The following is a 57,671-nucleotide window of genomic DNA, read 5'->3' on the forward strand; positions in this document are numbered from 1 at the left end:
GATCGGCGACGTCGAGCACGCGCGTCGTGATCCGCAGCGGCGCGCCGACCACGTGCGGCGCGGCGGCCTGCGCGAGCGCGACCGTGGGGCCCATGAGCCCGCAGACCAGTGCGCCTACGATCCACCCGTTGTCATTTCTCATACAGCACTCCGTCCAGGGTCCATTGCCCCGCCTTGTACGACAGGGTCTCGACGCGCACGCCCGGTTCGTCGAGATACTTGATCAGGCTGTCCGGCGGCATCTCGCCGAGCGCTGCCGTCATGCGCCACGTCTGCCATGTCGGCGCCGCGGGCCCCGAGCCCGGATGCAGCTGGTTCAGCGTCTGCGCCGCGAGGCTCTTCGGCGGCGGGCCCTGCTGCGGCATGAACGTCAGATCGACGCCGAGCAGCTGGAACACCGACAGCATCCGCAAGCGCACGCCGTCGAAGCCGTCGATCGGATCGTCGCCGCCCGGCCGCAACGACAGCGGCTCGACGTAGCTGGCGTGATCGCCGCTCGTGTCGATCTGCGCGAGCGGCGCGGCGGCCATCAGCATCGCGACGTTCGAGTCGCCGCGCGACCAGCGATAGCTGACGTTCGACGACCTGCACGCATACTCGTCGAGTTGCCAGCCGCCCGGCGCGAGACTCGCGAAGTGATCGACGCAGGCGCGAATGAAATCGCCTGGCGTCGGCTGCACCGCCCACGGATGCGGCGGCTCCGTCGGCGCCGCCGGCTTTGGCGGATGCAGCCGCAATTGCGTGCGCATCCGCTCGAATGCCGCCTCGCGCTCCTGCTCGATCTGGTGGCGCCGGTACGCGATCCAGCCAGCCGCCACGCCACCGACCACGACGAGCGCGGCGGCAGCGATGGCGATCACGCGCCACGGCGGACGCCGCCCGACCCGCGTCAGGTTCAGCCAGCGCGGCAACAGCAGCCGGCCGCCGCGACGCGGCAGCAGTTCCTCGATGCTGCGGGCGTAGAAGTTGTGGAAGCCCTGCACCTCGATCTGCGGATCGCCGATCACGACGTTCCAGCCGCCGAGGCCGTAGTCTCCATGCAGCCGCTCGAACACTTCCTCGCTCGAACCGACCCAGTCGCCGTTCGGCAGAAACGCGCCGTCGCGCACCGCGAAATACACCCAGCGCCCGTCCGCCAGCCTGAACGCGCCGAGCCAGTTCGGCGCGGGCTGCTGGCGGCCATCGTAGAACGCGCCTTCGGTCGCGATCACCTTCGACACCAGCGCGCCGAGCGACGGCAGCCCGAGCTGCGCGCCTTCCCGCGTGCTCGCGAACCCCGCGCCCGCGAAGTTGCGGTCGATCCGCAGCACCATCGCGTCGAAGTTCAGGCGGCCCGCGAGCTCGACCGCCTCGGCGCGCAGCGCGTGCCGGCGGGACAACGATTGCCAGAACAGCCCGCAGACGAAGCGCTGACGGCCGATCTGAATGACTTGCGTCGCCATGAACGATCCCCGGCTGCGCGCGTCAGGCGCCGTTCGTCGTGACGGGCGACAGCAGGATCACGATGACCTGGCGCGAATGATCGGCGTTGAAGCCGCCGCCGAGCGCGTAGTTCGACGGCGTGCCGATGCCCTGCCGGTTGTTCTGGTCGTTGAGATCCTCGTAGCCGCTGAGGACGAGCGTCTGGCCCGACTTCACCGCGATCCGCTGCAGGAAGTTGCGCGTATCGACGGTCGGCAGCTGGATTGTCTGGCCACCGCTCGTGAACGAATCGAGCGTCACGAGCGACGAAATGTTCGAGTAGAACTGCATCATCACCGTACCGTCGTCGAGTACGTGCGGCAGCACCGTCAGATTGAAGCCGGTCGTGATCGTGCCCGGCGTCAGCGACACCTGGGTGCCGACGTTCAGCGTGGCGATCGACGACACCGACGCGAGGTAGCCCTTCTGCTCGGCCACTTGCACGGGCACCGGCTGGTCGTTCAGCGTGGTGATCGACGCCGAGGTCCTGCGATGCACCGTGCCCTGCGACGACAGCGCGCTGATCATCGCGTTCGTCGCGCTCGCGCGGCTCGATGGGCTGATCACCGTTGCGCTCAGCGAACTGGTCTGCACGAGACTGGAGAATCCGCTCACCATGTTGAACTTCGTGCCGAGCGTCTGGTACACCGCGTTCCAGTCGATCCCGTAGCTGTCGTTGGCCGACAGCGTGACCGACAGCACCGTCACGTTCAGCAGCACCTGCCGCGCGAGCACGCGGTTCTGCTGCTCCATGAACTCGCCGACGCGATCGAGCACCTCGGGCGTGTCGGTAACGGCGATCGAGCCCGTTGCCGGCGACGTGACGACGGAACCCGCCGGCGACAGCATCGACTTGATCGCGGTCTGCAGGCTCGTATAGACCGACAGTTGCGTGTTCATCTTGATGTTCGCGGTATTGTCGGACGACACTTCCGGCGACGACGTCGAAGCCGCCCCGCCGACACCACCGCCCGCGACTCCACCACCGCCCGCGCTGCCGCCGGCGACACCGCCATTGACGCCGCCGGTGTTGCTCGCGCCGCTGACGACGTTCGTGTCGAGCTTCGAGTCGCCGGGAATCGATACCACCTGGTAGACTCGCGTCGCCGTGTAGAAGAACACGATCGCGCCGTCTTCATACTTCCACGACACGCCGAAGCGCGCCGATGCCGCGTCGAGCAGCCCGCGCAGCGTGCCGGTGGGATAGACGATGTGGATGGGCTCGGGCAACGCGGCGAGCATCGCCTGCTGCGCGCCGGCGGGCGCCGGCGACGAGCCTTGCAGCATGCCGGGCGGTAGCGGCGGCACGCCCGGCGGCAGCGTGCTGCCGGCCGCGGCGCCCACCGACGACGCGCGCGCGGCGGCATCGTCGGCGCCGTGCGCGACCTTTGCCGGCACCCGCGCGAGACGCGACACGCGATCCGCGAAAGCGCGCAGCGAATCGACCGTGCCGTCGAAGCTGGCGGGCTCGTCGAACAGCTTCGGCAGCGTCGATTGAGCGGCGATCTTCATCGTCTTGCCGGACAGCCACAGCTGGTCCTTGACGATCACGTCGTCACCCGCGACCGCGCGGTTGTTGCCCGACGCGGTCTGGCCGAGCAGCTTGTCGGCCTGTCCGAGGTCGCTCCGCGTGCTGCGGTCGAGCTGCCCCATGAGCCCCGTGCATCCGCTTGCGAGTGCCACGCACGCGACAGCGGCTGCGACATGGAAATACAGCCTGCTCATGAATTCGCTCCCTTGGCGACGACACGCAATACCCGGTTGCGCGTATAGAGAACCACCTGTATCGGTACCTGCGACGACGACAGCGCATCGGTAACCTGACTCAGCGCCTCTTGCAGCGTGCCGTGGATCGTGGCCGTCGCATCGACGGCGAAATCGGTCGGCACGTCCCAGATGAACTGCCAGCCCGCCTCGTTCGCCCAGCGCGCGAGCGCGTTGCGGACCGAGCCGTCCGAGGTGCGCATCTGCCACTCCATCTGGCCGGCCGGCGGCGCGGCGGCGGCTTCGTCCGACGGTGTTGCGGCAAGCGGTGCGGATGCTGGTGTGGATGAGACGGCTACGGGCACGAGCGGCATTGCGGCGGGTTCCATCGGGATGGAGGTCGCCGCAACAGGTGTTGTCGTTACTATGTGTTTAGCATCATTTGTATTATACGTCGCGATCGATGATGCTGGACGCGACGGCACCGCAGCGGGTGCCTCGGCGACGACGGACTCCTGCACGCGCGGAATCGGCACGCCCGCATCGGCATCCGGTTTGCCGTTCGCATTCGCATCGGCACGGACCAGCGTCATCGGCCGTGCCGGCACAAGCGGCGCGACCGGCGGTGCCGATACCGGCGGCGTGGCCGATGCGGCAACGTTTGCCGCGAAATGAACAGGCGCGTTTTGCGGCGACCATTCGGCGGCGTCCGCATGCATCTCCGCCGCGCCGTGCGGCTTGCCGGCGTGGCGCGGGTCCTGCCCGACGGTCACGACGTGCAGATCGGTGTTCACCCGCGCCTGCAGCGACGGGTCCACCGAGAGGATGTCGCCGAGCGCGCGCACCACCGAGCCGGCACGCCAGCTGACGGGCTTATCGGCCCACTCGCCTGCGTTCGGCACCATCACGCTATAAGTACGCGGCACGATCTGTTCGAGCGCGCGCAGCATCGACACGTCATGGCCGCCCTGATGCACGACGTCGCCCATCCGTTCGCCGCCGTCGACGATTACCTGCGAGCCGGACGCATGGGCGATGCCGCACAGGAGCAATACGCCGCATGCCGATATTGCAATCCGCACGCCGAGTGCTCCATTCCACCGCTTCGATGCGACACGCAGACGCGCCGCATCGCGCGGGTGTCGATGGCATTCCGCTTTGATTGATGACACTGTGATTTCCACTCTAAGAGCATCGCGCCGATGACCGGCACGTGTCCTGTAATTCCGCTTGCCCCGATTTTCGCAATCCAGCCGAAAAAAATTGCGCGATGAAATAAAATTGAAATAAAAAGGGAAATCCAAAAATTCCTTGGGCGACGGGATCGGCTAGAGTCAGCAGTCTTGCATATCTTGCCGAATTCATATTGATTATTTTTTTATATCACAATGATTGGCATTCTTTATATCTCCTGAGAGAAAAGACCGTTGCCGTTTTCGGCATCATAGTATTACCAATACTATGAAAATCGCCATAAAATAAGGCATTAACAAATCGTATATCAATCATGCGAATATCGAATAGCCAGGGCTAATAAAAAAACAACCGTCCGATTCGGCGCCGGCCGAATTCCGGCCCGCGGGGCGGAACGTAACAGACCATCACAAACTCGCGTCGAAACCGGCTCGCGATGAAAAGATGCACTCACTGCTTCACGTCGCATCTCTTCTCCAATCATTGAGTCAGGAGCCCGCCATGTTCTCGACGGTCTACTTCGCAGCATCCTCCGCCCTCGCCTCGGACGACACGCCCTCGAACGTCGTCTCGAAGATTCTCGACGGCCATCTCATCGAGGCATCGCACGCCGCCGCTCAACTCGTGGACACCGATGCCGGCCACGCGCAACCCTCGCATGCGAACCTGCAGATCCACGGCGATCTCGAACTGGCGCTCGGCCGCCACGAGGAAGCCGAGGAAACCCATCGCCGCGCGCAGAAGGCGATTCGCCACGATCGCGACGGCCTGCGCATTGCCTCGTGCCGCAACACCGGCTGGCTGGCGTTCTTCCGCAACCAGTTCAACGTGGCGCTGAGCTGCTTCAAGCGCATCGGCGAGGAAAAGGCCGCGACGCCGCGCCAGCGTCTCGACGCGCTCGTCGGTGCGACGCTCGTGTCGTTTCATCTGGGCTGCGTGCGCTCCGCATGCGGCCGTCTCGCGAAGCTCGCCGAACTCGCCGCCGCGCACGACGATCGCCGCTGGATCTACGTGGTCGAGGCGATCCGCCGCGATCTGTTCGCGCAGCACGAGCTGCATGGCGCCGAGCGGCTCGCCGACCACATCTACTGGCGCTCGGTGCTGACCGAGTTCGATATCGCCGAAGCGCCGGTGCGCGGCAGCGCGCCGGAAGGCACGGCGCTGCCGCTGCTCGCCGGACGCCTCGCGCATCTGCGCCATCTGCTCTCGCTCGCCGAAGGCGGCGCGATCGGCGGCGACGAGTTGCACGAGCACCTGAACTGGAGCCGCAAGTCCGGGCTCGCCGACTACCACCGCAGCCTGTGCCTCGAAATCACGCTCGCGGCGATCGCCGGCCAGGTCCGGCCGCTCGCCGAATCGATGCTCGACGCCTCGGGCGCGGCCGCATCGCAAGGCACGCAGCACGCGCGCTGGTATCTCGACTATCTGTACTGCCGCGCGAAGGTGATGCAGCAGCAGATGCGCACGCAGGAGTTCTCGCACTACTACGGCCGCTACGCGCTCGCATCGATCCAGCACGTGCGCACCGATAACCAGTCCATGTCGGGCGCGCCGGCCGACGCGGCGAAGGCCGACCGCGCCGCACCGCGTTCCGACGACGTCAGCGCGCGGCTGCCGGCGAAGTACCGCCGCGCGTACCGCTACCTGATGGACAACCTCGACCAGAAGGATCTGTCGGTCCGCGAAGTCGCGTCGCACATCGGCGTGACCGAGCGCGCGATCCAGGCCGCGTTCAAGAACCATCTCGGACTGTCGCCGAGCGAACTGATCCGCCGCCAGCGGATGGAGCGAATCCGCGACGACCTGCTCGACGACGACACGCCGGTCACGCGCGTGCTCGACGTCGCGCACAAGTGGGGCGTGCGTCATCGCTCGACGCTGATCAACGGCTACCGCCGCGTGTTCGAGGAAGCGCCGTCGCAAACGATGGGCCGCTGATTTCCGTCCGCACGTCCGCGTGCGGCGACGACGACAACGCCGACCGGCCCAGCGCGACACGCGCATGAGCGGTCGGCGTTTCGTTTCGGCGGGCTGGGCGCGATGCCCGCGCCGTGTCATTCCCATGGCGATATTTCCGTCGTCCTGCTCGCCGTGCCCCGCCTCTTTCCTGTCATCCCCGATCCGGAATCCCACCATGTTCAAACCACCTCGTGCGCTGCAACTGGCGCTCCTTTCTGTCCTCGCCTCGAGCCCCGAAGCGCGGGCCGCGCCCGACTGCTTCGCGTCCGCCGCGTCGTACCAGCACGTCAGCCCGCTCGTGCTGCGCGCAATCGCGTGGCAGGAATCGCACGGCAAGGCCACGGCGATCCATCGCAACACGAACGGCTCGACCGACTATGGAATGATGCAGATCAATTCCGTCCATCTGCCGACGCTCGCGCACTACGGCGTCTCGCAGCAGGACCTGATGAACCCGTGTTCGAGCGTCTACGTCGCCGCGTGGCGGCTGCACAAGATGATGGTCAAGTACGGCAACACCTGGGCGGCGGTCGGCGCCTATCACTCGGAAACACCGGCCGAGCGCGATCGCTACGCGCACTCGATCAAATCGCTCGTCTTGCGCCTGTCGAACGTGCCGCCGGCGCTGGACGAATGAGGCCGAGCGAGGCGCGTGCCGCGGCGTTCGTGCCGTGGCCGTACGACGCGAATCGGACCGAATGCTTCGTATCGCGAAGCATTCGTCTTTGTGGAAGCCGATAGGTATCGATGCGGCGATCGATGACGGCGTAGCAAAGCGGATTGGCAAATACAACGATGCGCGGCGCGATGCACGACGTACAGGGAATTCGACGGCGCGATCCGGCGACGTAAACCAGAAAACCCGCAGGCGCTGCCTGCGGGCCATGATTTCGCGAATCGGGTGTTCGGCAACGGCGATGGTGGTGAATTCGGGCCATGCGGCCCGAGCACCACCTTCGCTTATTGCCCCTTCGCCGCGTCCTTGATGTTGTTGACGCCGGCATTCGCGACCGATGCAAGCGCGCCCGTCAGCGCCTGGCTCTGCTGGATCAGCGCCGCGTTGAGCGTATTTTCGTTGTTGATACGGGCCATCTCCGTCTGCTGCTTCAGCATTTCATGCTGCTGCTGTTTCATCTGGTTGAGCTGGCCGCCGGCTATGCCCGTGCTGAAGGGCGTAGGCGAGATCATGTTCGCCGCGAAGTCGAGTGCCGGAGCGAACGGCAGCGGCGCATGCTGGGCGAACGTATGAAACGCGTCGCTCGCCATTTCCGTGCCCATATCGCGTGCCCGCTGGCCCATGTCGTGCATGACCTGCGGCTCTTTGGACATATTGAGGAACGGGTTGTTGAGCGGCCGACGCCCCGTCGGTGCGCTACCCATGCCACCCTGACCATCGTCGATCCCCCCCTGCCGCGGACGCGGGCCGAGACCGCTGAGCCCATCCATCTGCGCATTGCTTCCCCGCCGGGGCGGCACTGGAGGCGGTGTGCGTTTTTGTCCCGGAACTTCCCGGGTGGTAGGGAGATGGCTAAATGAATCGCCAGCGCCTTTAACTGTAGCTACCATGATTCGGCTCCTTCTGTGAAATTACGAGATCCGTCACCGTCGATCAGGAAGCGATGACCAGGCTATACGGCTTCCGCACCCCACCTACGCGGAGCGCATCGGGAAATGCCTCTGAAGAGTAGGCGTTTCGTCGCGAACGCCACTCTCCCGACGCGACGTCGCGAACAAAATTGCGAAGCCGGTATGCACCGCGCTTCGCATCCGCCGGTTTCCTCGCGCGCCGCAATCGCCTGCTTCGCCTATTCGCAGCCAACTTCGTGTCGCCCAGGTCCGGTCAGCCGATCGGCCCTACAGTCGTCGATACCGGAGGCCGATGAGGTTCGGTCACGCAACCGGCACATTGCGATACGGAGATGAGCATGTCCACGACGGCAATTCAGGGGAGCGTGTCCCCCTTCATGACCGACCTCGGCGGGGTCGGCGGCACGGATAACAGTCAGCTCGAACAGTTCCTCGAAGCACTGATCCAGGAACTGCAGCAGATCCTCATGCAGATGAACGGCGGTTCGGACGACTCGGGCAGCGGCCCGAGCGGCATCGGATCGACGCCGCCTGCGTCGATGCCCCAGCCGCAGTCCTTCGCGCCACCGCCGACGGGTGGCGGCGGCAGTGGCGGTGGCGGCGGTGGCCCATCGGGCAGCGGCGCCACGCCGGCGGTCGGAGCACCTTCGAGCGGTGGCGGTGGTGGCGGCAGTAGCAGCGGCGGCAGCGTGCCGAACGTGTCGGGCGGCAGCGCCGCACAGGCGATCACGCAAAACCTCGAACAGACCTTCGGCCTGACGGCAACGCAGGCCGCCGGCGTGCTCGGCAATCTGCAACAGGAAAGCGGCCTGCAAGGCAACGTCAACCAGGGCGGCGCGACGGGCGCCCCGTCGAGCAACTTCGCGGACGACAACAACAACGGCTGGGGTCTCGCCCAGTGGGGCGGTCCGCGCAAGCAGGGCGAAATCGACTACGCGCAGCAGCACGGTCTCGATCCGGGCAGCCTGCAAGCCAACCTCGGCTTCATGGACCAGGAACTGAAGACCGACTACAGCAAGACGATCACGGACATCAAGGGCACGTCCACGGCCGAACAGGCGGCGCTCGTCTGGGACAAGGACTACGAACAGGCAACCGATCCGGAAATGTCGAACCGCAACAAGTACGCCGAGGAGTTCCTGAGCCAGGGGCTCTAAAGCCGGTCACGTACTCCGGGTTGTCCAGCCCGGATTCACCCCGCCCGATTCGTCGAGGCGGGATTTTTTCGTGCTCCGAATAATATGAGCCGGATGGCCGGGGCGGTTGCCGCATTCCTCAACCGCCCCACGCTCGTTCAACGATTTATCTGCGTGAACCGGTAAGTCCTGTTTTTCTCCGCTCCGCTTCCGCTCACACCGTCAAAACGGAACTTCGCACCGGGGAGCGTCAGCCACTGCAGTTTTTTGTCGTTATCGCCCCTGTGACCATACAGGTCTCGCGCATCGACGGGAATGCCCTTCTTCAGCGTGATTTCCATTCGATAACCGTCATCGCCACGACGCTCGCCACCGACGAAGACAACGCCCGGCTCCGTGTATTCGCGCCCCTTGACCAGTTGATCCGGATGCTTTGCACCGCCAGGAAAGACCGTGGCATAGCGCTCGCGACTCGTCTCAGACTCAGCGTGGGCTCGCGCAAGACTCTCGACGATCTGCGCACATTCGATCAGCGTTTTTTTGGTCTCGATCCCATCCTTCGGGGCTCGCATCGCGTCCTGATAGCGGGAATATCCAGGCTCAATCAGTTTCGCGACGACCTTTTCGTCATCGGTCATGTTTCGCTCGTCGGCCCGGATCACATGGCGTTTCCTCATCTGGGTATCGAACATCTGCTTGATACGGGCATAGTTGCTCCTCCCTCTCTATGCGCCGCGCGGTGGTCTGTTCCGGTCGGCGTCGAGGGCTGCGTGTCCTGATGCCGAGCGTATGCAGGGGAGCCGGATTGGATTCGCATGGATACCTTGAATTCGATGTTGACGACAACCTAGTCTGCAGACCCAATCCGCATCGATCGCCGGAACTTACGAATATCGATGCCATGGCGCGAAGCAATCGCACGAGCGTCGCCGCCAGATTCGCGGCCGACGACAACAGTTCGGATGACGGACGCGGCGCGACGCGCCGGACGGCTACGCTGAGAGGTCATGCCGTATTCGTCCATCGCTGCCTTCGAGGAGCATCCACCATGCGATTCGCATTTGCCGGCTTCGACCGCTGGCGCGTCGTCTTCGATACCTTCGTCGCGGCCGGCTGGGAGCCGGTCGCGCTCTACACGATTCCCGTCGACAACCAGACCGAATTCAACAGCGAGATGGTCGAGCGCGCGGCCAAACTGCGCATTCCCGCGCGGCTGTCGCGAATCGACGACGACGATCTGCGCTGGCTTGCATCGCAAGGTTGCGATGCGCTCGTCGTCTCCGGCTACGACTGGCGCATCCCCGACTGGCGCGGGCACCTGCGCTACGCAATGAACTTCCATCCGTCGCCGCTGCCCGAAGGCCGCGGGCCGTACCCGGTGATGCGCGCGATCCTCGACGACCGGCGCGCATGGGGCATCAGCTGCCATCGCCTCGACGCCGAGTTCGACGCCGGCAACGTGCTCGCGGCCGAGACCTTCCCGCTCGATGCCGACGAATGGCACGAGGCGCTGCAGCTGAAGCTGCAGATGGCGGCCGGCCGCCTCGCGTCGCGGGTCGCGCGCGACTTCGAGCGGCTCTGGCACGACAGCCGGCCGCAGCAGCACAGCAGCTACTGGCCGAAGCTCGAGGAAAGCGAGCGCACGCTCGACTTCACACGGCCCGTCGCGGATGCGATGCGTATCGTGCGCGCGCTCGGCCAGGTCGAATGCCTCGCGCCGCTGTTCGGCACGAAGGTCCACGTACGGCGCGCGATGGCGTGGCAAGCGGCGCACGACTACCCGCCGGGACAGATCGTCCATCAGTACCATCGCTGGATCGTGGTCGCCGTGGCCGACGGCTTCGTCGCATTGCTCGAATGGAGCCCGTTCAGCGCGGCGGCGCGGCTTCAGATGCGCGGCTAGGTCCGCTTCTTTGCCGCTGGCCATTGGCCGCGGCGCATGAACGCAAAAACGCTCGGGATGCCGGTGACGGCCCCGAGCGTTTCCGTTTTCATTTCCATGATGCCGTTCCCGTTGCCGCTTCCGTCTTTGCGCGCGGCGCGGCGGTGCCGCGTCATGCGATGCCCTGCCCGATCGTGCCGGATGCCGAGAGTGCCGCAAATGCCGCGAATGCCAGATACCGGCACACGGCGCCGAAGCGGAAAAGCAATACGGCCGCACCGCCCGTTCGGGCGATGCGGCCGTATCTCGTGATCCGGGTTGGGCGACCGGTCGCCGGCCGCCGGTCGGCGTCGCTTACTGCGTGCTCACACCGAGGATGCTGCTGGTGTTGATGCCGGTCAGGTGCTCGAACGCGATCGTGCCGCGCGTCTTGCCCGGGGTCAGCACATCGTCGCCGCCGAGCGCGTTCTTCAGCGCGTTGCGTGCGTCGCTGTTGATCTTGCCACCGCCGTGCTGGTTCGCGGTCTGCTGCAGCTGCGAGCCGAGCGCCGAGCCCGTTCCCGTGCTGATCTTGCCCGAGCTGATCGAGTTCGCGAGTACGTGCGTCGCGGTGTTGCCGTCGCCGTGGGACAGCGCGCTCTCGAACGCCTGGAAGCCGGCCGGGTCCTGCTGGCTGAACGCCGACAGCGCCTGGCTTTCGCCCGCCTGCTGCAGCGGCTTGCCGTCGGCGGTGAGGTCGCCCGAGGTGCCCGCTTGCGGCGGCATCGAATACGCAGGCGGCTGTGCCATCATTCCGCCCATCTGCGGCTGCACCGGGTACCCCATACCGCCCGAGGCCATCGGGACACCACCTGCCTGCGGCGACACCGGATACCCCATCCCGCCCGAAGCCATCGGGACGCCGCCCGTCTGCGGCGGCATCGCATACGCGGGAGCCGCCGCGCCCGTGCCGCCGGCCGGCACGTTACCGGCCTGGCCGAGGCCGCCCTGGGCCGCCCACCGGAAGTTGCTGGCGGCCGACTTGCCGTCGGTGCCCGCCACGTCGTGCGTTTCGATCTGCTGGTAGACGCTCGGGTTCGCCATCATGTACTGCGCCGCCTGCTGGACCATCGGCGGCGTGCTGCCGTTCGCGTTCGTCGCGAGCTGGTACATCGCGTCCGGATCGGTCGCGCCGATGTTGTTCTGGTCCATGTACGACGCGAGCACGCCCGATGCGTTCTGCGCCGTCATCCCACCCGTGGCCGGCTGGGCGCCACCCATCGTCGACGGCATCGCGCCGCCCGTTTGCGCCGGCATCGCACCGCCGGTCGTCGGCGCCGCACCGTTCGGCGTCATGGCCGACGGCATGGCCGGCATCGACGGCGCCGCGCCGGAACCGGCGTTCTGCATCTGCTGCAGCATCTGGCTCAGTTCCTGGATCAGGTCCTGAATCAACGTTTGCTGGTCGCCACCGCCGTTCGCCGCCTGCTGCTTCAGGGCGTTCAGATAGAGAGTCGGATCGGTCGGGTAATTCTGAAACGTGGTGTTCGAAATCATGATGTTTTCTGCCTGTGAGGTGAGGTCAAGAAGGTTTTACGATTACTTCCCAGCGAATCCAGTCTATGAGCGCGATTTCGGTTTCTCGCTCTCCGGTGCGAACATCGCGCTGGAAATGCGAACTGACTCGCGGCACGCGACGACGCGGGTTTACGCACGAACCCACGACATCCCGGCCGAGAACCCGGCGGTATCCTGTCCTGCTGAAGCCGTCTGACTGACGGCAGGCTCGGGTGTCGGTTCGGGTGCGGCGCGCAGGTCGGATTTCGCCGCGCGTTCGAGCAGCCGGAAGCCGATGCGCGCCGCGTCCGGGCTCTCGCGCTGCTCCGCGGCCATGCGCGCGTAGCTGTGCCACAGCGGGTCTTCGAGGCCGAACAGGCAGAGCGCCATCAGCGCCGCGTGCAGCCCGGAGCGCTTGATCTGCTCGTCCTCGTCTTCCAGCACGCGGCGCGCGTCCATCCATTTCTGCCGCCGCACGTAGCGCCACGCGGCCACCGTGCCGACGCCCGACCACTTCGGCCGCAACACGCGAATGGCATCGAGCAGATCCTCGAAGTCCGATTCATTGTCGAGTTGCGACGCCGTCCACAATACTTTCGTGAGGCCGCTGGCTACGTCGTCCCTGCATCCTGTGTCAGTCACGATTTCCTCGTTTGCTTGGAGTGCTGTAATCAAAAAGTGCGCGTCGACGACGCGCGGCCGTCGAGTGCATTGCGGCCGGATTCACGCTCGTACCGCAGGGACATCCCCTTGACGCCGAGTTTCCGGCATCCGCCGCGCCATCGTGCTTCCGATGCGAACGAATCGATCGCGGGGCGAAGATGGCGGCGCGGGTTGCCGGGTGGACGGCCGGCCACGGCGATGCCGGCAAGTTCGCGTTGTCGGCCGATACTTCGCGCGGGTTATCCGGTCGTCGAAAAGGACTGCATAACGTTGTGCCATATGCCTTGTATCGGACAAGGCCATCAATCAAATACGGAGACACCATGGACAACGGCATCGGCTCGCCGCGGCGGCACAGCACTCCCTACCCCGGCAGTTCGGCGACCGGCGGCGAGAAGCCGTCCCAAACGAATGCATCCCGAGCAGCGGCCGCGACCCGCTCCCGGCCGTCGTCGATGCCGGCTGCCCTCGATACGCTGTCGACGCTCACGGCCCGGCCTCGCCCGGGCGCCGCGCCCCTCGACGCCGCGCCGGCGATCCCGCGCAGCACGCCTGTCGCGGCGGCCCGCGAAGCAGCGCCGGTGGACGCAGCCACGCCCGGCTCGCGACAACTGCACACGCTCCTCGCCGGCTATTTCGCGCCGCACCGGAAGAACGGCAACGACGCCATGATCGACAGGCTGGTCGAGAACCGCGCACGGCAACTGGACGAGATGGGCGAGACGGCCGAATCGGTCGCGGCGGTCTTCACGAAGGCGAGCCGCATGGACGCGCTCGCGCGAACCGCGTCGGGCTTCCTCGGCTCGGTGCCGTTCGGCGCCGCGACGCTGGTCGAGGACGCCGCGCCGGTACTGACCGCGTTCGCGAAGACGCCGTTCGAGAACGGCGCGATGGGCGGCGTCGTGTCCCAGGCGTTCGACTCCGCCGGCGAACGGCTGCTGCGCAACGCGCTCTCGGATACGCAGTGGCTGTCCGCGCCGTCCGACCCGCCCGCCGGCCACCCTGCCGCCGCTGACGATGCCAACGCCAACGCCGATGCCGAACGCGCCGCGGTGATGCGGGACATGAAGACGAACAGCGCGCCGAGCCCGCTGCGGGCGCACGTCGAAGCAGGCGTCGCGATCCAGACGTTCAGCCTGCGCAACCTCGCGCGCACGGCGACCGATGTGGCGCTCACGCATTTCAGGGGGGCGCCGCTCGCGGCCCGCGTCGATCTGTGGATGTCGGCGGTCGGCTCTCCGATGGCGGGCGGCGCCAACGCGCTGGCGAAACACTGGCTGGACCAACAGCACCACCGCGTCGGCCCCGAATACCTGCTCGCGCGCGCGGACTGGCGCGATCAGTACCAGAGCCTGAAGCAGGCGACGTGGTCCGGCGCGGCAGCGAACGGGCTCGGCCGGCTCGCGCGGATTCCGCTCGACGTCGCGACGAGTGCGACGAGCGCCGCGCAATCGCTGCTGGACCCCGCCAATCTTGCGAAAGGCGCGGTGCTCGGCGGCGGCTTCGGCGCGGTCAGCGCCGCCGTCACCGCGGCGGCGAAGCTCGCCGCGCAACACGGCCTGTCGCCAACCGCCACGGCCGCGATCAGGCAGGGTGTGCAGACGGCGACGTCCGCCGCCGTGTTTCCGGCGTTGACCTCGGCGGCTATCTCGGCGGACGGACTCGCGAAGCAGGCGGGTGCGGCCATCGACGCGGTCGGCGGGGCGCTCGGCGGCGGCGTGTCGAGCGTCGCGAACGCGGTGCTGACGGGCATCGGCCACGCCGGCGGCACTGCCGCGCAAACGTTACACAGCGTGCCGGGCACGCTCGACACCATGGTGAACGGCGCAAGCGATGCCGTCACGAGCCTGCGCCGGCGCGCTGCGCCGCAACGCGGCACCTCGCTGTCGGCGGCCGAGGACGCAGTCTGACGGGACACGCATTCGTCAGTACGCGAGGCGGGGCGCGGCTCGCGAGGCCCAATGGCGACCGTGACGGTTCGGGCCTCGCACAAGTACCGCGACAAGCCGCATTCGCAAATCGCAACGTTGTTTCGTGCCGTATTCCGACGCCGCCGGCAACCCGCATAGAGTGTCGGCGACGTATCGTCCATTCGGCCATTGAGCGACGATCGCACACGCGTGGAGCGGCACCGCGAGCAACGAGGCGGCCGACCATCTCAACCGAAGTCGTCATGGCAAGGGGCGATTCGCATGCCACGGAACATAGCGCCGTTTTCCTCGGCAACGCTCAACCACGCCGTCCACGCGAACACGCCGCCCGCCACCGCGACGCCGCCTGTCGCGCATCCGACCGACAGGCCGGTCGTGGTCCCCGCCAACGCGATCGTCGGTCCGCTGGAAGGTTTGCTGCGCGTCCCGGAGCGGTGCAACAAGGTCAGCAATTTCGTGTCGCGAGGCCGCTCCGCACCCGGCTCGACGACGACGTTACGGCATTTCAGGACCCAGGAGGAACTCGCGCTCGCCGCACGGTTCGAGAGTCAGTTGCACTCCACGGACGGAGTCGATTTTGCGAACCTGATCGCGCAATATTTCGGCGTACAGGTCAACCCGGAAACGAAACGCGCGATTCGCGACGCGATCCCGCTTTATTCGGTGCAACTCGTTCCCGCCAACGGCGTGAAGGAGGTGTTTCGCGGCGTTGGACTGACGCCGGCGCTGGTCGGCGAAATTCTCGCCCAGCCGACCGGCATCGCGAGCCGCCGGTTCGCGCACAGCCTGCTCCACGGGTTCCAGAACGCGGACGGCACCTATCGCCTCGGCCACGGCATCGCCAGCGTGTCGACGTTGACGGGCGTCGCGAAAAACTTCGCAGCGAAGGAGTCGAAGCCGGAACGCGGCCTGCAACCGGTGCTCATGCATCTGAGTCTTTTCGGAGATCGAGGCGAGCTGGCTGGCGCGCGCGGTGTCGCTTTTGCTATCAGCACGCTGCCGCAAGAGACGCACAGCGAGCACGAAATCGTGCTCGACGTGACCAATCGCTACGAAATCACCGGGACGTCGACCGATGCCAAGAACCGTCTCGTCGTGCATATCAGTGCGTTCGGCAAGGCCGCCGCCGACCGCTCCCGGCTCGTCGCGACCGACAACTGGCCGCAGGTCGGCAAACAGGCCGGCAGCAACAAGGGTGGCCGCTTCGTCGACGGCATCGGCACCGAGTGGTACGTGAAGTCGTCCCAGTCGGAAGATTTCTCGCGCAACGAATGGCTCGCGGCCGAGCTTTATCGCGCCGCGAACGTCCTGGTGCCGCAGCTCGCGATGGTCACTCGCGGGAACCAGCCCGCGATCGCGTCGCGCATCATGGGCAAGCTGCGCACGAATCCGGCGGCGCTCCAGAGCGGCAAGGTGCCCGGCGCGCACAGCGGCTTCGCAGCCGACGTCTGGCTCGCGAACTGGGACGTCGTCGGGCTCGAATACGACAACCTGCTGCTCGATGCGGCCGGACGAGCGGTACGCGTCGACGTCGGCGGCTCGCTGATCTTCCGCGCGATGGGCGGACTCAAGGGCGATCGTTTCGACGACGAGGCGTCCGAACTGCTGTCGATGCTCGACCAGCAGATCAATCCGCAAGCAGCCAGCGTCTTCGACTCGCTCAACCTGGAGCAACTGAAGCAAGGGATTCGCGCGATCGAGCGGATTCCGGACCAGCAAATCGCCAACCTTTGCGCCAGGGGCCCCGGCGATCCGGCCCAGCGGCTGGCGCTCACGAGGCGGCTCATCATGCGCAAGCGCCGGCTCGTGCAGGAACTCGAACGCGGGCTACCGCACTTCCATCCGCGCAAGAACGACGACGGCAAGCTCGTCATCATCAGGAATCCGGGCGTGCCCAGCGCGGCACAGGCGTGGCGCGCGCCCGCGCCCGTGCTGACCTGCACGCCCGGCGCGGCGCTGCCGGAAAGCCTGAACGGGATCGCGCTCAAGCCGTCGTTCGCGCCAAATTCGGCGAACGCGTGGACGCTCCTGCATGCCATCGCCGAACGGATCGACGAGCCGGCGTTTCAACCGCATCCGGAAAAATCGAGCGCGGTCGGCACAATCGTTATCGAGCACGACGGCCGTATCTGGCTCATCGAGCCGACCAATCACATCGGCGACTATCAGCAGACATTTCCGAAGGGCGTGGCCGATTCGACACTCTCGATGCAAACCAACGCGGTGAAAAAAACACGCGAGAAAACCGGCCTGAGAGTCGAGTTGACGGCGTTCCTCGGCGACTTCGATCGGAGCAGCAGCCGGACTCGCTACTATCTCGCAATGCGTAAGAGCGGCACGCCCTGCGACATGGGATGGGAGACGCAGAGCGTCAAGCTCGCCACGCCCGACGCGGCGCCGGCCCTGCTGAACCAGTCGATCGACCGGAAGATCCTGGGCGCCGTCGGCAAGCACGTTCACCCCGCGCGCAATGACGAAGGGCACGTCGTCATCATCAAGAAACCGTCGGTGCCGAGCAAGCCGGCGGACTGGGCGAAGCCCGGCGCGATGCTGGCCTTCACGCCGAGCGGCGCGACGCCGGCGATACTGAACAAGACGCCGTTCAGGCCCGTGCAGGCGCCCAGCGGCGACGCCTGGCGCAACTTCGGCAACACCGGCCATTTCGACGAGCCGGCATTCGATGCCCGCGGCATGAAGCCGGCGGCCGGTGTCGTGATTCTCGAAGCGGACGGCCGCATCTGGCTGACGGAGCCGACCAATCATCACGGCCGATACGAACATTCGTTCCCGAAGGGCAGGCTCGACGCCAATCTCTCGATGCGCCAGAGCGCGATCAAGGAAGCCTACGAGGAGACGGGCCTCGTCGTGGAGCTGACCGGATTCCTCGACGACGTGAACCGCACCACCTCGCGTACGCGCTTCTATGTCGGCAAGCGCATCGGCGGCACGCCGGCCGCGACGGGATGGGAATCGCAGAGCCTCAAGCTCGCCCTGCTCGCCGACGCGGAACGTCTGCTCAACATGCCGATCGACAAGTACCTGCTCGGCAAGCTCACGAACCGCATCCATCCGAGCCCGAAATCGGCCGGCATCTACGCGGTGATCGACCACCCGAGCGAGCCGACTTCCGGCGCGCAGTGGTGGCGCCCGGATGCCACGGTCGTCGTGGTGCCGGGCAGCCGTCAGACGATGCCGGCGGAACTGCACGGAATCGGCTTCGGAGCGGTTCAGGCGCCGCGCGACGCGCATGGCTGGAAACGCTTCGCGACCCGGCTGACCGGGAAATTCAACGAGCCGGCCTTCGCGCAGTCGGCCGGCAGGAAATCCGGCGCCGGCGCGATCGTGATCGAAAAGGACGGGCGCGTGTGGGTCGTCGAACCGACCAATCATTTCGGCGATTACCACCAGACCTTTCCGAAGGGACAGTGCGAGCCGACCCTCGATTTCCGCGAAACCGCGATCAAGGAAGTATTCGAGGAAACCGGCCTGCACGTCGAGCTGACCGGCTATCTGGGCGATTACCAGCGCGACACGAGCAAGACGCGCTACTACATCGCGAAGCGGGTCGGCGGCACGCCGGTGCAAATGAGCTGGGAATCGCAGAGCGTGCGCCTCGCGCCGCTGACGGCCCTGGCGGATCTGCTGAACCGCGACGTCGACCGCTCGATCCTCGCGGATCTCACGCGACTGTTCCATCCGCGCAAGGACGAGCGCGGCAACAGGGTGCTGATCAATACGCCGACACTGCCGAGCGCCGCAACGAGCTGGGCGGACCCGCAACGAACGGCGACCTTCGTGCCCGACGGCAAGGTGCCCGCGACGCTCAACGGCATCGCGCTGCAGCGCTGGAGCGCACCCGCCACCGCGAGCGGCTGGGCGGCGCTCAACGTCGCGTCCAGCCAACTCCGGGAACCGTCATTCACGCCGAAACCCGGCTTGAGGAGCGGCGCCGGCGTCGTGATCTGCGAGCCGGACGGACGGATCTGGTTCACCGAGCCGACCAACCACTTCGGCAACTACACGCTGCTGTTTCCGAAGGGTGAAGCCGATCGCGAGTCCGGCTCGTTCGCCCAGAATGCCGCACGCGAAGCCTTCGAGGAAACCGGGCTGCGCGTGCAGATCATCGGCTTCGTCGGCGACTTCGACCGCGATACGAGCCGCGCCCGCTACTACCTCGCGCGCCGCACGGGCGGCACCCCGGCCGACATGGGATGGGAGTCGCAAAGCGTGAAGCTGATGCCGCCCGAAGCCGCGTCGACGGCATTGGACCAGCCGGACCGGCCGGTCGACAAGGCGATCCTGAAGCGCGCCCTCACGCATTTCCACACTGACGGCCGCGAGGTCGCATTCATCAGCAATCCGGTTCGACCCAGCGCGCCCGATACGTGGAGCAACGCGTCGGCGTCGGCCGTATTCGTGCCGCGCGGAGCGCTGCCGCCATCGCTGAACGGCACGCCGTTGTCGAGCTGGACGGCGCCCACCGACGCAACCGGATGGCGGCACGCCGCACGCTCCTCCGTGACATTCGCCGAGCCGCGCTTCCAGTCGGTCCCCAACAAGGACGATGCGTCCGGCGCCATCGTGGTCGAGCCGGACGGACGCATCTGGACCGTCGAACCGCTCGATCACGCGGGCGGCTACGACCATACGCTGCCGAAAGGCAAGCGCGCGCCCGAGCTGTCTCCCGCCGAGAATGCCGTGCGGCGAACCTACGAAAAGACCGGCCTGCACATTGAGCTGACCGACCTGCTGGGCGACTTCGAACGCAGCACGAGCAAGGCGCGTTTCTATCTGGCACGCCGCATCGGCGGCACGCCACGCGATATGGGCATCCAGTCCCAAAGCGTGCGCCTCATGCCGCTGAGCGCGGCACGAGTGTCGTTATCGGCTTCGATCGACAAAAAGATTCTCGAACGGCTGATCCGCGTGCTCGGTCCACAGCACGGCATAACGGGCGGCTGGCCGCTCGCGCCCTCGCTGCCGGCCGACGCGAAGCGGCGCGTCGTCTCGCTGCAGGCTTCGATACGTGGCGCGTTGCAGCGGCGCAAGGTCCGCGTGCGGCAGAAGGACGACGTGGTCAGCGTCGACATTCACGGCGACAAGAAACTGTTCGCCAGCCTCGGCTTCGCGCATCTGCATACGACGTTCCCGAAGACGATGCACTACATGGCCGTCGATCCGAACGCCTTCGAGGCGAATCTCGTCGGCGGCGACAGCCGGCGGTATCCGGTCCAGAAGCCGGATGGCGTCAACACGCAGGCGCTGTTCGGCGGCACGCATCTCGAGACGTCGCCGCTTCACGCGCTAACCAACGGCACGTTCTACAACCACAACGACGACGCCGATCGGGGCCAGCGCCAGAGCGCGGCCATCGGCGAGGCGAAGTACCTCAAGGTGTCGCGCCCGTCGGTGACGATCGACCCGCAATATGCCGACGAGTACGCGAAGGTCGATTTCGGCAGCACGTCGTTCCACAGCGGCCCGATATTGTCGGAAAACGGCATGCGGAAATTCCGCGAGGACAAGCTCGCCGAGATGCGATTCCAGTATGGCGAGAGCGTCAGCAGGCCCGGCGGCCTGCATCACGCGAACCACCCGAATCCGCGCACCGCGCTCTCGATGCCGTACGGCATCGGCCGCGGCATGAACACCTACGAGGCACCACCCGCGGTGGGTCATCCTAAGCCGGACGACAGCGCGCACTGGGATGCCGTGCGCATGGTATCGGTCACCGCGAAGGTCCGCGGCGCACAGGGAGACGGCGCGACCCTGCCGGAGCTCTCCGCGATCATGGCGCGCATCGAGCGCTTCAACAAAACCTGGCATTCCAGGGCATTGCCGTGGTCCATCAATCTCGACGGCGGCCGGTCGGTCTACAGCGCGGTGATCTATCGCGACGGCCGCAAGGACGAAATGCCGTTGCCCTCAGGCAATCAGGGCGTTCCGAACTTCGTCGCCCTGTCGCGCAAAAGCGGATAGGAAAGATTCGGCGGCCGGTACGGCCCATGCGATGTCGGCTCGGCGCGCGAGGCGCGCCGAGCCGACGCGTCCTGACTATCAGGATTCCGATGCAGTATCGTCGCCGGACACCTTCCTGTCGCCGTTCAGATCCACGCCCGCCGCCGCGAAAGCCGCGTCCCGGTGTGCTCGCAGCGCATCCGGATCGATATGAGGCCCGTCGTTCAGGCGATTCTCGCTCGCGCGCAGCCCGTTCTGCATAAATTCGTCGGTGAGGGCGTAGGTCTCGAATGCCCGAACCTTCGGACGCGCGGCCGTAATCAGGCGGTCGTAGTTGCCCGTCGACAGCGCATCCATCGTCGGCTGATCGAGTTTAGCGAACAGCGGCTTGTAGAGTTCGGCGGTCTGCGTCCAGGTGCCCGTTTCCCGAGGATTCAGCGCATCCGAACCGAAAACGAAGCGGGTCGGAAAATCGCGGATCAATCCAGCGAACGCCTCGATCGACTCCTTGTCGGGAATCTGCTTGCCCTTGGCATCGAGCAGGAAATTGCCGTCCTCGCCCTGCTGGTTGACGATCTGCTCGGCCACGCGCGACCACGATATGTCGATATTCACGTGCTTCATGTCCGGGTCTTCGAGAACGCGGCGAAGATTGTTCGCATGATCCTTCGGTTTGGCCACGAAACGGCCGATGCCGCCGAAGTGTGCCCAGATCAGCGTCGTGTCCTTTACTTCCGGAGATTTGAACAGCTTCCTGAGATTCTCGAAGTGTGCCGGCGCATCGAGAGCCTGGCCCTGCTCGCTGCGAGTCCGCTGATTGTCGAGCGAATCGACGTCGCAATGCAGCACCACCGGCAGGCCGGCCACCCCCGCCGTGGCGACGATGTTCTTGAACGACTGGATGTTGTCGGTCAGGTTCGCCTGGCGCGCGCCCTCGTATTGATTCTCCACCAGCTCCTTGTGGATCGTGACCTCGCCCACGCCGGTAAACATGCCCTTGTGGTGCGCCAGCTTGAACAGCAATGCCTGGGCGCTGAGCGGCGAACCGAGATGCAGCCCCGTAATCATCGGATCGAGACGATCGCGCTGGGCATCGCTCAGTTTTGCCATGTTCATGAACAACGCGGTGTCCGCATCGACCTGCTGGTTCAGGATCAGATGAGCCTTCTTCGAGAGTCGCGCGAGGCCACCGTCCATCATCTCGGGGCGCGTGATGTTCGTATCGCTCGACGGCACGTAATACGATTCAGGCGGAATATGATTGTGATCGGGGTTCCCGCAGGGTGCCGCGTCGGTGGGAATCGGCATCAGCACGCTGCGATGCACGCCAGCCTCGTCCATCATCTTCAGCATCTGCTCCGGGCTCATGCCCTGCTGAACATAGTTGGTCGGATGGAAATGGGAATCCGACCAGCTCGGCTTGCCGTTCCTGCCGATCAATTCGGGAAACTGATAGCTGTTGGTCTCCACATTGGACGGCGATTCAAGCGCGGACTGCTGCAAAGGCGCACGAAACCGCAATGTCCGCGTGCTGCCGTCGGGGAACCGCTTCGTCGCCGCCATCTCGACCGCGCCGTCCCTGGCCTCGCTACGTTGCGGCATGCTCAGACCTTCGTTGCGCGCCCCCTTCGACTCGCGAGAGAACGCGCTTTTTATGCTGCCAAGCGCGCCCATGATGGCATTCCCTCCGGAACGCCGGGGCGGAATATTCTCGACGGGCTTCCTGTTCTGTTCGGGAATGCTAGATTGCTGTTCAATCGACCGCGCCGTTGTCGACGGCGAGTTTCCAATTCTCTGGCTGGACATTGTGTCTCCTTGTTTAATGCTTTCGTACGAAAATGCGAGGAATCGCGCCTCGCCGCGTGGAAATCAATTTGCAACAAAATGTTGCCTGCCACACAACCGCAATAATTAAAGAATCCGAAGCATTCGATCGAAACACGAAGACCGCGTTGCACCGGCAACGGGACCGGCTGTTGCAGCAAACAATCCCCTTTCATTGACCAGCAATCCGAAACAAAATAGAAAGAAAAAAAAGTCGCCCGTTCGAGCCATGCCGAACAGGCGACTTTTGAATAAGCGACTTTTCCGAGGATGCCGGCCACGTCGCTGCACGTCGCCGACACGCGGTCAATTTTCGGCCGGCAACGCGTGCAGTTGATGCGGCGTCAGCACTTCGTTGACCGTCTGCGCCGTCAACACCGTGTCGGGGCCGACCACGTCGCGAATGACCGTGTTTTCGAGCAGGTACAGGAAGCGGTTCTTCCAGCTGTCGTTCGCTTGCAGGATCGCGCTGATCGCCCGGCTGCATTCGTCGTATCGGGCCCGATCTTCCGGTGTCGTCGCCGCGCCGGCGACATGGATCTCCCGCAGCGACAGCAGCGTATTGATCTTCTCCACGGCGACCGGCGTGATGATCTGGCGATCGGCAATCAGCAGATTGCCCTTGTCGGCCTCGCCTTCGCAAAGGTTCAGGAACGCATTGAGCTTTCTCTCGCCCTCGGCGCCGCCGCCCAGCGAAGCGATCCACGAGCGCCGGCGCTCCGGCCTTTCGGTCCGCACGGTCAGATCCTGCACTCTGACGCTTTCGTCGTCCCACACGGTCGTGGGCGCGATCTTGCCGTCCTCGGTGGAAATGCGCGCCGTTCCGCCGCGCGCCACCGGCACGGTCACGACACTCGCGCCGACGACGGGAATCGACGGAAACGAGATCGTCGCGACTGGTCCCTGCGCCTTGCTGACCGTCGGCACGCCGACGGCGATCGATGCGCTGGTCGTCGCGGAAGCCGCGAACGTATTGTTGGCGATGCTCGTCCTGATGGTGCCGGCGCCCACGTCGCCGCGTCCCGACGCGGTATAGGACGCCGCGCCGCCGAGGCTCAGCGACACGCCCGGTTTCCAGTTGTTCGCGTCGCCGCGCAAGCCGACGGTGACGGTGAAACTCGGACCGCCGCTGTAGCGCGTCACTTCGAGCGGGCTGATCGACAGCTCGGGATTGGCGGCATGCTGTTCGCACAAACGGTCGAACAGATCTTCCGGGGTCGCGGGGCGGTCGCCGCGTCGGCCGAACATCGCGTCATAGCCAGCCAGCAGTTGCGTGCGCCATGCTTCGGGCTGACCCGACACCATGCGGGAGCGCAGCGTCCACCCCTTCGAGACGGTGGCGTCGCCGTTCATCCACAACTGCCCTGTGACCGTGCCTTGCGCCTTGACGACCTGCGGCGCCCCGATATTGGCGGTAGCGACGGTCGCCCAGCCCGCGTGCCCGCCGACGCCGTAGCCGCGCGTCACGTCGAGCGACCCCGCGATGGCGGTGGAACCCGCCACGACCGATCGTACCCGGCTTCCGGCCACCGCCACGTCGGGCCCCATCAGTAGCGACATGTCGGCGCTCTCGCCCGGCATCTTCGGCAAGGCGGGCTTGATATCCTCCATCGCCTTTCTGATCGCCAGCGGGACATTCATATTGAAACCCATGCGCTCGGTGCGCTGCATGATGACCGGATACGTGGTGCGGGCTCCCATGATCGCGGCGCGAACACCGTCGACGAAATCGTCCGCGTCCGGCTCGATGCCCGACGTCAGCGCCGCCAACTGGTCGTGCACCGGCCCGTTCGTGATGCCGCCGTGGCGGGCCCAGGCACGCAAGGTGTCGACGCCCATCGGACCGATCTGCGCGAATTCGGCGGAATGCTTCACGTCGTCGACGGTACGGCCGAGCTTGCCGGCCACGGTTCGGACGAGTTCCTCGCGCTCGTGCTCCGACAGTGGCGTGCCTCTCGTCCATCCCTGGGCATGACCGGCAGCCGTCGGCTGACTGCTCGATGCGGTCCAGTATTCCAGCGCGCTGGCACGCAGTTCGTTCTCCAGCGCATTTCCCGGGGCCGCCCGCAAATGGGCGGCCACCGCCGTTACCGCATCGTTCAGTTTTACGGTGTCCAACTGGCCGCCGGCGAAGGTGTTGCCGTGTCGCTCGAAACGATTCAGCGAGGCCAGGCGATCGCCGTGTTCAGTGCCCGGCGATACGTCGATGCCGACGTCACCGAGCCACGCGCCCAGCGTCTTGAGGTCCACCGATTCCAACGCGCCGACCTGCCGCCCAAGTTCGCGAAGTTGCTGCGCATCGTGAGTGATGCCGAGCCCCTGCTGAGCCGTGCGCGCGATTTCCGTCCGATCGTCGGCGCTGAATCGATGCGTATCCGCCCATCCCTGGGTTCCCACCTGCTTGCACCATGCAGCGACGGCAAAGGCACGCACCATGTTGCGGATCGTATCCGGCGACAAGGTCGCGCCAGCGGCGGCCGGATCAAAACCTCCGACGAGGGCACCGATCGAGCGCACGGCGGCCTGCTGGAATTCCAGGAAATCGGCTTTGGGCTCGCGCATCATCTGTCCGCCCGTGCCCTGTTTCAGCGAAGTCAGCGGCGTGCTGTTGACGACTGTGCCCAGCCCCAGCATGGAGCCGGCGGCGGCCGCGTTCAGTCCATCGCGCAGCATGCCGAACATCTCGGCGCTAAAGTCGCGGACCTGTGCCTCGTCGAAAATATTGTTGCGGGCAGGCAGGTATGCCTTGCCGAGATTTTTCTCCAGCTTCGCGCCCGGATTCTTGAGGAGTACGGCCGATGCGACCAAGGCACGGCCCTCGATCGAAGTCGCGAGCGCCTGCAACGACGGCTTCATGTAGGCGTCGGTCGGGATGTCGGCCTGGCGCTGCCCGGCGGGCAACGCGGTGTTGATCATCCGGATCAGTTCCTCGACCGTATCGGGAGCGGGCCCCGCCACCGGCGGCCAGCGCTGCAGCAGTCTTTCCGCACAGTTCATCTGCGTATTCAGCGCTTGCGATTGGGCCGCGTGACCGACGCGGTCCTGATCCCGGATGTCGGGCAAGTGGCGCAGCATGCGCACCGCGTCGAGACCGTTGCCGCCGTTGACCAGCGCACGCTGCATCGCAAACGCGTCGCGGTTCGCATCGGGCGTCGCGGCCGCCGGGTTGCGCATCGCATCGCATGCGGCACTCGCACGCATGGCGTCGCCGTTGCATACGCGAGCCAGCGCCAGCCCTGCCAGCGCCACATGCTCGTGATTGACGAGCTGCCCGGCCAGGGTGTCGAGCATCCGGCGCAGCGGCGCGTCGGCCGCGACAGTCGAGATGTCGCCGATGCCGAACTCGGCCGCTACCACGCGCTGCATTCCCGCGCGGGTCTTGATCTGCTCATGCGAGGTATAAGCGGAGTCCTTGCCCGATACACCGGTAAAACGGCTCAGCGCATGCTGGGCGACCCCGAACAACCCGTAGCCGTGGGTGCCGGTTCCTTCCGTCCGCGGCTTGTCGGCGTTTACCGGCGCTCTCGGACCGGTCGGCCGCGCGGTGGTTCTCGAACCGAACAATCCGAAATTCAGGGTAGTGGATGCAGGCCGGGCGAATCGAGCCAGTGAGCCGAGCACGCCGCCGGAACTTCGCTGGGTCGTTTTCGCCGCGACATCCTGGGGCATCTCGACCGGCTCAGGGGGGGCCGCCTGCTCAGGATTGCTGACCGAACCGCCCATCGGTCGCATGGCATAACTTTCCACTCTGGATGATGACATGATCTCCACTCGTTGTTATGTCATTAATGCGTTATTGATGGATCAAGGTCTCATATCCCGAGGCCGGATCGGGCACCCCCCGCGCAGTTTCATTGCGATATGCGAAGACAGCAGTGCGGGGCGGCCGGCATGCGGCCGCCCCGCACTCAGAACACCGTGCGCAAACTCAGGCTCGCGCCGAAGTTGTTGGCCTCGCCGCCGAACGCGAGCGGGCCGTTCGGATCGTTGACGGACGCGCCGCTCAGGTGGCTACGGTCCACCTCGAGATAAACGTCCGTGCGCGGGCTCAGCAGATAGTCGACGATCCCATAGACCGTCTGGATCGTGCCGTTCTGACCTGGCGCGACGTTGTTCGCGTGGTCGTACGCGTAGGACGCGATGAAACGCCATTGCGGCGCCGCCTTCCACGTTGCACCGACGCGCACGAACACGTCGTCGCGTGCCGACGTCTGCGGACCCGACAGCGTCGTCGCATTGCTGATGATGTTGGTGTTCGCGAGCGGGCCGCCGCTGTTCGATGCAGCGACCGAGAAGCCGGCGTCGCGGCGCGCATCGATGCCGTACAGATACAGGCCGACGGAGCCCCAGGCGTAGGTGCCGCCGGCCGAGCCGACCGTCAGCTTGTGGCCTGCGCCGTCCTTCGACTCGGCGCCGCTGATGCCGACTTTGCCGCCCGCGAAGTTGTAGATCAGAAAGGCGCTGGTGGTGCTGCCTGACGACGCGCTGCCCGGCTGGCCGCCGAACGAGCGCTGCAGTTGCACCGTCACCGGGCCGAGATTGTTGTCGTACTCGGCAGTGTTGTCGAAGCGGATGCCGGTGAGGAACAACGACCAGTCGGTCACGTTGATATTGCCGCCGCCGAGCGGATCGAAATTGAACGCGTAGAAATTGTAGATGCCGCCATACTGCCGGCCCAGCTTCAGCGTGCCCCACGTGTCGTCCTGCAGTCCCATCCATGCCTGGCGGCCGAATAGTTGTCCCTGCTGATCGCTCTTGCCGTTCGCGATATTGAAGCCGGATTCGAGCTGGAAGATCGCCCGCAGGCCGCCGCCCAGATCCTCGCTCCCCTTCAGCCCCCAGCGGTTGCCGTTGATCGCTCCTTCGTTGAGGCTGACGACATGCCCTGTCGCCGAAGTCTGAAAGCGCACCGCCTGGTCGATGAGGCCGTACAGCGTGACGCTCGATTGCGCCCACGCGCCACCGCATGCGCCTGCCAGCGCTACCCCGCAGATGAGATTCTTCATTTTATTGTCATTCCTAAACGATTTATCTGTTTTACCGATCCATTCCCGGCTCTGCCCATCGCAACGTAACGCGAGGCAACGCGACGCGGCAGGCCGGCGGCCACATCTTTACGCATGCGCCGCCGGTCGGTCGAGCAAGAAAATTAAATCGTCCGCACAAGAAAATCGGATAGGCCGCGCGCGGCTCAGACCGTGACGCGCGCGGCGCCCTCGCCGAGCCGCTGCGCGTAGCGCCGCACGGTGCCGATCGCGATCTCGACGAGTCGATCGGTCCAGTCTGTGCCGTCGCGCCACGCCATTACGAACGGCAGCGGCGGCGGCACTTCCAGCCCTTCGATTCGATGCAGCACGCCGTTCTGCAGCGCGTCTTCGACGAGCGCCGCCGGCATCGCCACGACGCCGAAGCCGGCCTGCGTCAGCTTCACCATCGCCGCCACGGAATTCATGCAGTTCACGCGCGACTCGCCGAGCCCGTACGACTGCATTAGCCGCAGCAGATCCTGGTGCGGACGCGAATGGCGCGAATACGTGATCAGGCGTTCGCCGCCGAGCCAGCGCAGCGCCGCCGTCGGCGATTCGGGCCTGGGCCCCGTCACGATCGGCGAATCCGCCGCCGCGATCCAGCTGATCGGCAGTTCGAGCACCTCGATGCTGCGGATCGTCTCGTCGCGTAGCATGTCGGTCTGGATCACCATGTCGAGCATGCCGCGCCGCAACTGCTCGTTGAGCGTCAGCGCGGTCTCGACGGTGACCTCGATGTCGAGATTCGGATAGTGCTCCATTACGTCCGCGACGAAATCGACGAACCACGAATGGATCGCACTGTCCATCGCGCCGATCCGGATCGTGCCGAACGCGAGCTTCTCGCCATGCAGCGACGCGCGCAGCCGCGCCATCGATTCGTTGACCTGCTCGGCATACGCCAGCACGCGCTCGCCCGCGGGCGTGAGGCTCGTGCCCCGCGGGCCGCGCGCGAACAGTCTGACGCCCAGTTGCTGCTCCAGCGCGAGAATCCGGCTGGAGACGGCGGCTTGCGTCGAATGGAGCTTGTCGGCCGCGAGGCTGAAGCTGTGCAGCTTCGCGACCCAGATAAAGGTTTCCAGAAACTTCAGGTTCACGTGATCTCTCTGTCGATACGAGGCGAAAAAATCGGCGCGCAGCGATTCGCTGCCGCCGAGCCGCTGCGGGTATCAGAGGAACATCAGCGAATTGAGCAGCACGATATTGACGACCAGCATGATCAGCGCGGTCGGCACCTGCGCGCGAATCACGCCGTATTTGTCCGGCAATTCGAGCAGCGCGGCCGGGACGATATTGTAGTTCGCCGCCATCGGCGTTAATAGCGTGCCGCAGTAGCCGGAGAACATGCCGATCGCGGCCATCGTCGCCGGGTTGCCGTGGAACACGCCGACCAGGATCGGCACGCCGATGCCGCCCGTCATCACCGGAAACGCCGCAAAGCCGTTGCCCATGATGACCGTGAAGAGCGCCATCCCGACGCAATAGACGACGACCGCGACGAAGCGATGGTCGAGGTCGATGTAGGTCGTGCTGACATGAGCGACCGCCTTGCCGACGCCGGCATCGGCGAACACCAGCCCGAGCATCCCGAGCAGTTGCGGCAGCACCACCGCCCACGACAGCGCGTCGATCAGCCGGCGCGATTCGCGGACCGACTGCGCAACCGAGTCGCGCGTCAGCCAGCATGCGAGCGCGAGCGCGGCGACGCAGCCGATGCCGAACGAGACGAGCGTGACGTTCTTCGGATCGATCAGCGGCATGCCGCCGAACACGAGATGCGACGACAGCAGCGTGCCGATCACGGTGACGAGCGGGATCGTCAGCGCCGGCGCGAACAGCCGGTTGCCGAGCTGCTTCGCGCGCTCGAAGCGCTCGCTCTCGGTGCGGACCTTCGGCTTGCCGCCCGTCACGCCGCCGAAGCCCGCCACCAGCGCCATCGCGACGACGAGCCCGCCGACCACGGCGGCAGGCAACCGGTCGCCGACCACGAACACGACGCCGTAGAGTATCCAGAAACCGCCGGCGAGAAACCGTTTGGGATGCTCACGATCGCAAACGATGATGCCGCCGACGACGAACAGCAGTACGCCGAGCAGCCAGAAGAAATAGTTGAGCAGGATCGTCATGCGTGTTCTCCGTTGGCCGGCGCGGCGGCGTGAGAGGGACTGTCGGGCGTCTCGGACGAAGCCTGCGCCCGGCGTTCGAGCCAGCGGTCGAGCCGCCGCAGCCGCAAGCTATGCACGACGAACGCGGCGACGGCGACCGGGATGCCCCACACGGCGACGTGCAGCGGCTCCACCGTGATGCCGGCCTCTTTGAGGAACGTGACCATCAGCACGATCGCGCCGAACGCGACGAAAATATCCTCGCCGAAGAACAGGCCGACGTTGTCGGACGCCGCCGCGAACGCGCGAATCCGGTAGCGCTCGGTGTCGCCGAGCTTGCCGAAGCGCGCGGCGGCGCCCTCGGCCATCGGCGCGATCAGCGGGCGAACCATCTGCGGATGGCCGCCGAGCCCGGTCAGGCCGAGCCCAGCCGTGATCTCGCGCACGAACAGATAGGCGATCAGGAGCCGCCCCGGTGTGGCCGCGCGAATGCCGCTGATCCAGATCTGCGCGCGCTCGCGCAGCCCGTGCCGTTCGAGCAGGCCGATCACCGGCAGCGGCAACAGGATGATGAGCGGGATCACGCGGGTCTTGACGAAGCCGCTGCCGATCGCCTCGAGAATGCGTTCGACCGGAAAGTGCGCGGCGAAACCAGTGACGATCGCCGCCACCGTGACGATCAGCATCGGATTGAAACGCAGGACGAATCCCGCGACGATGACGAGAACGCCAAGCAACGGATAGAGATTGACTGCCGTGGGGTGCATCGTTGGTCTCCTGATTGGTCCGGCGGCGGGTGGTGTTCCCAACCGCCGGTAGGGTGAATTTCACTGCCGCACGGGCGGCGCGCCCCCATCACGCTGCGCGCCGCCCGCCGGGCTCAGGCCGTGCGGCCGTAGCCGCCGCCGCCCGGCGTTTCGATCACGAACACGTCGCCCGGATTAACCTGGGCCGTATGGGTCGCGCCGAAACGCTCGACCTCGCCGCCGGCCCGCTCGATCCAGTTCCGCCCGGGGCGGCCGTTCTCGCCGCCCGCGAGCCCGAACGGCGGCACCCTGCGGCGGTTCGCGAGGATGTTCGCGGTCATCGCGCGCGTGAAGCGGATGCGCCGCACCGCGCCGTCGCCGCCCGCCTGCTGACCGCCGCCGCCGCTGCCGGCGCGGATCGCGTGCTGCTCGACGATCACCGGGAAGCGCCATTCGATCACCTCGGGGTCGGTCATCCGCGAGTTCGTCATGTGCGTCTGCACCGCCGACGTGCCCGGATGGCCCAAGCCCGCGCCGGAGCCGCCGGCGATCGTTTCGTAGTACTGCTGGGTGTCGTCGCCGAACGTGAAGTTGTTCATCGTACCCTGCGAACCGGCCATCACGTTCAGCGCGCCGTACAACGCGTCGGTGATCGACTGGGACACCTCGACGTTGCCCGCGACGACGGCCGCCGGATAGACCGGATTGAGCATCGAGCCCTGCGGGATCAGGATCTCGATCGGCCGCAGCACGCCTTCGTTCATCGGAATGCTGCCCGCCAGCAGCGTGCGGAACACGTACAGCACCGCGGCCTTGCAGACCGAGCGCGGCGCGTTGAAGTTGCTGCCGCGCTGCTCGCTGGTACCGTCGAAATCGACTCGCGCGCTGCGCCTGGCATGATCGATCGATACCTTCACGCGAATCACCGCGCCATCGTCCATCTCGTACGCGAACTCGCCGTCGGCGAGCGCATCGATCGCGGCGCGCACGGCCTCCTCGGCATTGTCCTGCACGTGGTTCATATACGCGAGCACGACGTCGGCGCCGTAGCGCCCGACCGCACGCAGCAGTTCGGTCGCGCCGCATTCGCACGCGGCGATCTGCGCGGTCAGGTCGGCGATGTTCTGGTCGACGTTGCGACTCGGCCACGGACCGGCCCCGAACATTTCACGCACCGCCGGTTCGAGAAAGCGGCCCGCCGCGACGATCTTCACGTTGTCGAGCAGCACGCCCTCTTCCTCGATCGTCGTGCTGTTCGGCGGCATCGAGCCCGGCGTGATACCGCCGACGTCGCCGTGGTGGCCGCGCGCGGCCACGTAGAACAGCAGCGCGTCGTCGGGACCGTAGACCGGCATCACGACCGTGATGTCGGGCAGATGGGTGCCGCCGTTGTACGGCACGTTCAGCATGTAGACGTCGCCGCGCTGCATGTCGTCGGCGTGCTGCCGGATCACGCTCTGCACGCTGTCGCTCATCGAGCCGAGATGCACAGGAATGTGCGGCGCGTTCGCGATCAGGCCACCCGCGCGGTCGAAGATCGCGCACGAGAAATCGAGCCGCTCCTTCATATTGACCGAATACGAGGTCTTTTCGAGCGTCACGCCCATCTGCTGCGCGATCGACATGAAGATGTTGTTGAAGATCTCCAGATGCACCGGATGGCGCTCGGTCGTGATCGTCTGACGGGCCGCCGCGCTGGTGACGGCGTCGTCGGCCTGTTCGAGGCGCAGCGTCCCGTCGTCGAGCACGCTCGCGCGCCAGCCCGACTGCAGCACGATCGTCGAGATGTCCTCGGCGATCAGCGCCGGCCCGTCGATCCTCGTGCCGGCCGCGAGGGTCTTGCGCACCCACAGCGGCACCGCCGTGTCGCGTCCGTCGAGGAACATCCGCACCTCGCCCGGCGTGGCGCCGGCCACACCGGCCGGCGCGCCGATGCCGGGCTGCGTGCCGGTGCTGCCGACCGCCTCGACGACGATCGATTCGATCACGAGCGGCTTGTCGCTCATCACGAAGCCGTAGCGCTTCTCGTGCAGCGCCTCGAACGCGGCGACCATCGTCTGCGCGTCGCCGCACGGCACTTCGAGCGTCGAGTCGGTGTTCTGGTACTTGAGACGAACCGCGCGCGCCGTCGCGATCTGCTCGCGCGGCACTCGCTGCGCGACCACCTGCCGGACCGCCTCGGTTTCGAGTGCTTCGTATTCCTTCAGGATCGCCTCGACCGCGCCGGCGTCGAGCGCCGTTTCGACGGCCTTCTCGCGCAGCACGCGCAGATCCGCGAGCCCCATGCCGAACGCGGACAGCACACCCGCGAACGGATGCAGCACGATGCGGCGCATCCCGAGCGCCTCGGCGACCGCGCATGCATGCTGGCCGCCGGCACCGCCGAACGCGCACAGCGCATAGCTGGACACGTCATGGCCGCGTTCGACCGAGATCGTCTTGATCGCCTGCGCCATGCTGTCGACCGCGACCGTCAGGAATCCTTCGGCAACCGCCTCGGGGCTCATCGTCTGGCCAGTCTCGCGCTCGACCTGTTGCGCCAGCTCGGTGAAGCGCCGGCGGACTGTCCCGGCGTCGAGCGGCAGGTTGCCGTCCGGGCCGAATACGTGCGGGAAATGATCGGGCTGCACGCGGCCCAGCATCACGTTGCAGTCGGTCACCGTCAACGGGCCGCCGTTGCGGTAGCTCGCCGGACCGGGCCATGCGCCGGCCGATTCCGGGCCGACCTTGAAGCGGCCGTTTTCGAAGCTGCAGATCGAGCCGCCGCCGGCCGCGACCGTATGGATGTCCATCATCGGTGCACGCACCCGCACGCCGGCGACCTGCGTCTCGAACACGCGCTCGAATGCGCCGTCGTAGTGCGCGACGTCGGTCGACGTGCCGCCCATGTCGAAGCCGATCACCCTGCTTTCGCCGACCGCCTCGCAGGTCCTCACGGCACCGACGATGCCGCCCGCCGGCCCCGACAAAATCGCGTCCTTGCCGCGGAAATGCTTCGCGTCGGCGAGACCGCCGCTCGACTGCATGAACATCAGGCGCACCGAACCGGTCTGCCGCGACACGCGCTCGACGTAGTCCTGCAGCACTGGCGACAGATACGCGTCGACCACCGTCGTGTCGCCCCGGCCGACGAGTTTCATCAGCGGGCTGACCTGGTGGCTCACGGAGATCTGCCGGAAACCGCATTCACGCGCAATCGCGGCGACGCGCAGTTCGTGTTCGGGGAAACGATAGCCGTGCATCAGTACGATCGCGATCGACGTGATGCCGCTCGCGCGCGCCGCTTCGAGCGCGGCGCGCGTGCCGGCCTCGTCGAGCGGTTGCAGTTGCTCGCCGTGCGCGCCGACGCGCTCGTCGATCTCGACCACGCGCTCGTACATCTGCGACGGCAGCTCGATATGACGCGCGAAGATGTCGGGGCGCTCCTGATAGCCGATGCGCAACTGGTCTGCGAAACCGCGCGTGATCGCGAGCAGCGTGCGGGCACCCTTGCGTTCGAGCAGCGCATTGGTCGCCACCGTCGTGCCCATCTTCACGACCTCGATGAGCTGCTCCGGCAGCGGCTCGTCGGCCGCGAGGGCGAGCAGGTCGCGCATGCCCTGCACGACTGCATCCTCGTAACGCTCGGGATTCTCCGACAGCAGCTTGTGCGTAACGAGCGCGCCGTCGGGCCGGCGCGCGACGATGTCCGTGAACGTGCCGCCGCGATCGACCCAGAACTGCCAGCGTCCGTCATCGGCACCTGGCGTCTCGTCGCTCGGCGCATTCGTGTGTTTCTGATTCATCTTCTGCTTATCCTTCGTCGTTCGGAATTCAATTGAACCGGGTCATGCGTACCGGTTCATACATCGGCATGGGCGCGATTGTCGAAGCTCGCGCCGACGAAGTCGAGGCAGAAAAATAAATCGACCTCATAAGAAAATCATATGTCTGCCGAAGCCCCGTCCGGCGGGGCTTACAGCGGGTTTGACGGGGCGCGCGCGAAGGCGCTGGAGAGGGCTGTCGGGATGCGTTCGAGCGCGCGCACGATCGTATTGACGATCGTGCGCGACGGAGAGACGGTGACGGCCGGCAGAAACGACGACGGATGCGGCATTGCTCCGCCGCTGCGCATTCGCAGATACTTGCAGCCCATCGGCCAACGGCGCGAGCTACGCGCCGTTCATTTCGTATGCGAGATGCCGAGCCCGTAGAGCGTCACGGCGCTGCCGCCCGCCGGGTCCTGGCAGTAGTTGCCCGACTTGAAGTACATATTGGCGTTGTTGAAGCTCGGGTCCAGCTGGATCGACTGGCTGTGCCCCGCGGCCGTGATATCGAGCTGACCGTTCGGCTTCATCTGCATGTCGTACGAGAACTTTTCGCCGGGTTTGACGCCGGTTGCGATCGTCACGTTATGGCGGCCCGCATTCGGCGAGTTCGAGTCCATCACGCTCGCGACGATGTTGCCCTTGTCCCAATGCAGTTCGACGGGCGGACGCGGCTTGCCGCTCGACACCTGCTGGTGGATCTGGCCGAACACGACGTCGCCGCCGGGCGGCAGCTTGTCGACCGAGACCGTTCCGCTGAGCGTCGACGTACCGCTCGACATCTTCCAGGTGCCATTTTCCGAGAGTTCGGAACGCGGGAAATTCGAATTCGCGGTATGGGCGCCACCGCCCGGCGGCACCGTCAGCGTGATCGAACCGTTGCCGTTGTGCTGGAAATACTGGCTGTTGTAATTGCCGAGCTGGCCGCCGCTGATCGTATCCACGTGGCCGTTGCTGCCGCTCGGCAATTGCAGGCTGCCGAAGCCCGACAGGTCGACCGAGGACGGTCCACCGCCGGCTCCGTTCACGCCGCTCGGCGACGTCGTGCCTACCGACGGGGCACTGGCCGGAGGTGTACCTCCGGGGCCTGCGCTCGCGGGCGCGGGTGCGGGCGGCGAGAAACCGCCGCTGGAAGGTGTGGGAACCGACGGCGCGCCGGCACCGCCGACCGCGGGCGCGCCACCGCCGCCGCTGCCGTTCTGGTTCTGGTACGTCTGGTTCAGGATCTGCAGGATTTCCTGCAGCAATTCCAACATCAGCTGCTCCTGGCCGGCATTGCCGGCGCCGAAGCTGCCTGCATCCAGACCATTCAGCGAACCGGCCTGGTACGGGTTCTGAATCGCCAGATTGGACATGGTCGACACTCCAAGAATTGAGTCCGTTTGAGAAGCACCGTTCGCGTGATCGCCCGTGAGGGCTTATAACGGTCTGTAAACCACGATCACTGTATGCGGAGCGCCGGAGCATTCCGGCTCGCATCCGAAGTTTCGTCGCGTGGGGCGAAATGAATGGTTGGGGGGGGGGGGCGGGAGGGGGGTGGCCGCTTTTGGTAAGGGCGAACTTGAAAGCGTCCGTCACGCAATCCTGCGATTTGTGTTGCGATGTCCCCTAACCAGCGCTCCGGTCATCAAAACAAGGCACTGTTCAACGGACTGCCAGATCGCCTGGCTGAAACTTGCTCTGTGAACAGGTTGCGTTCTGATCGCATTATCCGTACGTGGCCGCCCGGTGGGTTGGTAAAAGCGTGTTTAATCGAACCCGCTTAATACAACCGGATTTGATCATGCCAGCCTGTCAATGGCATGGGTTCCGCTACCCGCTCCCATTCGTTCATGGACGATAGCGGCAATGCGATTAGCGGTTCTTCTTCGAAACCATCGCGCCGCCGGCTCCGACTAACGACTTCTCTACGCAATGGGTCCGGCTGGTGCGCGCGAGTTGATTCTCCGAGGAGCCGGCAGTTGCGTAGGATACGTGCCTGTCATTCACTGTCGATTGACCACCCATGCGCCTTCAATTTGCCCAGGGCGCGTCTTGCGACCTCGCGGGGATCACCCGAATAGCATGATTCATCGATCGCGCCTTTGTTTGTCATTGCGACTTTCGTGCAAAGGGCTTCCATTCTTTCATTCGAAACGGCGTCAACTGTTACCCGCTGGGCACCGAGTCGCGTTGCCGCGCTCGCTGCCGCATACTGTACGAAATAGCCAATGCCCTTTCCCTGCATGGCTTCCGGTAGCTCGACAACGTCATAGCCAAACGTTGATCTGTTCGTGTACGTAGGATTTTCGTTGTCGGCGGTCATCTCCTGAGTTACCGAGACAGCTTGCCCGTCAGGGGCCTGTAGATGCAACCGGAAGTTTGCCTTCGACTCGCCTGCCGGCTTGCGATCTTGTCCGATCCTTAATTTTCCGAACCGGGCATGGGACGCAGCGTAATTGACCTCGTTCATTTCGCGTTGCTCTGGTCGAACGCGCGAAACGCTGATACTCGGCATCGAGCCTGCGTCACGGGAAGGGCGCGGTGCACGAGATAAGCCCTGCAGCGGAAAGCTCGGCGACTGTTGACGTTCCCGGTTAGACCCGGGCCTGACGGCTTGCGAACCAGGCTGGTTGTCGTACGGAGCGACAACGTCGGTACTAACAGTAATAGCTCTCGATGCACAGATTCCCATTGAACCTCATCCTTAGGTCGTCAACACAAATGCCATGATATAGGCCTTATCGAATTCGCGTTGATAGTCCGACAATACTTCGAGCTGATCGCTTGCCATGCAATAGGTGCAAGGACGGAATGAATGTATGTGACCTTCCTGCTGGATTCCCAACCCCCAAACCGAGCCAGGAGCAAGGCGCGCCGATCTCTCCAACGATGTCGAACTTCTGAAGCTCCTCCGGTCGCTTCGGTGCGAATATCACGCCCGCCCTCGTTCACTCATGCCACCGCATTCACCTCTCGCGGACGCCCCGGCAAACCGCGCCCATAGCGCGGCTTTTCCGGGGCGTGTCTGGTACTACTGTGCTTCCGGCAAACCGAACAGGAATGGCGGAACACCCTGGCCAAGCAGATACCCGCCAAGCACACCCGCCGTATCGTCTTCGTTCTGGGTAATATGGTTGGCAGCGACCAGCATGGCGCGCATCCACAATTGCGCCGGGTTGCTCAGCGCAACCGCGCGCGCACTGAGCTTCTTCCACAGCATGAGCGAAGCATCGAGGCAATCCTTGCCGCAGCGCTGAATTTCAAGGGCGTGATAGACGCGATCGTTCAGAGGCACCAACTCGCCTTGGCTAACGTGAGCCGATGCTTCCGCATAGACCTGCGCGAGGCGTGCCTGTGCCGAGCGGACCAGCAATGCGGCGTTGCCGAGCTTGTCCTTCACGTACGGGTTCTGTGCCGCGCCCCCCGGCCCCATGACATTCTGGCGCGACGTCATCTGTTCGATGTACAGATCGATCATGCCGCGTGCGTAGCCGATGATGACCGACGACACCGCCCCATAGAAAACCTGGCTGAACGGGTACAGATACGGCTCCGGCCGGTTGGATTTCCGATAGTCGACGATGCTGTGCGAACGATAATCCGGCACGAATGCCTCGCCCTTGATACGCACGCTCTTACTCCCGGTACCGCCGAGTCCGACGACATGCCAGTCGTCGATAATCTCGTAGTCGTCGCGCGACACGAGGAAGGCGCGGTGATCGCGAGGATTGCCTTTTTCGTCGAGCGCAAACGCACCCAGCATGGCACCGCCTTCGGCGTGATCGCACCCACTGGAGGTTCGCCATTCGCCGCTCACGAGCCATCCGCCTTCCACCCGGCGACATTTCCCGAACGGAGCATAAGACGAAGCGACCAGGATATTCGGGTCCGTTGCCCACAATGCTTCCCCCGCGCGCGGGTCCATCGTACCGAACTCCCACTGGTGGACACCCAGAATCATCATGTTCCACGCGCTGGATGGGCACCCTCTGCCAAGTTCCATCAGTACCCTGGAGAATACGCCCGGGTCCATTTCCCATCCCCCCCAGCGCCTCGGTTGCAGTATCTTGAAGAAACCGGCCTGCCTGAAGGCCTCGATCGTCTCTGCTGGCACACTGCGCGCCTGTTCTACTTCAGCGGCGCTGGCACGTAGTGCAGGAATCATTGCGTTGGCGCGCGCAACCAGTTCCTTCACCGACGGCGCGTAAATCATTTCGTTAGCGACATTCATTTCCTTCCTTCTCCTTAACACTCGAATCGTCGACAAGCGCGCTGAACTGCCCGTGCGCGTACACGAGCGGCGCTGTGTCGACTTCTCCTACAACGACACTCTCCACGTCGCAAATCAAAATGGAATGCGTGCCTGCCTGGACCATCTCGGCTATGTGGCACTGGAAGCTCGCCAGTGCGCCGGACAATGCCGGCACCTTGCCTTTCCACATACTCGTCGCGAATCGATCCGGCCCGCTGACATCCGGCACCATCCCTGCAAAACGTCGAGCGATATCCACGTCGCTCGCGGACAGCACGTTCACGCATAGAGCACGCGCCTTTTCGAAGGCCGTATACGCGGACACCTTGCGGTTCACGCAAGCCAGCAGGCGCGGCGGCTCCGCGGACAACGAGGTCACGGCCGTCGCCGTCAACCCGACCGGCATCCCGTCCAGATCGGACGTCAGCACACAAACGCCGGCTGCCAGGCGGCGCATTCCCTGTCGGAAGCAATCCGGCAACGTATCGATGCGCCGCACCGGCGTTTTCGCTAGCGCAGTTTCAGCCATATTCTGTATTCCTGAATTGAAGAACCGATCCGTTATTCGTGATGCACGGACCGCACCGTGTCACTCGCACGGTGCGCTGCACGGAATACCTTTGGTGGAATCGGGGCGTCGTGACAGCCTGCCCGAACGCGAACCGCTTACACGGACATGGCCGGAGGCCGATGGCCCCAGTCGCTCAGCTGACTGTAGTTTTTCACTTCCCACGCAAGGTCGTCGATGACGACACCGCCATAGCCATACTCGAGTCCGAAACCCGACGGCGTCTGGACGTAAAAGGAGAACATCTGGTCATTGGGATGATGTCCCAATCCCGCGTGGATCGTCAGACCGGCATTCAGGCAGCGGTCATAGGCCATACCCACATCGTCGATGCTCTGCACCTCAAGCAGCACGTGGTGCAGCCGCTTCGGGAAAGGCATGGATGCTGTGGCCAGCGAATGATGGCGCCCCGTTCGCGTGTGAAAAAAAGTCGCATCGATCATCACACCGGGCATGGTATGCGAATCGCGAATCGTGTCGCTGATACGAAGGCCGAGCACGTTCTTATAGAAGTCGAGCGACCTAACGTAGTCTTTCGAAACGGGCAGGATATGTCCCATGCCGAGGCGTCCCGTCTCGAATCCCGCTCCCTTTAGTCGCGCCGAGTGAAACGGCGCAGAACCCGGGGCATAGGTCGGGCCGCAATAAAATTCATGGACGAAGCCATTCGGGTCGTCGCAACAGAAGACACGCTCCACCTGCCGGCTCGCGGCAAGGTCCTTGCCGCCATCGCGGACCGGAAGACCCGTGCTCTTCAGTCGCGTGATGTAGGCATGCAACTCGTCCTCCGTATCGAACTGCCAGCCTGCCGCGGCAATGTCGTCGTCGCGCCCCTCCTCCAGCAGGATGCGCTGCGCGTACTCGTCCATACGCAAGCCAAGTGAACCGGAATTTCGCTGGCCCGCCATCAGGCCAAGCACGTCAACTGCAAAATCCTCCCATTTCCTCAAATTGCTCACCTGGAACACGGTGTATCCCAGGCTTGAAAGCTCCGACATGATTACTGCTCCTTCAAGGGGTTTCTTGCGCAGCCACTATCGCGCCACCGGATCTATCAAGCAATCATCATGCCATCACAGAAATGATGCATCGCATCATTTCTCATTTTCCGTTAAAACTATGAAAAATATAAAACTTAGAACATCGACAATGTTGCATTGCAATATAAAACCACAAATCGGTCGCGGTTGATTTTTCGCGGTACCTGAAAAAAAATGATGCCCCACTGCAAAATTTTTAACCTCCTTTGGCAGGCCGCCCGGCAAGCCAAGGGAGACATCGATGCCGAAAGCACTCAGCCGCATGGACTTCCCCGATATCGCACTACTCAAAGACAAGCTCCATTTCAATCCCGAGCGGGCGCAGATCTATCTGGGCAAGCAGCGCATGATCATGATGCATCTCGCCGCGCTCAACGATTTGCGCGGCGAACTGATTGCCTCACTCGGCAGTTATTCCGCCAGAGCGATCCTGACTCGCATCGGGTTTTCTTCAGGCACACGCGACGCGGAGACAGCACTACAACTTCATGCACCGGGCGCCGCTATATTCGATTTGCTGGCGCGAGGCCCGCAGCTTCATGCGCTACAGGGGGTCGCCCTCTCCAAGCTGATCAGCGCGGACCTGGACGTGACGCAAGGGCGCTGCCGTCTGGAATTCCTGTGGGAACATTCATTCGAAGACGAAGACCACCGACTGTCGCATAGCTTCAGTTCGACGCCCGCATGCTGGCTACAGACCGGATACGCAAGCGGCTTCCTGAGCGCCTGCATGGGGAAGCTGATCCTCGTGCGGGAAATCGGCTGTCGGGCAATGGGGCACGACGTGTGCCATGTCATCGCCCAGCCGGCAAGCGAATGGGCCGATCCGGAGACGGAGCTGCAGTTCCTGAACGCGCCAGTCATGGATCATGTGCCTGATTTCAAGGCAAAGGAAAGAAGAGAAAAGCGACGCGTGGCGGCACTCCCGCATGAACAGTCCAAGGGTAAGTCGGAGATAGTTGGCATGTCGCCGGCTTTCCAGGCTGTTGTCCAGAAGATCAACCGTGTGGCACCAACCGGGGCGACCGCACTGTTGCTGGGGGAAAGCGGCGTCGGCAAGAGCGCTTTGGCCCGCCTGCTGCACGAGCGGAGTCACCGGGCGGCGCAGCAGTTCGTGGCCATAAACTGCGCGGCCATTCCCGAGAGCTTGATGGAAGCCGAACTGTTTGGTGTGGAGCGCGGCGCTTTCACCGGTGCCGAGGCCGCCCGTGCAGGGCGTTTCGAACTCGCCGAGAATGGCACTCTGTTTCTGGATGAGATCGCGACCCTGCCGCTTACCGCGCAAGGCAAATTGCTGCGCGTACTGGAAACGGGAGAGTTCGAACGCCTCGGCAGCGGCACGGCCCGGCACGCTGACGTTCGCATCATTGCCGCAACCAACGAGGATCTTTGGGGCGCCGTGCGGGCAGGCCATTTCCGGGAAGACCTGTTCTTCCGCCTATATGTTTTCCCGATTCAGATTCCGCCGCTGCGGCAACGCAAGGAAGATATCCCGGTGCTTATTGCGCACTTCGTCGAGCGCTATTCGAAGGCCTACGACCGCCAGGTCCACGGACTCGCGCCGGAAGCCATGGCCACGCTGCTCTCGTACCCCTGGCCCGGCAATATCCGTGAGCTTTCGAATGTCCTCGAGCGTGCAATCATTCTCAGCGACAACGACCGGCCGCTCGACCTTTCACATGTCATTACGATGAAGGAGCTTTCGCGCGAGCGTACGCAAACGGATCACATCGTGTCGATTCCTTCGGAAAAGAGCACCGCAGAAGCGGCTCCCGCTTTGCATCGGGACGAGGCGGAACCGGATCACTCGGCAATCGTGAGCGAACTCATGCGCCGCCATGGCGTCACTCTCGCTCAGATGGAAAGGACGATGGTCAGCGCCGCGGTCGATCAGGCCGGAGGTAATGCCTCACGGGCAGCCGCGATTCTCGGCATCACACGCGGTCAGTTGGCGTACCGAAGAAAACAGCTCGCACCTTCGTAATACGCCCCTGCCCACTGCCTACCCTACCGGACCTACCCGTTTTCGAAAAAATTCGTAGACCCCATTTGCAAACTGGACGAGCGCCGGTTTTGCATGACGACGAGACGCTCCATGAAGGCGAGGTCTTTCTCCTTGATATCGAAGGCGGCTTCGACCCAGTCTTCAGTAGTCGCCAGCAATTCCGCACGACACAACGGCAACACGCGTTGGCGCGCGCGTATCATGGCGCGAATGCCGTTCAGTTTCGGGCGCAGTTTGTCGATGAAGGTATGCATCGCGGCTTGGGCATCGCCCGGCTTGAATACCTGATCGACGAGCCCCTTCTCCGCATGCCATTGCGCCGTATGCGACTCGCCCGCGCCGATCAGCTCTTCGGCGAGCAGCATGCCTGCCTTGCGAGCGACGAGCGAATACCCGCCCATACCGGGAAAGAGATTGAACGCGATTTCCGGGAACCCCATTTGTACGTCGCGCTGAGCGAGCAGGAAATGATGTGCAAGCGCTGCCTCGAACCCTCCGCCAAGTGCGGTTCCTTCGACCATCGCAAGCGAAATGGCCCCGGTATCGAACCCTCGCGCTGCTGCATACACGCAGTCGACGCAGGCCTGTGCGTAGGCCATCAGCTCCTGGCGTTTTCCCATGCGAATCGCTTTCGCCAGGAAATCGAGGTCCCCGCCGACATTGAACATCGTCGGAACCTTTGAGCCGGTGACCCAGAAGTCGATCGGCACATCGGATTCCCGGGCGGCCTGGGCGAGTTCGAGAATTTCACGCACGAGTTCGACATTGAAGCAGGGGCGCGGCCGCGGGTGCAACATCACCCACAGGATGTTGCGCCCCTCCTCGTAGCAAGCGGAGATTTGCGATAGATTGCCTGTTTTTTTGAATTGCCGATACGCGTTCTTCTGAGGCATATTCATTTTGAATTTCTCTTTCAAAATAGAAATATGGATTAAGCAACGCACACTCAAAAACTGCAATCCTGCTTAGCACCTCCAACCATTCGGGAATCTATTTTCTACCTATAGCGTAGCCATGCCCCCCGCGATGATCGCGGATGCCCCATGCAAAACGGCGGTCCAGCCGTGCCGGGACCAGCGCACATCCAACGTGCGTCCCGTCTCCGCCATCGGCACGAAACGGCCGATGAGTTCGGTCAACGCTTCCCGCGGATAGCCGGCCATATCCATGATTCCGCCACCGAGAAGAATCACAGACGGCGACATCATCGCAATGGCCGCGCCCACCGCCATCGCCTGATATCTGACGAAGCGCGACAGCTCTTTCTCCAACGAAGAATCGAACCCCGATGCCTGGAATACACCGTCAATGGACACGCCGTTACGCTCGGCAATGGCTTGCAGCGCACGCCCGGATGCATAGGCTTCGAGGCAGTCCGGTCGCACGCCCTCGGGCACAGGACCTTGCGCGCAAAACGGCATCAGACCGATTTCCAGCGCCCAGCCGCCGCCGCGAAACGGCTTGCCGTCATTCACGTAAGCCGCACCGATCCCGGTGCCGAAGAAGATGCCGAGAACATCATTTGCATCCCCAACAATGCCCGCTCGCGTCTCGCCCAGCAGGGCCAATACCGCGTCACGCTCAAGGAGAACGGTGCAGCCGACGAGCCGCGCAAGCTCGGTACCCAGCCGCCGGCCATCGAGACTCCCGATGTTCGCGGCATGCAGAACGCGATCGCCATCCCGGTCGATAAATCCCGGCACGGCGGCGACTATCGTCTGTGGCGCGATGCCTGTCTCCGCGATCACATTCCCGACCATTCGTGCCAGTGCTTGCACAGGATCCCCCGCTCTGAGCGCATCGCTCGAAAAGAGCTTGCGATAAGCCAGCGGTTGGCCGCCACATGCGTAGCCAAACTTGACGTTCGTACCACCGATATCGATCACGAGAATGGATGCGCCGTCTGGTGTCTGCAAGCTCTTTGTGGCCTGTGTCATGACGCGCTCCGCATCGGCATCAGAAACTCGCGCAACGCCCGTTCCATCCCGGCGAGGTACTCGTTGCGACTTACAGATTTCGACGTCACGATCCTCAACGTCGAACCCGGAATCAGGTCGGCCAGCGTCTGCGCCATTTCCACTGGATGCACATAATCCTGGCCGTTGGCAACGACGAGCGTCGGCAAATCGAGCCCGCCGATATCGCTGCGTTGAACGTCCGGCCCCTGTGCGGGAATGCGACTCAACAGCGCAATGGTCGACTCCGGATCGCTCCGCGTGAAAAAGCCGCGCATCGATGCCGCGTTATCGGTCGAGACTACTTCGATCTCTTGCAAACGCTCGCCGGCTTCGAGTCGCATCAAACCCTCGCGGGCCCCATGTTTCGCGAGAAGATCGGCCACGTCGCGATAGATCCGCAGTTGCGCGGGACCCGCCGTGTCCACCCACGCGGGCCGCGCAAGAATCAGCGCGGCCGCGCGCTCGGGGCGCGACACCGCGATGCGCAACGCCACGGCCGCGCCGAGCGATATGCCGCCGACGACCGCGCGCCCGATGCCAAGATGATCCAGAAGGGCCACGGTATCATCGGCAAACTGTGCGATCGACAATGCCGTGACGCTCCCTAACGCGGAAAGACCGTGGCCGCGACATTCGAGCGTGATGCGGCGAATGCTGTCGATCGCGGGAAAAACCTCCGCCGGTTGCCTGCGGTCCGCGCCCAACCCGTGCTGCCACAACACCGGCAGACCCTCGCCCTCATCCACGAATGCCAGCCTGCATCCATCCGCCGTTTCAAAGTAGCGGCCAGTCATCACGCGCAGTCCTGAATGATTGACGACAGATACGATGCCACGCCAGGCGCCTCGGACTCTTCGAAGTTGTGGCCGACCAGCGGACCATCGTAGCCAACCGCTTTCATCCGGGCGACGAATGCCGGAAGATCGACGGCGCCCTGGCCTGCGGGAACGACGGTGCCATGACGGTCTATATCCTTCGCATGCACGAGAAACAGGCTGCCCCCGAGCAGTTCCGCGGCCTCCGCAACGATCTCGTTCTGCCGGGGCTGCGCCTCGGGCGGAAGAAGATTGGCGGCGTCGAGCACAATGCCAAGACGCGTCGAACCCATCTCATCGAGTATCCTGCGCGCGAGCCTCGCATCTGCAATCACGTTGCCCGGTTCCGGCTCGATACCGAGCACGAGATCGAATGCCTCGGCAAGTGCCAGCGCAAAATCGAGTTCACCGCGAAGGGTATGCCATGCCTCGTCAGAGCGGTTGTCGGGATGAGCGCGCCACATATTCGAGGTATCGCGCGATCCGGTGCACAAGGTCACCAGCGAGACGCCCATCTCGCGCGCTGCCCGCATCACGTTTTCGAACCCGGCTCTGTCGCGTTGTCGTTGTGCCGGGTCTGGATGCGCCATGTTGTAGGTACCCGATAACGCGCACAACGTCAGGCCCGCTTCCCTGGCGCTTTGGGCAATACGTTCCCCCATGCCGGACGGAAACACGTCGGGCAATGCCGCAAGTCCCGCACATGAAAGGTTGAACTGCACGGCGGAGAACCCGTCGGCGCGTATCCGCACGAACAGATCGCCAGGGTATTTCGCGGCGTACGTCCGGGCAAAAACGCCTGGCGTCATCACAACGCACCCCCGGCTTCATCGAGGGCGACCGGCGCGCCGCTACGCACCGATTGCGCAATCGCGACCATTGCCCGGATCGACGCAACACCATCGTCGATATCGGCGCCTCGTGCCGCGACGCCATTCAGCACCGTATCCGCGAACCCTTCGATCTGGCGTCGATAGAAATGCCCATCGGCTCCCAGCACGCGCGTCGTCGTCTCATTACGCTCGTGAAAAATCTCGACGTCGCTCGCCTTGTAGTACCAGGGGTTATAGATTTTCGCGGTCGCGCTACCGTGCTCGCCGTAGATCTGAAACCCTTCGTGCCAGTCCATGCGAACCGCGATGGTCAAATCCAGATGCCCCAGCGTGCCGTTTTCGAAATCGACGTCCACGAACCAGCAATAAGCGCCGAATTTCTCTCGCAGCCTCGCATCGACCGCGCGAATCGGGCCGCCGAGATAGCGCGCGAGATCGACGAGATGGCTACCGTGCGCCAGCATGAAATACCGTTGCCTGTCGGCTTTGGGGTCGCCTTGCGGACGCAGCACGCGCGTGCCTTGGCGTGGCATGGGTTGAATCGCGTCCGTGTTGGTATAGCGATGCGTCGAATCGCAGTACCAGGCCTTGAGCGCCAGCATCTCGCCCATTTCATCCTGCACGAATGCCTTCGCCGATTCGATGCCGGGATCGAAGCGTAGCATGTGGCCGATTTGCAGAACCTTGCCCGAACGTCGAACTTCCAGAGCGAGCTGCTCGACCTCCTCGACCGAAACGCCGATGGGTTTCTCGCACAGCACGTGCTTGCCCGCAGCAAGTGCCTTCAGTGACGCGGGTACGTGGAACGCATCGGACGTACCGATCACGACGGCGTCCACCTCCGGGTCCGCGAGCATCTCGTCATAGTCGAGATAGATCTTCTGCGCGTCGTAGAACTGGCCGAAATGTCGCGCGAGACCTTCGTCGACATCGCACACCGCAAACAACGTGGCGTTGCGCGCTTTCTGCACGGACTCGAAGTGTGCAAACTGCGAAATCGGTCCACAGCCCAATATGCCGATACGCAATTGCCTTTCATCCTTTCTCACAGCGTTCTCCATCGGTGTCCCGCACCGAATATCAGGCACATCGATGCAGGCGGACGCCGTTCTCACGGCCTCCGTGGGCCCCACATCACACGGCGGTCCAGCCGCCGTCGATCTTTAGCGTGGCGCCGGTCATCATCGCAGCCGCATTCGAGGCGAGAAACACGACCGGTTCCGCCACGTTCTCCGGTTCGCCGATCTGGCGCAGCGGAATTCGCGCAAGCAGTGAATTGCGCGTGGCTTCGTTCTCGAGCCAGCCTTTGGTGCTGTCCGTCCGGATGAACGTGGGAGCAACGGCGTTGACGCGGATGTGATGCTGCGCCCATTCGACGGCGAGACATTGCGTCATATGAATCATCGCGGCTTTCGTCATGCAGTAGATCGACTCGCCATCGAGAGCGACGAACCCGGCCTGCGATGCAATGTTGATGATCGACCCGCGACCGCGCGTTGCCATCTTGCGCGCGGCGGCCTGAGAGGCGAAAAAAGCCCCCTTGACGTTCAGATCGAACATCGCGTCATAGTCGCCGGTCTTGACCTCCATGGCGGGCGCCGGGCGGCTGTGACCTGCGTTATTGACCAGCACGGACAGCGGACCCAGTTCCGTCTCTACCATCGACACGGCCTGCTCGATCGACTCGATCGACATCATGTCCATCTGCACTGCGACCGCGTTGATGCCGGCATCGCGCAATGCTTGCGCCTCGTCGGCGCCGGCCCGCATGTCGCGGCAGCCGAGCGCCACGGCTGCGCCCGCTTCGCCAAGGGCCTTCGCGCACGCGCGGCCGATTCCTCGTGTCGCGCCCGTGACAAGAGCAATTTCCCCCTTCAATGCAAAGGGGTTCACCGAATTCTCCTGCACTGTTCCTCTCCTTGATAAAACGACCGGATGCATTCCACGCTTTGGCTATACGCTCAGCACGGTTTCGAGCCAGCCACGCAGTCCCGGCGTGCAGGCAACGACCTGATTGCCCCGCGTGAGACATTCTTTCGTGAGGAAGTCATTGACCCATCCGCCCGCTTCTTCGACGAGCAGGACGGCCGCCGCCGCATCCCATGAGTTGATATGCAGTTCGCAGTAGGCATCCTGCCGCCCCATGGCCACATAGGCGATACCGAGCGCGCCGGAGCCGCGCCGCTTTACGCCCGCGCCCAATGAATGCAGCGTCTCCAGAACTTTGGCATAAGGCTCGAACGGAACGCGCGACGACCACCCGAGTTCGACGACGGACTGACGTATGTCCGCAATCGCGCTGACCTTGATGGGCTGCCCATTCATGGTGGCGCCGTGCCCTTTGCGCGCGGCAAACAACTCGTCGAGCATCGGGTCGTACAGCACGCCGATCTCCGTCTTGCCATGCTGGACAAATGCAATCGACACGCAGAAATAAGGCACGCCGCGCGCGAAATCGGCCGTTCCGTCGATCGGGTCGACGATCCACACGCGATCGCCGACTTCGCCGCCACTCTCTTCGCCGAAAAAGCCGTCGTCGGGAAACGAGGCGGCCAGTCGCGCAGCAATCAGTCGCTCGACTTCTCCATCCGTTTCAGTCAGATAGTCCTGAGGACCTTTGAACTTGAAACTCAATGCATCGTCGCGCGCAAGGAAACGCCTGCGGATCAGCTGCCCCGCCTCTCTGGCAATCGCACACGCGGCCAGAAACCGCAAATTCATCAACGCATCAGTCATGAAGTCCTCCGTTTAACCGGCATGCTGCCCCCTGTTTGCCGCTCACAGCGGCAAGGTGCCTTTGCGCAACAGCATATTCCCGTACACGCGCGCCTCGCCAGTCACGACGATGGCTACCGCTTTCGCGGCCCGCACCTTGAACTCGGCCGCCGGCAACGAATCGACCCCGAGATGCGGCGCGTGGGTGTTCGCAATCGAAATGAAATCGCTCATGACCGGCAGGATTTCGGCCGGCTGGTTGCGTACCTCCATGCGGGTGATCGTCTGTGCGCCTTTGTCGAGCGGCAAAACCGAAAGAATGGCGTCGAGTACACGCGGACCGTCGGCGCCGTCCTGCCGAATGATTTGCGGACCGGCGCTCAACACCGGGTAGTTGCGATCGACGATCGCAATATCCTCGCCGTGCCCCATGGCACGCAGCACCGCAAGCAGTTCCGGGCCGAGAAGCGGGTCGATATTCCTGAGCATGTTGTTTCCTGTCAAACGTTGAGATGGACGAAATACGTCGGCGGCAGCCACGCATCGGCAGCGAGATTGCACTCTATTTGTTTGTATTTTAAACAAATATAAAAATCGATGTATTCGGGGTTAACGCGCTTATTTTTGTCATATACATACATTTGAAATGCGATAAGGATGCGTTTAGAATGCAAAAAATAGCCAGGATCGCACGATGCAGCCTCCCCAATCACTCCGCTTAGCCATTACCGGGATCGAAGCCGGCAACAAGGCCGCCAGGCTGCGCAGCGTCCTGCCCGACATCGAGCAGCGCCTGAGCGCCGGCGCGCGCATTTCAGACGTCGTGAAGGTGCTGAACGAAAATGGGCTCGCCATCACCACCGCGACGTTGAAGAGCTACCTGTACAGGTTTCGCAAAGCCGCGCGGGAGAAGCAGTTCGATCCCCACTCGGCACGGCCGGCGGCCGTGCCCGGAGACTGGACCACCCCTGCCCCGCCTTCGCGCGTGGACAGCCCAACGCCCGAGGCGGCGCCACAGGAAACCGCCTCGACAACCCCCATGCTGCTGCGCCATATCAATACGGCGCGATGTCTGCGGCAGCTTGAGCGCGGTGTCACGCTGAGTCGTGCGGATCTTTCGCGAGAGTTGGGGCTGACGCGTGCAACGATTGGACACGCCGTCAAGGAGTTGATCGACTCGGGGCTGGTTGTCGAAACGTCCGACCGCGTGGAGGGCGGCCGGCCTGGCCGGCCAGGATCAGGGATACGTCTGAATCCGCAGGGCGCCTACGCCATCGGAATCGATATATCCAGCCTCAACCTGACGGCGGTGATGGTCGATCTGGAAATGCGCATCGCGCATCGGCTCAGCGATTCCATCGAGGCTCATGCGGACAACGTCGAACGCGTGGTCGAGCAGATCGCGATCCTGTCCGCACGTCTTCTGCAGGAGAGCGGCGTCGAGCCGAGCCGCGTTCAGGGCCTGTGCGTTTCGGTGCCGGGACTCGTCGATCGCGGCGGTCGCGTGGTCATCGCACCGTTCCTGCGCTGGCGCGATGTGCCGTTGAAACAGATACTGTCCGCACGCAACGATCTGGCGTGGCCCATCACGGTTTGCAACGACGCCGTCGCCTTTGCGAACGCCGAACGCACGATGGCTCGCGAGCAGGATGCGCAAAACATGCTGCTGATTCTGCTGACCGAAGGTCTCGGTGGCGCGATCGTTCAGCAGGGACGCATCCTCGAAGGTGCGCGCGGCTACGCGGGCGAACTGGGGCATATGGTGATGGGGGCGACTCCGGGCGCGATCGCGTCGCACACGTTCGAACTGCTCGCGGGCTATGAACGTTTCCGCGCGTTCCTGCCGAAAGATCAGAGTTTCGAGCGCGGTCTCGAATGGCTGGCACGCACGGACCATACCGGCCGCACACCTGCACTCGAAGAAACATTCGATGAATGGGCGAATGTCCTGACAACGGGCATCCTGAATCTTGTCTATGTGCTGGACCCCGGAAAGATCGTCCTTGGTGGACCGTTGAGCATATTGTTCCCTCGCGTCGAACAGAGGGTGAAACGGGCGCTGGCGAGCAACCTCATGCACGGCTTCACGGCGCCGCCGATCTACATCACACGGCTCGGCGTGGACGGAGCCGCTATCGGCGCCGCTTCCGTCGTCAGGAACCAGCTATTTGCGTTGCCGAGCCTGAATGGTTCCGGTGCGGGTAGTGATCTTCGAGCCTTTTAGCTTTGTCCTTGATCTTTGGGCCGCTTCGAAGACGTCCACCGCCGCACACACCGTACGCATTGCCGCTGCCCCGTCTTTCCCCTTGACTGCCGCTGTGGTTGATCGCTGACGCAGCTTCGCATCACAGCTATTTGCTTCGTCATTGCGCCCCCCTGCTCTCCGTTGAACTGGTAAGAATGGGGCACGCTGCCAGTCACCCATGCCGTCTCCAGAGCAGACATTCAACCATCCTGAGTAAAATCACGAAACCCGGTTATCGGCAACCACGCAAGCGCCCCGCCGTACACTTCTTTTGATTATCTGATCGCATCCATGAACACTGCTCAACACCCACTCCCCGCCGTCATGCAAAGCACTCCTCCCGAATATATTTTTATGGGGGTTCGCATGAGAGTGCTTCTCTCGTCGGCACAAACCGGCGGCCAGTTTTCGATGATCGAAGGCATCATGCCGCCGGGTGGCGACGGCGGCTTGCATATTCATCATCGCGAAGACGAGTCGATGTTCATCATCGAAGGTGAAATGGAAGTCACGATCGGAGACAAAGTCGAAATACTGAGCGCCGGCTCCTCCTACTTCGCGCCGCGCGGCGTGCCGCAACGGCTGCGCAACCTCGGCGAAAAGCCCGTGCGCTGCATCGTGACCACCACGCCCGGCGGTTTCGACGAATTCATTGCTCAAGCGGGTATCCCTCTGGACGGCGCGGCCGGCGCCGGCGCCGCGGAAATCCCGGCGCAACCGCCCACGCCGGAACAGATGGCGGGCTTGCTGCGTCTCGCCGAATCGTTTGGGATCGAGATTCTGCTGCCGCCCGGCGCCTGATTTCCACAGGCTCGAACGGCCCTCAAAAGGCCGTTCGAAGACGATGCGGCACAGGGCACATCGCGCCGGGTGCCGCCGTCATAGCAACGCGACCGCGGTTGCCTCGTCGGTAATCAGCACATGGACGAGCCCGGCCCGGATCGCCCCGCGAATGATCGACACCTTCTGCAATCCGCCCGCAGCCAGGATCAGCTCGGGAATCGCTCGCAGGTCCTCCAGAGCAGGGTTGATCGTGCGCGCGGCCAGCGGATGATCGACCAGTCGTCCGTCGGCGTCGAGATAATGCCCGCAGATGTCGCCGGCCGCGCCGGCATCGCGTAGCGACTGGCAGGCCGCTTCCGAAATCACGCCATATTCGAGCATCTTCGACTGCGGCGAGAGATCGGTCGCGCTCAGCAACGCCATGTCGACGTGCCTCGCCATCTCCAGCACGCTGCGAACGGGCTCGCTGCGAACGAGCGCGTCGCGCAGTTCGGCCGTCTCCGCATGCAGCGGCGCCGTCATGTAGTAGCAGGTTGCGTCCAGCATCCGCGCGAACAAAGCCGCGTTGTCGTAGGGATTGATGCGCGTGCTGCGCGCAAGGCCGCCGCACATCAACACCACGGTATTGTCCATCTGCTGCCGCCGTATGACGTTCTGCGCGGCGGCGTTGATCGTGCCGCCCCAACTGATGCCTAGCGTGGCGCCCTGCCCGAGTTGGCTGGAGACGTACTGGCCCGCCGCCGCGCCGACCACCGGACGCAAGTCGTCGGCATCTTCGGGCGTCGGCACCACGATCGCGCGGCGCAGATCGTAAGCCTCGGTCAGCCGCACTTCCAGCTCGACATAAGCACCCACCGGGCTATTGATCGTGATCTGCACGAAGCCGCTGGCGCGCGCCTCGTTGAGCACGCGATTCACGCGCTTGCGCGTGAGACCCATGCGCAACGCAATCGCCTCCTGGGTTTGCCCCTCCTTGAAATACGCCCAGCAAATGCGCGCCATCACCTGCGCGTCGATCGATTGCCCCTCGTCTGCGGAAGGGGCGTTCCTGTGGCGTTCCATGCGCGATTTTCTCCGTTGTCCTTGCAGGCTCGCCGTGACGCGGCAAGCCGGCGGTGTGCAACGGTATCACCTTCCGGCGCATGAGCACAAATGGGTTTTCGCAGTCACAAAAGGGTAACGTTACAAATGTACCTTAGCGAACTCAAATGAGCTTCGGGTATTCGGATGAACAAGATCCCTGACACGATGGGCGCCGCCGGCACGCGGCGCGCGCGAGGCGGCATCGAGCTTGCGGGCGTGTCGCGCCGTTACGGCACGTACGTCGCCGCCGACCAGATCGACCTGACAATCGGCGAAGGCGAGTTCGTCGCCCTGGTCGGGCCGAGCGGATGCGGCAAGTCCACCCTGCTGCGCATGGTCGCCGGACTCGACTGGCCCGATAGCGGCACCATTCACATCGGCGGCCGCGACACGGCTACGCTCGGCCCGTCCGCGCGCGACGTGGCGATGGTGTTCCAGAACTACGCGCTCTATCCGCACCTGACGATCCGCGAGAACATCGCGACGCCGCTCGCCCTACGCGAGCTACGTGTGTGGGAGCGTGTGCCGCTCGCCTGGCGGCTCTCGGCCGCGAGCCGCCGGCGCCGCGCCGCGATCGACACGAAAGTGCGCGAAGCGGCCGAGTCGCTCGGCATCGGCGCGCTGCTCGAACGCAAGCCCGCCGCGCTATCCGGCGGCCAGCGCCAGCGCGTGGCGCTCGGGCGCGCGATCGTCCGGCAGCCGGCCGTTTTTCTCTACGACGAGCCGCTGTCGAACCTCGACGCCGAATTGCGCGCCAGCATGCGCGGCGAGATCGTCGAGTTGCACCGGCGGCTCGGCGTGGCCACGCTCTACGTCACGCACGACCAGGTGGAAGCGATGACCATGGCGGATCGCATCGCGGTCATGCGCGCCGGCCGCATCCTGCAACTGGGCACGCCGGCGGAGCTGTACGCACAGCCCTGCTCGATCGAAGTGGCGCGCACCATCGGCACACCGGTCATCGGCCTGCTGCCGGCCAGCGTTCGCACGGCCAGACAAACCCTGAGCGCGGCGGACGGCTGCATCCTGCCGCTCGCCGTCGATCTGCCCGAAGGCACGGCGCTCACGCTCGGCCTGCGCGCCGAGCACCTCACGCTGGTCGAGGCGAGCTGCCCCGGCGCCCTGCCGGCACGCGTGCTCAACCTCGAATATCTCGGCGCCGACACGCTGATTCACGTCGCCGTGGACGGCGCGGCCGGCGCGCCGCCCGCGCGCCTCGCGGTGCGTGTGTCCGGCATGCCGAACGCCCATGCACGTATCGGCGAAACCTGCGGATTGCAGGCCGATCTCGCGCGTGCGGTCGTGTTCGACGCGGACGGCCAGCGCGTCGCGCAAACCGGTCGGCCTGCGGCTCACGGCATGCGGGTGGTGCATGGCTAAGCCGCTGCGCGCAAGCTCCCCCGCCCTCGCTTTGCCGACCGCGAGACCCTCGCGCACGCCCGTGATCGTCCTGTTCGCGGGCCCGGCCGTGCTGCTCGGCCTCGCCACGCTGATCCTGCCGCTCGTCGCCGTGATCGTGCTGGCCTTCACCGACTACCGGCTCGGCGCATCGCACGTCGATTTCATCGGACTGCAGAACTTCGCGTCGCTGGCACACGACCCGGTGCTGCAACGCTCGTTCGCCAACACGCTGCTCTACACGGCACTGGTGGTGCCGGCCTCGACCGTGCTCGGCCTCGGCCTTGCCCTGCTGATCGACGCACGCACGAGCCTGCGCTCCCTGTATCGCACCCTGCACTTTCTGCCCGTGATGGCCGCCACGATCGCGATTGCGGTGGTGTGGGAGTTCATGCTGCATCCGAGCTTCGGGCTCGTGAACCTGCTGCTCGCGCGCGTCGGCATTGCCGGCCCGCACTGGCTCGAAGACCCGCGCACGGCGCTGCTCTCGCTCGCGCTGATCGGCATCTGGCAGGCCACCGGCTTCAACATGGTGCTGTTCCTCACCGGCCTGACCGGCATTCCCGCGCAGTACCGCGAAGCGGCCGCCGTGGACGGCGCGGCGAGCGGCTGGACCCGCTTCTGGCTCGTCACCTGGCCGTTGCTGCGGCCCATCACGGGCTTCGTGGTGGTGATCTCGACGATTCGCTCGTTCCAGTTGTTCGAAACCGTCTACGTCATCACCGGCGGCGGGCCGCAGAAGTCCACCGAGGTGCTGCTCTTCACGATGTTCAGCGAAGCATTCGAATTTTTCCGCACGGGCCGGGGCGCCGCCATCGCCGTGCTCTTTCTTCTGCTGGTGGGCGTGCTCACGCTCGTCAAATTCCGCTTTTCGAGCGACCGGAGCGCTTCATGAACCCTTCGCGCAAGCCTCGTCTCGCCGGGCTGGGCGGTTCGCTGCTGCGTCATGCCCTGCTCGGCATCAGCAGTCTCGTGTCGCTCGCGCCGTTCGCCTGGATGCTCTCGACGGCCTTCAAGCCGGCCAACGAAATCTTCTCGCGCCAGTTGCATCTGCTGCCGCAGCACTTCGCCGGATGGCAGAACTTCGCCACCGTGTTCGCAAGCGTGCCGATGCTGCGCTACCTCGCCAACGGCATACTCGTCGTTGTCCTGATCTTTTCCTTGCAGCTGGCGATCGCTTTGCCGTGCGCCTACGTGCTCGCCAAGCTGCCGTTTCGCGGCCGCCGCCTGCTGTTCGGCGCGGTGCTGTTCTGCCTGATGCTGCCGCCCCAGGCAGTGGCGATCCCGCAGTTCCTGCTCGCGCAGCAGCTCGGCCTCGTCGACAGTTACTGGGCGCTCGCGCTGCCCTACGGCGTTTCCGCGTTCGGCATCTTCCTGCTGCGCCAGTATTTCCGCACCGTGCCCGACGAGTTGCTCGACGCGGCCCGCCTCGACGGCTTCAGCGAGTTCGCCATCGTGTTCCGGTTGATGCTGCCCGTCGCGCTGCCCGCCGTGACGGCCTTCGGCATCTTTTCGGTGAGCGCGCACTGGAACGAGTTCTTCTGGCCGCAGATCGTGCTGTCGTCACCTGACAAGCTCACGCCGCCGCTCGGCATCGCGTTCTTCCGCAACGAGGAAGCGGGCACCGACTACGGCGCGCTGATGGCCGCCGCCGCGATCGTGGTGGCGCCGCTAGTGCTGGCGTTCCTGCTGGCGCAGCGCCGCTTCATCGAAGGCATCGCGCTCTCCGGCATGAAAGGCTGAGGCGCGCCGCGCCCGCGCGTTTCCGCCGGGCGGTCCTTTTCCGTATCGACCCATATCGGCCTCGACCGTATCGACCACCGGCCGCGCACCGCGCCGCGGCCTCATCACAGGAGTCACGCAGTGAAAACACGCAGAACCCGCCTCAGGCAGATGTTCGCCGTGATCGCCATGGCAGTGGGCTCGTTCGCCGGCCTCGGCGTGCAGCCGGCCGCAGCCGCCCAAACCGAGCTGACGGTGCTGTACGCCTTCCCCGACCTGTTCCGCCCGGCCATGGACGATCTCGCCAAACGCTTCATGGCGGCTAACCCGGACGTGCGCATCGTGTACCGCGCGCCCGCGCCGGAGTACGAGCAGGTGCTGCAAACCGTGCTGCGCGAATCGGTGGCAGGCACGCAACCCGATGTGGTGATGCAGGGGCTCAACAACATCCGCGCCCTGTCCGATCAGGGCAGCGCGGTGCCGCTCGATCCGCTCATCGCCGCGGACAAGGATTTTGCCTCGCAGGGCGACAGCCCCGCGATGCTGGCGGCCGGCAAGGTGAAGGGCCGCAGCTACGCGCTGCCGTTCGCGATCTCGCTGCCGGTGCTCTACTACAACGCCGATCTCGTGCGCCGCGCGGGCGGCGACCCGTCCCATCTGCCGACCACCTGGGACGGCGTGACGGCGTTGGCGAAGAAGATCAATGCGCTGGGCTCCGGCACCAACGGCATCTTCTACGCGTGGGACGAGACCGGCAACTGGATGTGGCAGTCGCTGGTCCTGAGCCGCGGCGGCAGCATGCTCGACGCCAGCGAACGCAAGGTGGCCTTCGACGGCAAGGAGGGCCAGTGGGCCATCGGCCGGCTTGCGCGGCTGGTCACACAAGCCGGCATGCCGTACCTGACCCACACGGCGGCGCGCCAGCAGTTCGCGGCGGGCAGCCTCGGCATCTTCGCCACCTCGACCTCCCAGCTCGCGACGATCCAGAAGATCACCGCCGGTCATTTCCAGCTGGCGGTCGGCACGTATCCCGATCTCAAGCCGGGCCTTTCGCATCTGCCCGCCGGCGGCAACGGCCTGATGATCACCGCACGCGATCCGGCCAAGCAGCAGGCCGCCTGGCGCTTCATCCGCTTTGCCACCGAGCCGGCGCAGGCCGCCGAGGTCGCACGCCGCACCGGCTATTTTCCGCCGAACGAAAAAGCGGGCGCCCTGCTGAAGGACTTCTACAAGGCCAACCCGAACTTCGCGGTGGCGGTGCAGGAACAACCCTATGCGACGGCCTGGTACGCATTCCCCGGTCCGAACGGGCTGAAGGCGATCGACGTGATCAAGGACAGGCTGGAGAGCGTGGCGAGCGGCCAGCGCGCCGGCGACGCCGACAAGGTGCTCACCGAGATGGCGACCGACGTCCAGGCTTTGCTGCCGCAACGATAAACAGGAGAACATCATGACCAACGCAGTTCGCACACTCGAAGTCAACGGCCGGCGCTACGCGCTGCCTAGGCAGCCGACCGTGGTCGCCTGCGTGGATGGCCTCGACCGGACCTATCTCGACGCCGCCTTCGAACGCGGCATCGCGCCGTTCCTGCAATCGCTGCATGCGCGTGGCTGGTGCCGCGCCGCGCGGTGTGCGATGCCGAGCTACACCAATCCCAACAATCTGTCGATCGTCACCGGCGTGGCGCCGTCGGTGCACGGCATCGCCGGCAACTACTTCTACGACGAGGCGGCCGGCGCCGAGGTCATGATG

Annotated in this window: 45 protein-coding genes (1 of these 45 running past the window's edge); 14 read left to right on the forward strand and 31 right to left on the reverse strand. The window is 64.5% G+C overall.

Annotation, left to right across the window (positions count from 1 at the left end; translation table 11 throughout):
- Positions 1-131 precede the first annotated feature (131 nt).
- The 3 genes from pilO2 to G3N58_RS03740 are packed head-to-tail and all read right to left on the reverse strand — an operon-like array spanning position 132 to position 4,337.
- Positions 132-1,442: a type 4b pilus protein PilO2 gene (pilO2, locus tag G3N58_RS03730; RefSeq protein WP_167044116.1), complete on the reverse strand. Its 1,311-nt coding sequence runs from the start codon at positions 1,440-1,442 to the stop codon at positions 132-134.
- A gap of 22 nt (positions 1,443-1,464) precedes the next feature.
- Positions 1,465-3,186, reverse strand: coding sequence for a PilN family type IVB pilus formation outer membrane protein (locus G3N58_RS03735; RefSeq protein WP_167044119.1), 1,722 nt, complete (start codon positions 3,184-3,186; stop codon positions 1,465-1,467).
- Positions 3,183-4,337, reverse strand: coding sequence for a TcpQ domain-containing protein (locus tag G3N58_RS03740; protein ID WP_346778234.1), 1,155 nt, complete (start codon positions 4,335-4,337; stop codon positions 3,183-3,185). Before G3N58_RS03740 ends, G3N58_RS03735 begins: the two co-directional genes overlap by 4 nt.
- A gap of 523 nt (positions 4,338-4,860) precedes the next feature.
- Between G3N58_RS03740 and G3N58_RS03745 the strand changes: the two genes are divergently transcribed.
- Positions 4,861-6,297 (forward strand): helix-turn-helix transcriptional regulator, encoded by a 1,437-nt coding sequence (locus G3N58_RS03745; RefSeq protein WP_167044121.1) that lies wholly within the window; start codon positions 4,861-4,863, stop codon positions 6,295-6,297.
- A 196-nt stretch (positions 6,298-6,493) separates the two neighbouring features.
- A complete protein-coding gene (locus G3N58_RS03750) occupies positions 6,494-6,955 on the forward strand; it encodes a lytic transglycosylase domain-containing protein (RefSeq protein ID WP_205193005.1) in 462 nt (153 codons plus the stop codon).
- Positions 6,956-7,278: 323 nt separating this feature from the next.
- On the opposite strand, the gene G3N58_RS03755 is transcribed toward G3N58_RS03750, so the two are convergent.
- The gene (locus G3N58_RS03755) at positions 7,279-7,764 is read right to left on the reverse strand and encodes a hypothetical protein (protein WP_167044002.1); all 486 of its coding nucleotides are present in this window, start codon (positions 7,762-7,764) and stop codon (positions 7,279-7,281) included.
- A gap of 479 nt (positions 7,765-8,243) precedes the next feature.
- Here G3N58_RS03755 and G3N58_RS03760 point away from each other — a divergent pair, with 479 nt between their 5' ends.
- On the forward strand, positions 8,244-9,062 hold the full coding sequence (locus tag G3N58_RS03760) for a phage tail tip lysozyme (protein WP_167044126.1): 819 nt from the start codon (positions 8,244-8,246) through the stop codon (positions 9,060-9,062).
- Between the two features lie 137 nt (positions 9,063-9,199).
- Here G3N58_RS03760 and G3N58_RS03765 read toward each other — a convergent pair whose 3' ends face one another.
- Positions 9,200-9,679, reverse strand: a complete 480-nt coding sequence (locus G3N58_RS03765; RefSeq protein WP_167044128.1) for a hypothetical protein — start codon at positions 9,677-9,679, stop codon at positions 9,200-9,202.
- A 410-nt stretch (positions 9,680-10,089) separates the two neighbouring features.
- On the opposite strand from G3N58_RS03765, the gene G3N58_RS03770 reads away from it, so the two are divergent.
- Positions 10,090-10,944, forward strand: coding sequence for a formyltransferase family protein (locus G3N58_RS03770; RefSeq protein WP_167044131.1), 855 nt, complete (start codon positions 10,090-10,092; stop codon positions 10,942-10,944).
- Here the strand turns inward: G3N58_RS03770 and G3N58_RS03775 are convergent.
- The 3 genes from G3N58_RS03775 to G3N58_RS03785 all read right to left on the reverse strand — a co-directional run bounded on the left by G3N58_RS03775 (position 10,941) and on the right by G3N58_RS03785 (position 13,101).
- Entirely contained in the window at positions 10,941-11,099 is a 159-nt protein-coding gene (locus G3N58_RS03775) for a hypothetical protein (RefSeq protein ID WP_167283324.1), read from the reverse strand. The two genes, G3N58_RS03770 and G3N58_RS03775, sit on opposite strands and share 4 nt — an antisense overlap.
- Before the next feature lie 178 nt (positions 11,100-11,277).
- Positions 11,278-12,459: a hypothetical protein gene (locus tag G3N58_RS03780; protein WP_167283323.1), complete on the reverse strand. Its 1,182-nt coding sequence runs from the start codon at positions 12,457-12,459 to the stop codon at positions 11,278-11,280.
- A 150-nt stretch (positions 12,460-12,609) separates the two neighbouring features.
- Positions 12,610-13,101 (reverse strand): HrpB1 family type III secretion system apparatus protein, encoded by a 492-nt coding sequence (locus G3N58_RS03785; protein ID WP_167044136.1) that lies wholly within the window; start codon positions 13,099-13,101, stop codon positions 12,610-12,612.
- A gap of 344 nt (positions 13,102-13,445) precedes the next feature.
- On the opposite strand from G3N58_RS03785, the gene G3N58_RS03790 reads away from it, so the two are divergent.
- Together G3N58_RS03790 and G3N58_RS03795 are read left to right on the forward strand one after the other, a co-directional pair.
- A complete protein-coding gene (locus tag G3N58_RS03790) occupies positions 13,446-15,032 on the forward strand; it encodes a hypothetical protein (RefSeq protein ID WP_167044138.1) in 1,587 nt (528 codons plus the stop codon).
- A gap of 282 nt (positions 15,033-15,314) precedes the next feature.
- Complete coding sequence (locus G3N58_RS03795) at positions 15,315-21,032, forward strand: NUDIX hydrolase (protein WP_167044141.1); 5,718 nt, start codon at positions 15,315-15,317, stop codon at positions 21,030-21,032.
- A 78-nt stretch (positions 21,033-21,110) separates the two neighbouring features.
- On the opposite strand, the gene G3N58_RS03800 is transcribed toward G3N58_RS03795, so the two are convergent.
- The 14 genes from G3N58_RS03800 to G3N58_RS03865 form a co-directional block, all read right to left on the reverse strand.
- Positions 21,111-22,613, reverse strand: coding sequence for a hypothetical protein (locus G3N58_RS03800; protein WP_167283321.1), 1,503 nt, complete (start codon positions 22,611-22,613; stop codon positions 21,111-21,113).
- 50 nt (positions 22,614-22,663) lie between these two features.
- On the reverse strand, positions 22,664-23,116 hold the full coding sequence (locus tag G3N58_RS03805; protein WP_167283320.1) for a hypothetical protein: 453 nt from the start codon (positions 23,114-23,116) through the stop codon (positions 22,664-22,666).
- 25 nt (positions 23,117-23,141) lie between these two features.
- A complete protein-coding gene (locus G3N58_RS03810; protein ID WP_167044147.1) occupies positions 23,142-26,300 on the reverse strand; it encodes a hypothetical protein in 3,159 nt (1,052 codons plus the stop codon).
- A 443-nt stretch (positions 26,301-26,743) separates the two neighbouring features.
- Positions 26,744-27,841, reverse strand: a complete 1,098-nt coding sequence (locus G3N58_RS03815) for a porin (RefSeq protein ID WP_167283318.1) — start codon at positions 27,839-27,841, stop codon at positions 26,744-26,746.
- Between the two features lie 185 nt (positions 27,842-28,026).
- Entirely contained in the window at positions 28,027-28,959 is a 933-nt protein-coding gene (locus G3N58_RS03820) for a LysR family transcriptional regulator (RefSeq protein WP_167044153.1), read from the reverse strand.
- A 72-nt stretch (positions 28,960-29,031) separates the two neighbouring features.
- On the reverse strand, positions 29,032-29,988 hold the full coding sequence (locus G3N58_RS03825; RefSeq protein ID WP_167283317.1) for a DUF979 domain-containing protein: 957 nt from the start codon (positions 29,986-29,988) through the stop codon (positions 29,032-29,034).
- Entirely contained in the window at positions 29,985-30,734 is a 750-nt protein-coding gene (locus G3N58_RS03830) for a DUF969 domain-containing protein (RefSeq protein WP_167283316.1), read from the reverse strand. The genes G3N58_RS03825 and G3N58_RS03830 overlap by 4 nt, the downstream gene beginning before the upstream one ends.
- A 113-nt stretch (positions 30,735-30,847) precedes the next feature.
- Positions 30,848-34,498 carry a hydantoinase B/oxoprolinase family protein gene (locus G3N58_RS03835; protein WP_167283315.1) on the reverse strand — a complete coding sequence of 1,217 codons (3,651 nt, stop codon included), beginning with the start codon at positions 34,496-34,498 and terminating at the stop codon, positions 30,848-30,850.
- A gap of 170 nt (positions 34,499-34,668) precedes the next feature.
- Positions 34,669-34,809, reverse strand: coding sequence for a hypothetical protein (locus tag G3N58_RS03840; RefSeq protein ID WP_167283314.1), 141 nt, complete (start codon positions 34,807-34,809; stop codon positions 34,669-34,671).
- 66 nt (positions 34,810-34,875) lie between these two features.
- Positions 34,876-35,874 carry a polysaccharide lyase family 7 protein gene (locus G3N58_RS03845; protein ID WP_167283313.1) on the reverse strand — a complete coding sequence of 333 codons (999 nt, stop codon included), beginning with the start codon at positions 35,872-35,874 and terminating at the stop codon, positions 34,876-34,878.
- Between the two features lie 626 nt (positions 35,875-36,500).
- A complete protein-coding gene (locus G3N58_RS03850) occupies positions 36,501-36,971 on the reverse strand; it encodes a hypothetical protein (protein ID WP_167044171.1) in 471 nt (156 codons plus the stop codon).
- A gap of 561 nt (positions 36,972-37,532) precedes the next feature.
- Positions 37,533-38,732, reverse strand: a complete 1,200-nt coding sequence (locus G3N58_RS03855; protein ID WP_205193010.1) for an acyl-CoA dehydrogenase family protein — start codon at positions 38,730-38,732, stop codon at positions 37,533-37,535.
- On the reverse strand, positions 38,719-39,282 hold the full coding sequence (locus G3N58_RS03860) for a flavin reductase family protein (protein ID WP_167044174.1): 564 nt from the start codon (positions 39,280-39,282) through the stop codon (positions 38,719-38,721). The genes G3N58_RS03855 and G3N58_RS03860 overlap by 14 nt, the downstream gene beginning before the upstream one ends.
- Before the next feature lie 137 nt (positions 39,283-39,419).
- Positions 39,420-40,319, reverse strand: a complete 900-nt coding sequence (locus G3N58_RS03865; RefSeq protein ID WP_167044177.1) for a VOC family protein — start codon at positions 40,317-40,319, stop codon at positions 39,420-39,422.
- Positions 40,320-40,602: 283 nt separating this feature from the next.
- On the opposite strand from G3N58_RS03865, the gene G3N58_RS03870 reads away from it, so the two are divergent.
- Positions 40,603-42,345 carry a sigma-54-dependent Fis family transcriptional regulator gene (locus tag G3N58_RS03870; RefSeq protein ID WP_167044180.1) on the forward strand — a complete coding sequence of 581 codons (1,743 nt, stop codon included), beginning with the start codon at positions 40,603-40,605 and terminating at the stop codon, positions 42,343-42,345.
- A gap of 32 nt (positions 42,346-42,377) precedes the next feature.
- Here the strand turns inward: G3N58_RS03870 and G3N58_RS03875 are convergent, their stop codons facing one another.
- From G3N58_RS03875 to G3N58_RS03910, 8 genes are all read right to left on the reverse strand, one after another.
- Positions 42,378-43,265 (reverse strand): crotonase/enoyl-CoA hydratase family protein, encoded by an 888-nt coding sequence (locus G3N58_RS03875; RefSeq protein ID WP_167044183.1) that lies wholly within the window; start codon positions 43,263-43,265, stop codon positions 42,378-42,380.
- 102 nt (positions 43,266-43,367) lie between these two features.
- Positions 43,368-44,303 (reverse strand): ROK family protein, encoded by a 936-nt coding sequence (locus G3N58_RS03880; RefSeq protein ID WP_167044186.1) that lies wholly within the window; start codon positions 44,301-44,303, stop codon positions 43,368-43,370.
- A complete protein-coding gene (locus G3N58_RS03885) occupies positions 44,300-45,070 on the reverse strand; it encodes an alpha/beta fold hydrolase (RefSeq protein WP_167044190.1) in 771 nt (256 codons plus the stop codon). Before G3N58_RS03885 ends, G3N58_RS03880 begins: the two co-directional genes overlap by 4 nt.
- 47 nt (positions 45,071-45,117) lie before the next feature.
- The gene (locus G3N58_RS03890) at positions 45,118-45,948 is read right to left on the reverse strand and encodes a sugar phosphate isomerase/epimerase family protein (protein WP_167044194.1); all 831 of its coding nucleotides are present in this window, start codon (positions 45,946-45,948) and stop codon (positions 45,118-45,120) included.
- Complete coding sequence (locus tag G3N58_RS03895) at positions 45,948-47,021, reverse strand: Gfo/Idh/MocA family oxidoreductase (RefSeq protein ID WP_345889857.1); 1,074 nt, start codon at positions 47,019-47,021, stop codon at positions 45,948-45,950. The genes G3N58_RS03890 and G3N58_RS03895 overlap by 1 nt, the downstream gene beginning before the upstream one ends.
- 85 nt (positions 47,022-47,106) lie before the next feature.
- Positions 47,107-47,865, reverse strand: a complete 759-nt coding sequence (locus G3N58_RS03900) for a glucose 1-dehydrogenase (RefSeq protein ID WP_205193012.1) — start codon at positions 47,863-47,865, stop codon at positions 47,107-47,109.
- A gap of 60 nt (positions 47,866-47,925) precedes the next feature.
- On the reverse strand, positions 47,926-48,708 hold the full coding sequence (locus tag G3N58_RS03905) for an inositol monophosphatase family protein (protein WP_167044203.1): 783 nt from the start codon (positions 48,706-48,708) through the stop codon (positions 47,926-47,928).
- Positions 48,709-48,750: 42 nt separating this feature from the next.
- A complete protein-coding gene (locus tag G3N58_RS03910; protein ID WP_167044206.1) occupies positions 48,751-49,176 on the reverse strand; it encodes an RbsD/FucU domain-containing protein in 426 nt (141 codons plus the stop codon).
- Positions 49,177-49,381: 205 nt separating this feature from the next.
- On the opposite strand from G3N58_RS03910, the gene G3N58_RS03915 reads away from it, so the two are divergent.
- Together G3N58_RS03915 and G3N58_RS03920 are read left to right on the forward strand one after the other, a co-directional pair.
- A complete protein-coding gene (locus G3N58_RS03915) occupies positions 49,382-50,911 on the forward strand; it encodes an ROK family transcriptional regulator (RefSeq protein ID WP_205998509.1) in 1,530 nt (509 codons plus the stop codon).
- 387 nt (positions 50,912-51,298) lie between these two features.
- Complete coding sequence (locus tag G3N58_RS03920; RefSeq protein WP_205193014.1) at positions 51,299-51,733, forward strand: cupin domain-containing protein; 435 nt, start codon at positions 51,299-51,301, stop codon at positions 51,731-51,733.
- A gap of 78 nt (positions 51,734-51,811) precedes the next feature.
- Here the strand turns inward: G3N58_RS03920 and G3N58_RS03925 are convergent, their stop codons facing one another.
- Complete coding sequence (locus G3N58_RS03925) at positions 51,812-52,777, reverse strand: sugar-binding transcriptional regulator (protein ID WP_167044215.1); 966 nt, start codon at positions 52,775-52,777, stop codon at positions 51,812-51,814.
- Between the two features lie 165 nt (positions 52,778-52,942).
- On the opposite strand from G3N58_RS03925, the gene G3N58_RS03930 reads away from it, so the two are divergent.
- The 5 genes from G3N58_RS03930 to phnA all read left to right on the forward strand — a co-directional run.
- On the forward strand, positions 52,943-54,178 hold the full coding sequence (locus tag G3N58_RS03930) for an ABC transporter ATP-binding protein (protein ID WP_167044218.1): 1,236 nt from the start codon (positions 52,943-52,945) through the stop codon (positions 54,176-54,178).
- Positions 54,171-55,091 (forward strand): sugar ABC transporter permease, encoded by a 921-nt coding sequence (locus G3N58_RS03935; RefSeq protein WP_167044220.1) that lies wholly within the window; start codon positions 54,171-54,173, stop codon positions 55,089-55,091. Before G3N58_RS03930 ends, G3N58_RS03935 begins: the two co-directional genes overlap by 8 nt.
- The gene (locus G3N58_RS03940; RefSeq protein WP_167044222.1) at positions 55,088-55,939 is read left to right on the forward strand and encodes a carbohydrate ABC transporter permease; all 852 of its coding nucleotides are present in this window, start codon (positions 55,088-55,090) and stop codon (positions 55,937-55,939) included. The genes G3N58_RS03935 and G3N58_RS03940 overlap by 4 nt, the downstream gene beginning before the upstream one ends.
- A 150-nt stretch (positions 55,940-56,089) precedes the next feature.
- On the forward strand, positions 56,090-57,355 hold the full coding sequence (locus G3N58_RS03945) for an ABC transporter substrate-binding protein (protein ID WP_167044225.1): 1,266 nt from the start codon (positions 56,090-56,092) through the stop codon (positions 57,353-57,355).
- Positions 57,356-57,368: 13 nt separating this feature from the next.
- Positions 57,369-57,671, forward strand: the 5' portion of a protein-coding gene (phnA, locus tag G3N58_RS03950) for a phosphonoacetate hydrolase (protein WP_167283309.1). Its footprint extends 939 nt past the window's final position; the window shows 303 of its 1,242 coding nt (coding positions 1-303); the start codon lies at positions 57,369-57,371; its stop codon lies beyond the right edge, outside the window.

The organism is Paraburkholderia sp. Ac-20342, assembly GCF_017104985.1.
GTDB lineage: Bacteria > Pseudomonadota > Gammaproteobacteria > Burkholderiales > Burkholderiaceae > Paraburkholderia.

Excerpts from the sequence above, each read along its gene's own strand:
- pilO2 (WP_167044116.1), bottom strand. The coding sequence starts at position 1,442 with ATGGCGACGCAAGTCATTCAGATCGGCCGTCAGCGCTTCGTCTGCGGG.
- G3N58_RS03735 (WP_167044119.1), bottom strand. The coding sequence starts at position 3,186 with ATGAGCAGGCTGTATTTCCATGTCGCAGCCGCTGTCGCGTGCGTGGCA.
- G3N58_RS03745 (WP_167044121.1), top strand. The coding sequence starts at position 4,861 with ATGTTCTCGACGGTCTACTTCGCAGCATCCTCCGCCCTCGCCTCGGAC.
- G3N58_RS03750 (WP_205193005.1), top strand. The coding sequence starts at position 6,494 with ATGTTCAAACCACCTCGTGCGCTGCAACTGGCGCTCCTTTCTGTCCTC.
- G3N58_RS03755 (WP_167044002.1), bottom strand. The coding sequence starts at position 7,764 with ATGGATGGGCTCAGCGGTCTCGGCCCGCGTCCGCGGCAGGGGGGGATC.
- G3N58_RS03760 (WP_167044126.1), top strand. The coding sequence starts at position 8,244 with ATGTCCACGACGGCAATTCAGGGGAGCGTGTCCCCCTTCATGACCGAC.
- G3N58_RS03765 (WP_167044128.1), bottom strand. The coding sequence starts at position 9,679 with ATGACCGATGACGAAAAGGTCGTCGCGAAACTGATTGAGCCTGGATAT.
- G3N58_RS03770 (WP_167044131.1), top strand. The coding sequence starts at position 10,090 with ATGCGATTCGCATTTGCCGGCTTCGACCGCTGGCGCGTCGTCTTCGAT.
- G3N58_RS03775 (WP_167283324.1), bottom strand. The coding sequence starts at position 11,099 with ATGACGCGGCACCGCCGCGCCGCGCGCAAAGACGGAAGCGGCAACGGG.
- G3N58_RS03780 (WP_167283323.1), bottom strand. The coding sequence starts at position 12,459 with ATGATTTCGAACACCACGTTTCAGAATTACCCGACCGATCCGACTCTC.
- G3N58_RS03790 (WP_167044138.1), top strand. The coding sequence starts at position 13,446 with ATGGACAACGGCATCGGCTCGCCGCGGCGGCACAGCACTCCCTACCCC.
- G3N58_RS03795 (WP_167044141.1), top strand. The coding sequence starts at position 15,315 with ATGCCACGGAACATAGCGCCGTTTTCCTCGGCAACGCTCAACCACGCC.
- G3N58_RS03800 (WP_167283321.1), bottom strand. The coding sequence starts at position 22,613 with ATGCCGCAACGTAGCGAGGCCAGGGACGGCGCGGTCGAGATGGCGGCG.
- G3N58_RS03815 (WP_167283318.1), bottom strand. The coding sequence starts at position 27,841 with ATGAAGAATCTCATCTGCGGGGTAGCGCTGGCAGGCGCATGCGGTGGC.
- G3N58_RS03825 (WP_167283317.1), bottom strand. The coding sequence starts at position 29,988 with ATGACGATCCTGCTCAACTATTTCTTCTGGCTGCTCGGCGTACTGCTG.
- G3N58_RS03830 (WP_167283316.1), bottom strand. The coding sequence starts at position 30,734 with ATGCACCCCACGGCAGTCAATCTCTATCCGTTGCTTGGCGTTCTCGTC.
- G3N58_RS03835 (WP_167283315.1), bottom strand. The coding sequence starts at position 34,498 with ATGAATCAGAAACACACGAATGCGCCGAGCGACGAGACGCCAGGTGCC.
- G3N58_RS03840 (WP_167283314.1), bottom strand. The coding sequence starts at position 34,809 with ATGCCGCATCCGTCGTCGTTTCTGCCGGCCGTCACCGTCTCTCCGTCG.
- G3N58_RS03845 (WP_167283313.1), bottom strand. The coding sequence starts at position 35,874 with ATGTCCAATCTGGCGATTCAGAACCCGTACCAGGCCGGTTCGCTGAAT.
- G3N58_RS03850 (WP_167044171.1), bottom strand. The coding sequence starts at position 36,971 with ATGAACGAGGTCAATTACGCTGCGTCCCATGCCCGGTTCGGAAAATTA.
- G3N58_RS03855 (WP_205193010.1), bottom strand. The coding sequence starts at position 38,732 with ATGAATGTCGCTAACGAAATGATTTACGCGCCGTCGGTGAAGGAACTG.
- G3N58_RS03860 (WP_167044174.1), bottom strand. The coding sequence starts at position 39,282 with ATGGCTGAAACTGCGCTAGCGAAAACGCCGGTGCGGCGCATCGATACG.
- G3N58_RS03865 (WP_167044177.1), bottom strand. The coding sequence starts at position 40,319 with ATGTCGGAGCTTTCAAGCCTGGGATACACCGTGTTCCAGGTGAGCAAT.
- G3N58_RS03870 (WP_167044180.1), top strand. The coding sequence starts at position 40,603 with ATGCCGAAAGCACTCAGCCGCATGGACTTCCCCGATATCGCACTACTC.
- G3N58_RS03875 (WP_167044183.1), bottom strand. The coding sequence starts at position 43,265 with ATGAATATGCCTCAGAAGAACGCGTATCGGCAATTCAAAAAAACAGGC.
- G3N58_RS03880 (WP_167044186.1), bottom strand. The coding sequence starts at position 44,303 with ATGACACAGGCCACAAAGAGCTTGCAGACACCAGACGGCGCATCCATT.
- G3N58_RS03890 (WP_167044194.1), bottom strand. The coding sequence starts at position 45,948 with ATGACGCCAGGCGTTTTTGCCCGGACGTACGCCGCGAAATACCCTGGC.
- G3N58_RS03905 (WP_167044203.1), bottom strand. The coding sequence starts at position 48,708 with ATGACTGATGCGTTGATGAATTTGCGGTTTCTGGCCGCGTGTGCGATT.
- G3N58_RS03910 (WP_167044206.1), bottom strand. The coding sequence starts at position 49,176 with ATGCTCAGGAATATCGACCCGCTTCTCGGCCCGGAACTGCTTGCGGTG.
- G3N58_RS03915 (WP_205998509.1), top strand. The coding sequence starts at position 49,382 with ATGCAGCCTCCCCAATCACTCCGCTTAGCCATTACCGGGATCGAAGCC.
- G3N58_RS03920 (WP_205193014.1), top strand. The coding sequence starts at position 51,299 with ATGAGAGTGCTTCTCTCGTCGGCACAAACCGGCGGCCAGTTTTCGATG.
- G3N58_RS03925 (WP_167044215.1), bottom strand. The coding sequence starts at position 52,777 with ATGGAACGCCACAGGAACGCCCCTTCCGCAGACGAGGGGCAATCGATC.
- G3N58_RS03930 (WP_167044218.1), top strand. The coding sequence starts at position 52,943 with ATGAACAAGATCCCTGACACGATGGGCGCCGCCGGCACGCGGCGCGCG.
- G3N58_RS03935 (WP_167044220.1), top strand. The coding sequence starts at position 54,171 with ATGGCTAAGCCGCTGCGCGCAAGCTCCCCCGCCCTCGCTTTGCCGACC.
- G3N58_RS03940 (WP_167044222.1), top strand. The coding sequence starts at position 55,088 with ATGAACCCTTCGCGCAAGCCTCGTCTCGCCGGGCTGGGCGGTTCGCTG.
- G3N58_RS03945 (WP_167044225.1), top strand. The coding sequence starts at position 56,090 with ATGTTCGCCGTGATCGCCATGGCAGTGGGCTCGTTCGCCGGCCTCGGC.